At 42.8% G+C, this 57,671-nt stretch carries 59 protein-coding genes, 1 other RNA gene and 1 other annotated feature (2 of these 61 cut by a window edge); of the genes, 14 read left to right on the top strand and 46 right to left on the bottom strand.

The window, feature by feature from the left end; translation table 11 throughout:
* From CSV80_RS06475 to CSV80_RS06460, 4 genes are all read right to left on the bottom strand, one after another.
* Positions 1–1,015 carry the 5' portion of a pyrimidine-nucleoside phosphorylase gene (locus tag CSV80_RS06475; protein ID WP_099670102.1) on the bottom strand. The gene continues 290 nt to the left of window position 1, outside the view, so 1,015 of the gene's 1,305 nt are visible here — the first part of the coding sequence; it begins with the start codon at positions 1,013–1,015; the stop codon falls past the left edge of the window.
* Positions 1,016–1,052: 37 nt separating this feature from the next.
* Positions 1,053–2,234, bottom strand: a complete 1,182-nt coding sequence (locus CSV80_RS06470; protein WP_099670101.1) for a NupC/NupG family nucleoside CNT transporter — start codon at positions 2,232–2,234, stop codon at positions 1,053–1,055.
* A gap of 195 nt (positions 2,235–2,429) precedes the next feature.
* Positions 2,430–3,371 (bottom strand): DNA-binding transcriptional repressor DeoR, encoded by a 942-nt coding sequence (locus CSV80_RS06465; protein ID WP_099670100.1) that lies wholly within the window; start codon positions 3,369–3,371, stop codon positions 2,430–2,432.
* Positions 3,372–4,180: 809 nt separating this feature from the next.
* Positions 4,181–4,441 carry a hypothetical protein gene (locus CSV80_RS06460; protein WP_099670099.1) on the bottom strand — a complete coding sequence of 87 codons (261 nt, stop codon included), beginning with the start codon at positions 4,439–4,441 and terminating at the stop codon, positions 4,181–4,183.
* A gap of 100 nt (positions 4,442–4,541) precedes the next feature.
* Here CSV80_RS06460 and CSV80_RS06455 point away from each other — a divergent pair, with 100 nt between their 5' ends.
* On the top strand, positions 4,542–5,558 hold the full coding sequence (locus CSV80_RS06455) for a DUF1646 family protein (RefSeq protein ID WP_099670098.1): 1,017 nt from the start codon (positions 4,542–4,544) through the stop codon (positions 5,556–5,558).
* 84 nt (positions 5,559–5,642) lie between these two features.
* Here the strand turns inward: CSV80_RS06455 and CSV80_RS06450 are convergent, their stop codons facing one another.
* The 8 genes from CSV80_RS06450 to CSV80_RS06420 all read right to left on the bottom strand — a co-directional run bounded on the left by CSV80_RS06450 (position 5,643) and on the right by CSV80_RS06420 (position 10,304).
* Positions 5,643–6,080 (bottom strand): hypothetical protein, encoded by a 438-nt coding sequence (locus tag CSV80_RS06450; RefSeq protein ID WP_099670097.1) that lies wholly within the window; start codon positions 6,078–6,080, stop codon positions 5,643–5,645.
* Positions 6,081–6,153: 73 nt separating this feature from the next.
* Complete coding sequence (locus CSV80_RS06445) at positions 6,154–6,810, bottom strand: bL19 family ribosomal protein (protein WP_099670096.1); 657 nt, start codon at positions 6,808–6,810, stop codon at positions 6,154–6,156.
* Positions 6,811–6,855: 45 nt separating this feature from the next.
* Positions 6,856–7,029, bottom strand: coding sequence for a hypothetical protein (locus CSV80_RS17620; protein WP_199083933.1), 174 nt, complete (start codon positions 7,027–7,029; stop codon positions 6,856–6,858).
* A 22-nt stretch (positions 7,030–7,051) separates the two neighbouring features.
* On the bottom strand, positions 7,052–7,270 hold the full coding sequence (locus tag CSV80_RS06440) for a hypothetical protein (RefSeq protein ID WP_099670095.1): 219 nt from the start codon (positions 7,268–7,270) through the stop codon (positions 7,052–7,054).
* Positions 7,271–7,289: 19 nt separating this feature from the next.
* A complete protein-coding gene (locus CSV80_RS06435) occupies positions 7,290–7,760 on the bottom strand; it encodes a GNAT family N-acetyltransferase (RefSeq protein WP_099670094.1) in 471 nt (156 codons plus the stop codon).
* Positions 7,761–7,787: 27 nt separating this feature from the next.
* Entirely contained in the window at positions 7,788–8,210 is a 423-nt protein-coding gene (locus CSV80_RS06430; RefSeq protein ID WP_099670093.1) for a hypothetical protein, read from the bottom strand.
* A gap of 374 nt (positions 8,211–8,584) precedes the next feature.
* On the bottom strand, positions 8,585–9,595 hold the full coding sequence (locus tag CSV80_RS06425) for a proline dehydrogenase family protein (RefSeq protein WP_099670092.1): 1,011 nt from the start codon (positions 9,593–9,595) through the stop codon (positions 8,585–8,587).
* 88 nt (positions 9,596–9,683) lie between these two features.
* Positions 9,684–10,304, bottom strand: coding sequence for a DUF3298 and DUF4163 domain-containing protein (locus tag CSV80_RS06420; protein WP_232321234.1), 621 nt, complete (start codon positions 10,302–10,304; stop codon positions 9,684–9,686).
* A 116-nt stretch (positions 10,305–10,420) separates the two neighbouring features.
* On the opposite strand from CSV80_RS06420, the gene CSV80_RS06415 reads away from it, so the two are divergent.
* Positions 10,421–10,798, top strand: a complete 378-nt coding sequence (locus CSV80_RS06415) for a nucleotide excision repair endonuclease (RefSeq protein ID WP_099638960.1) — start codon at positions 10,421–10,423, stop codon at positions 10,796–10,798.
* Between the two features lie 34 nt (positions 10,799–10,832).
* Here the strand turns inward: CSV80_RS06415 and CSV80_RS06410 are convergent, their stop codons facing one another.
* Complete coding sequence (locus CSV80_RS06410; RefSeq protein WP_099670091.1) at positions 10,833–11,183, bottom strand: YolD-like family protein; 351 nt, start codon at positions 11,181–11,183, stop codon at positions 10,833–10,835.
* Between the two features lie 107 nt (positions 11,184–11,290).
* Positions 11,291–13,003 (bottom strand): methyl-accepting chemotaxis protein, encoded by a 1,713-nt coding sequence (locus tag CSV80_RS06405; protein WP_099670200.1) that lies wholly within the window; start codon positions 13,001–13,003, stop codon positions 11,291–11,293.
* Between the two features lie 232 nt (positions 13,004–13,235).
* Between CSV80_RS06405 and CSV80_RS06400 the strand changes: the two genes are divergently transcribed.
* The gene (locus CSV80_RS06400) at positions 13,236–13,661 is read left to right on the top strand and encodes a MarR family winged helix-turn-helix transcriptional regulator (RefSeq protein ID WP_233201533.1); all 426 of its coding nucleotides are present in this window, start codon (positions 13,236–13,238) and stop codon (positions 13,659–13,661) included.
* A 307-nt stretch (positions 13,662–13,968) separates the two neighbouring features.
* Here CSV80_RS06400 and CSV80_RS06395 read toward each other — a convergent pair whose 3' ends face one another.
* Positions 13,969–14,721 (bottom strand): SDR family NAD(P)-dependent oxidoreductase, encoded by a 753-nt coding sequence (locus CSV80_RS06395; RefSeq protein WP_099670090.1) that lies wholly within the window; start codon positions 14,719–14,721, stop codon positions 13,969–13,971.
* A gap of 80 nt (positions 14,722–14,801) precedes the next feature.
* The gene (locus CSV80_RS06390; RefSeq protein WP_099670089.1) at positions 14,802–15,800 is read right to left on the bottom strand and encodes an EAL domain-containing protein; all 999 of its coding nucleotides are present in this window, start codon (positions 15,798–15,800) and stop codon (positions 14,802–14,804) included.
* Between the two features lie 223 nt (positions 15,801–16,023).
* On the opposite strand from CSV80_RS06390, the gene CSV80_RS06385 reads away from it, so the two are divergent.
* From CSV80_RS06385 to CSV80_RS17995, 3 genes are all read left to right on the top strand, one after another.
* Positions 16,024–16,437 carry a DUF948 domain-containing protein gene (locus tag CSV80_RS06385; RefSeq protein WP_232321273.1) on the top strand — a complete coding sequence of 138 codons (414 nt, stop codon included), beginning with the start codon at positions 16,024–16,026 and terminating at the stop codon, positions 16,435–16,437.
* 5 nt (positions 16,438–16,442) lie between these two features.
* Positions 16,443–16,880 (top strand): DUF948 domain-containing protein, encoded by a 438-nt coding sequence (locus CSV80_RS06380; protein WP_099670088.1) that lies wholly within the window; start codon positions 16,443–16,445, stop codon positions 16,878–16,880.
* 73 nt (positions 16,881–16,953) lie between these two features.
* Complete coding sequence (locus CSV80_RS17995) at positions 16,954–17,088, top strand: hypothetical protein (RefSeq protein ID WP_255407640.1); 135 nt, start codon at positions 16,954–16,956, stop codon at positions 17,086–17,088.
* Here the strand turns inward: CSV80_RS17995 and CSV80_RS06375 are convergent.
* The 4 genes from CSV80_RS06375 to yhfH all read right to left on the bottom strand — a co-directional run bounded on the left by CSV80_RS06375 (position 17,074) and on the right by yhfH (position 19,409).
* Positions 17,074–17,487 (bottom strand): hypothetical protein, encoded by a 414-nt coding sequence (locus CSV80_RS06375; protein WP_099670087.1) that lies wholly within the window; start codon positions 17,485–17,487, stop codon positions 17,074–17,076. The genes CSV80_RS17995 and CSV80_RS06375 overlap by 15 nt on opposite strands.
* A 537-nt stretch (positions 17,488–18,024) precedes the next feature.
* The gene (locus tag CSV80_RS06370; protein WP_233201532.1) at positions 18,025–18,519 is read right to left on the bottom strand and encodes a DUF948 domain-containing protein; all 495 of its coding nucleotides are present in this window, start codon (positions 18,517–18,519) and stop codon (positions 18,025–18,027) included.
* A gap of 19 nt (positions 18,520–18,538) precedes the next feature.
* Complete coding sequence (locus CSV80_RS06365; RefSeq protein WP_099670085.1) at positions 18,539–18,961, bottom strand: DUF948 domain-containing protein; 423 nt, start codon at positions 18,959–18,961, stop codon at positions 18,539–18,541.
* Between the two features lie 316 nt (positions 18,962–19,277).
* Positions 19,278–19,409 carry a protein YhfH gene (yhfH, locus tag CSV80_RS06360; RefSeq protein WP_099670084.1) on the bottom strand — a complete coding sequence of 44 codons (132 nt, stop codon included), beginning with the start codon at positions 19,407–19,409 and terminating at the stop codon, positions 19,278–19,280.
* A 689-nt stretch (positions 19,410–20,098) separates the two neighbouring features.
* Here yhfH and ilvA point away from each other — a divergent pair.
* Positions 20,099–21,367, top strand: a complete 1,269-nt coding sequence (gene ilvA, locus CSV80_RS06350) for a threonine ammonia-lyase IlvA (RefSeq protein ID WP_099670082.1) — start codon at positions 20,099–20,101, stop codon at positions 21,365–21,367.
* A gap of 909 nt (positions 21,368–22,276) precedes the next feature.
* Positions 22,277–22,819: a GDYXXLXY domain-containing protein gene (locus CSV80_RS06345; protein ID WP_029053730.1), complete on the top strand. Its 543-nt coding sequence runs from the start codon at positions 22,277–22,279 to the stop codon at positions 22,817–22,819.
* A gap of 49 nt (positions 22,820–22,868) precedes the next feature.
* On the opposite strand, the gene CSV80_RS06340 is transcribed toward CSV80_RS06345, so the two are convergent.
* From CSV80_RS06340 to CSV80_RS06275, 14 genes are all read right to left on the bottom strand, one after another.
* Entirely contained in the window at positions 22,869–24,287 is a 1,419-nt protein-coding gene (locus tag CSV80_RS06340) for an NAD-dependent succinate-semialdehyde dehydrogenase (RefSeq protein WP_099670081.1), read from the bottom strand.
* Positions 24,288–24,301: 14 nt separating this feature from the next.
* On the bottom strand, positions 24,302–25,069 hold the full coding sequence (locus CSV80_RS06335; protein ID WP_099670080.1) for a tRNA threonylcarbamoyladenosine dehydratase: 768 nt from the start codon (positions 25,067–25,069) through the stop codon (positions 24,302–24,304).
* 133 nt (positions 25,070–25,202) lie between these two features.
* A non-coding RNA gene (gene ssrS / locus CSV80_RS06330) (6S RNA) lies at positions 25,203–25,383 on the bottom strand.
* A 75-nt stretch (positions 25,384–25,458) separates the two neighbouring features.
* Positions 25,459–27,228, bottom strand: coding sequence for an aspartate--tRNA ligase (gene aspS, locus CSV80_RS06325; protein WP_099670079.1), 1,770 nt, complete (start codon positions 27,226–27,228; stop codon positions 25,459–25,461).
* A gap of 503 nt (positions 27,229–27,731) precedes the next feature.
* Positions 27,732–28,994: a histidine--tRNA ligase gene (gene hisS / locus CSV80_RS06320; RefSeq protein WP_099670078.1), complete on the bottom strand. Its 1,263-nt coding sequence runs from the start codon at positions 28,992–28,994 to the stop codon at positions 27,732–27,734.
* Positions 28,995–29,068: 74 nt separating this feature from the next.
* Positions 29,069–29,287, bottom strand: a binding site (T-box leader).
* A gap of 240 nt (positions 29,288–29,527) precedes the next feature.
* Positions 29,528–29,968, bottom strand: coding sequence for a D-aminoacyl-tRNA deacylase (gene dtd, locus CSV80_RS06315; protein WP_099670077.1), 441 nt, complete (start codon positions 29,966–29,968; stop codon positions 29,528–29,530).
* A 16-nt stretch (positions 29,969–29,984) separates the two neighbouring features.
* A complete protein-coding gene (locus CSV80_RS06310; RefSeq protein WP_099670076.1) occupies positions 29,985–32,183 on the bottom strand; it encodes a RelA/SpoT family protein in 2,199 nt (732 codons plus the stop codon).
* A gap of 149 nt (positions 32,184–32,332) precedes the next feature.
* Positions 32,333–32,845, bottom strand: a complete 513-nt coding sequence (locus tag CSV80_RS06305) for an adenine phosphoribosyltransferase (RefSeq protein ID WP_085130996.1) — start codon at positions 32,843–32,845, stop codon at positions 32,333–32,335.
* A complete protein-coding gene (gene recJ, locus CSV80_RS06300) occupies positions 32,836–34,953 on the bottom strand; it encodes a single-stranded-DNA-specific exonuclease RecJ (protein WP_233201531.1) in 2,118 nt (705 codons plus the stop codon). Before recJ ends, CSV80_RS06305 begins: the two co-directional genes overlap by 10 nt.
* A gap of 118 nt (positions 34,954–35,071) precedes the next feature.
* Positions 35,072–36,955 carry a group II intron reverse transcriptase/maturase gene (ltrA, locus tag CSV80_RS06295; protein WP_099670074.1) on the bottom strand — a complete coding sequence of 628 codons (1,884 nt, stop codon included), beginning with the start codon at positions 36,953–36,955 and terminating at the stop codon, positions 35,072–35,074.
* A 709-nt stretch (positions 36,956–37,664) separates the two neighbouring features.
* Complete coding sequence (locus tag CSV80_RS17755) at positions 37,665–38,168, bottom strand: hypothetical protein (RefSeq protein ID WP_233201530.1); 504 nt, start codon at positions 38,166–38,168, stop codon at positions 37,665–37,667.
* Between the two features lie 262 nt (positions 38,169–38,430).
* Entirely contained in the window at positions 38,431–38,790 is a 360-nt protein-coding gene (locus tag CSV80_RS06285) for a LapA family protein (RefSeq protein ID WP_099670072.1), read from the bottom strand.
* A gap of 74 nt (positions 38,791–38,864) precedes the next feature.
* Positions 38,865–41,132 carry a protein translocase subunit SecDF gene (gene secDF / locus CSV80_RS06280; RefSeq protein WP_099670071.1) on the bottom strand — a complete coding sequence of 756 codons (2,268 nt, stop codon included), beginning with the start codon at positions 41,130–41,132 and terminating at the stop codon, positions 38,865–38,867.
* 130 nt (positions 41,133–41,262) lie between these two features.
* Positions 41,263–41,574: a post-transcriptional regulator gene (locus CSV80_RS06275; RefSeq protein ID WP_158231866.1), complete on the bottom strand. Its 312-nt coding sequence runs from the start codon at positions 41,572–41,574 to the stop codon at positions 41,263–41,265.
* Positions 41,575–41,705: 131 nt separating this feature from the next.
* Between CSV80_RS06275 and CSV80_RS06270 the strand changes: the two genes are divergently transcribed.
* Positions 41,706–43,223: a putative polysaccharide biosynthesis protein gene (locus tag CSV80_RS06270; protein ID WP_099670069.1), complete on the top strand. Its 1,518-nt coding sequence runs from the start codon at positions 41,706–41,708 to the stop codon at positions 43,221–43,223.
* Here CSV80_RS06270 and CSV80_RS06265 read toward each other — a convergent pair.
* The 7 genes from CSV80_RS06265 to CSV80_RS06235 all read right to left on the bottom strand — a co-directional run bounded on the left by CSV80_RS06265 (position 43,220) and on the right by CSV80_RS06235 (position 48,799).
* Positions 43,220–43,855 carry a DUF421 domain-containing protein gene (locus CSV80_RS06265; RefSeq protein WP_099670068.1) on the bottom strand — a complete coding sequence of 212 codons (636 nt, stop codon included), beginning with the start codon at positions 43,853–43,855 and terminating at the stop codon, positions 43,220–43,222. The two genes, CSV80_RS06270 and CSV80_RS06265, sit on opposite strands and share 4 nt — an antisense overlap.
* Before the next feature lie 108 nt (positions 43,856–43,963).
* Positions 43,964–44,230: a preprotein translocase subunit YajC gene (gene yajC, locus CSV80_RS06260; protein ID WP_369802807.1), complete on the bottom strand. Its 267-nt coding sequence runs from the start codon at positions 44,228–44,230 to the stop codon at positions 43,964–43,966.
* A gap of 47 nt (positions 44,231–44,277) precedes the next feature.
* Positions 44,278–45,417: a tRNA guanosine(34) transglycosylase Tgt gene (gene tgt / locus CSV80_RS06255; protein WP_099670067.1), complete on the bottom strand. Its 1,140-nt coding sequence runs from the start codon at positions 45,415–45,417 to the stop codon at positions 44,278–44,280.
* Positions 45,418–46,470 carry a tRNA preQ1(34) S-adenosylmethionine ribosyltransferase-isomerase QueA gene (gene queA / locus CSV80_RS06250; protein ID WP_099670066.1) on the bottom strand — a complete coding sequence of 351 codons (1,053 nt, stop codon included), beginning with the start codon at positions 46,468–46,470 and terminating at the stop codon, positions 45,418–45,420.
* A gap of 18 nt (positions 46,471–46,488) precedes the next feature.
* Complete coding sequence (gene ruvB, locus CSV80_RS06245; protein WP_099670065.1) at positions 46,489–47,487, bottom strand: Holliday junction branch migration DNA helicase RuvB; 999 nt, start codon at positions 47,485–47,487, stop codon at positions 46,489–46,491.
* A 19-nt stretch (positions 47,488–47,506) separates the two neighbouring features.
* Positions 47,507–48,112: a Holliday junction branch migration protein RuvA gene (gene ruvA, locus CSV80_RS06240; protein WP_029053712.1), complete on the bottom strand. Its 606-nt coding sequence runs from the start codon at positions 48,110–48,112 to the stop codon at positions 47,507–47,509.
* A 120-nt stretch (positions 48,113–48,232) separates the two neighbouring features.
* Positions 48,233–48,799: an NADPH-dependent FMN reductase gene (locus tag CSV80_RS06235; protein ID WP_099670064.1), complete on the bottom strand. Its 567-nt coding sequence runs from the start codon at positions 48,797–48,799 to the stop codon at positions 48,233–48,235.
* A 161-nt stretch (positions 48,800–48,960) separates the two neighbouring features.
* Between CSV80_RS06235 and CSV80_RS06230 the strand changes: the two genes are divergently transcribed.
* A complete protein-coding gene (locus tag CSV80_RS06230) occupies positions 48,961–49,584 on the top strand; it encodes a hypothetical protein (RefSeq protein ID WP_099670063.1) in 624 nt (207 codons plus the stop codon).
* Positions 49,585–49,978: 394 nt separating this feature from the next.
* Positions 49,979–50,707: a MerR family transcriptional regulator gene (locus CSV80_RS06225; protein WP_099670062.1), complete on the top strand. Its 729-nt coding sequence runs from the start codon at positions 49,979–49,981 to the stop codon at positions 50,705–50,707.
* A gap of 209 nt (positions 50,708–50,916) precedes the next feature.
* On the opposite strand, the gene CSV80_RS18150 is transcribed toward CSV80_RS06225, so the two are convergent.
* Positions 50,917–51,138 (bottom strand): HepT-like ribonuclease domain-containing protein, encoded by a 222-nt coding sequence (locus CSV80_RS18150; protein ID WP_143560468.1) that lies wholly within the window; start codon positions 51,136–51,138, stop codon positions 50,917–50,919.
* Between the two features lie 787 nt (positions 51,139–51,925).
* Between CSV80_RS18150 and tatA the strand changes: the two genes are divergently transcribed.
* The 3 genes from tatA (at position 51,926) to CSV80_RS06210 (ending at position 54,809) form a co-directional block, all read left to right on the top strand.
* On the top strand, positions 51,926–52,129 hold the full coding sequence (gene tatA, locus CSV80_RS06220; RefSeq protein WP_099670061.1) for a twin-arginine translocase TatA/TatE family subunit: 204 nt from the start codon (positions 51,926–51,928) through the stop codon (positions 52,127–52,129).
* A gap of 74 nt (positions 52,130–52,203) precedes the next feature.
* A complete protein-coding gene (locus tag CSV80_RS06215) occupies positions 52,204–53,043 on the top strand; it encodes a gluconate 2-dehydrogenase subunit 3 family protein (RefSeq protein WP_099670060.1) in 840 nt (279 codons plus the stop codon).
* A 17-nt stretch (positions 53,044–53,060) separates the two neighbouring features.
* Positions 53,061–54,809: a GMC family oxidoreductase gene (locus CSV80_RS06210; protein ID WP_099670059.1), complete on the top strand. Its 1,749-nt coding sequence runs from the start codon at positions 53,061–53,063 to the stop codon at positions 54,807–54,809.
* An 82-nt stretch (positions 54,810–54,891) separates the two neighbouring features.
* Here the strand turns inward: CSV80_RS06210 and isdG are convergent, their stop codons facing one another.
* The 4 genes from isdG to CSV80_RS17475 all read right to left on the bottom strand — a co-directional run.
* Positions 54,892–55,212 (bottom strand): heme oxygenase, encoded by a 321-nt coding sequence (gene isdG / locus CSV80_RS06205; protein ID WP_099670058.1) that lies wholly within the window; start codon positions 55,210–55,212, stop codon positions 54,892–54,894.
* Positions 55,213–55,358: 146 nt separating this feature from the next.
* Complete coding sequence (locus tag CSV80_RS06200; RefSeq protein WP_099670057.1) at positions 55,359–56,084, bottom strand: YebC/PmpR family DNA-binding transcriptional regulator; 726 nt, start codon at positions 56,082–56,084, stop codon at positions 55,359–55,361.
* Positions 56,085–56,096: 12 nt separating this feature from the next.
* Positions 56,097–56,966 (bottom strand): phosphotransferase, encoded by an 870-nt coding sequence (locus tag CSV80_RS06195; RefSeq protein ID WP_099670056.1) that lies wholly within the window; start codon positions 56,964–56,966, stop codon positions 56,097–56,099.
* Between the two features lie 6 nt (positions 56,967–56,972).
* On the bottom strand, positions 56,973–57,671 hold the 3' portion of the coding sequence (locus CSV80_RS17475) for a LysM peptidoglycan-binding domain-containing protein (RefSeq protein ID WP_158231865.1). The gene runs 384 nt beyond the window's last position; the window shows 699 of its 1,083 coding nt (coding positions 385–1,083); its start codon lies off the right edge, out of view; the stop codon is at positions 56,973–56,975.

Below are 57,671 nucleotides of genomic sequence, written 5' to 3'. Positions count from 1 at the left end.
GCACGTCTATTTTGTACTGGGCCCTAGGAAGCTTCGATAGATCGTCAATGACGGATGTGTCGCCACCCTGAGCCTGCAAGAACAGTTTAAATACCTCAAGTGCTTTACCGTTTTGGATAACTTCTTCGAGCATTTTTCGTGCTTCCTCCGTGGAGTCCGCTTTTCCTGCCAAACGAACCATATGGCTGCCGAGCGTCAAGCACAGTTCGTGCAAATCTTCCGGGCCATTGCCTTGCAACGTTTCGACGGCTTCTTTAACTTCGAGTGCATTTCCTATGGCATAACCGAGCGGCTGGTTCATGTCCGAAATTACCGCCATCGTCTGTCGGCCGATCTTGTTTCCGATCTGCACCATTTCACCCGCGAGTTCACGAGCCATGTCGAGGTCTTTCATGAACGCGCCAGTTCCGACTTTTACATCGAGAACAATTGCATCCGATCCCGCCGCAATCTTCTTGCTCATAATTGAGCTTGCGATCAACGGAATGGAACTGACCGTAGCCGTGACATCACGCAGACTGTAAATCTTCTTGTCTGCAGGGGTAATATTGCCGGATTGTCCGATTACCGCAATTTTGTTCGTATTGACAAGATCAAAGAATTCTTTGTCTGTAATTTCGATATGGAAACCGGGAACAGACTCCAGCTTATCAAGTGTTCCGCCCGTATGACCCAATCCACGCCCCGACATTTTGGCTACCGGGATATCGAGTGCAGCAACAAGTGGCGCGAGCACAAGAGTTGTCGTATCGCCAACTCCGCCTGTAGAGTGTTTATCCACCTTAACGCCCTCGATAGCAGACAAATCGACTTGGTCGCCTGACTCCACCATCGCCATTGTGAACTGCGCGGTTTCTTCCAACGTCATCCCTTGAAAATATACCGCCATTTGAAAGGCTGACATTTGGTAATCTGGAATCGAGCCGTCGGTATATCCATTGATGACAAATGAAATTTCTTCGTTTGTCAACGCATGTCCATCTCTTTTTTTCTCAATCATATCTACCATACGCATAGCATCCACCACTCCTGTTTTTAAATTTTCATTTCAATTATAAAAATAGCCCAATGACAGTCGCTGAAAGAACTGACGCCAATGTTGAACCCAAAAGTAATTTCAAACCGTTTTTCGCCACTTCGTCCCCTTGTTTTGAGCTCAACGCTTTGACAGCGCCTGTAATAATCCCAATGGAACTGAAATTCGCAAAACTAACGAGGAACACCGATATCATACCTACCGCTTTCGTTGACAAGCCTGCCGAAATCTCCGTGAAACTCAACATTGCCACAAATTCGTTGGTGACAAGTTTGGTCGCCATGATGCCGCCGGCTTGTACACTGTCCGCCCAAGGCACGCCCATCACAAAGGCTATTGGCGCAAAGATATACCCCAAAATGGTCTGGAAGGAAACGTTGAACAGCATTTCAAAGAGATAATCGATTCCGTTCATCAACGCGATGAAACCGATCAGCATGGCAGCGACAATAACTGCGACTTTAAAACCATCCATGATACTTTCGCTGATCATCTGGAAGAATGACAGCTTCTTCTTCGACTCGATCGTCAGTGTATCTTCTTCTTTCGATAATTCATAAGGATTAATGATGCTAGCAACAATCAGCGCCGACATAATATTGAGCGCAATCGCCACTACGACAAACTGCGGTTCGATGATTTCCATGTATGCACCTACGATGGCGACACTGACTGCACTCATCGCGGAAGTACAAAACGTATACAAACGTCTTTTCGAAATATCATCCATTTGGTCCTTGATAGTTAAAAATACTTCGGACTGCCCGAGAACTGCAGAGGATACGGCTATGTAGTTCTCCATTTTCCCCATGCCATTCAACTTACTCAGTACGATTCCTACATATTTAATGATGAACGGTAAAATCTTGAATTGATTTAATATACCAATCAACACGGAAATGAAAACGATTGGCAATAACACATTCAAGAAGAATACGTATTCCCCTTCATTTTCCAATCCGCCAAACACGAAATTGACGCCCGTTACCCCAAGGTCAACCAGCTTCGAGAATAAAGCCGAAACAAAACCTATGGAGACTACGCCCACTTTTGTATTCAACAAGATAAATGTCAAGACAAGCTGGGTCAGCAGCATAATCACAATCGGTTTATAGCGGATTTTCCTACGGTCCACACTGACAATCAAGCCCACGATTAACACGAGCAACAATCCGGTTATATAAAATACAACGTTCATCATACTTCCTCCCTTGCATGTTGGTTACGCTTACACTTTGCTTCTTGCACACCATTTTCCTTAGGATGCCGTTGCGACCTGACTTTATGTATAGTATATCATAGACTTTGAGCATATGTGCAGAGGAGGTGAAACATTGTTCATTCCGAATAAAAAAAGAATCACGCTTATCAATAAGCGGATTCCCATATGTTTCTATTGGTGAAGCAACAAAGCCTGTGCCGTATACTGATCTGTTATAAAGACGTTCGCATAGCCTCCATTAAGCGCTCCATGGATGGCCTCTACTTTGCGGTTCCCACCAGCAACGAGAATGGATTTTTCTTTTTGCTTTAACTCTTCTAGCCGGATGCCAATCGTCCGGTCATTGACGGTAGTATCACATACTTCGCCTGTACGTTTGAAGAAGCGTGAACAAATATCGCCAATCGCTTCTTGATGGAGTTGCTGTTCTTCTTCTACAGTCAAATAGCCAAGACGGAACAGCAACGATTCGTTGTCGACAGCGCCCACCGTGAACACGGCGATATTCGCTTGTCTCCCGAGTTCAATGAGCCGGTGCATATACCGGTCCGATTCAATCACGACTTTGACTTCAGGTGTGTCGACTAGGACCGGGAGCGGCAAGTAACGGGGGATGGTATGGAAGGCTTCCGCAAATTTGTAAACCGTTTCAGAATCGTATGTATTGACGTCCGACAAGCCGATGCCGCCTTTCAGCTGGATGACCTCGACTCCTTTTACATCTTTTTTCTTCAATTCGTTGGCCACCCGATACATCGTCCGGCCCCATGTCACACCAAGAATATCACCGTCTTTTACGGTTCGATACAAATAGTCCGCCGCTTCTGTGCTAATAGCCTGGATCACATCCCGCTCATCTTCCACTGCCGAGTACGCAATTTTCACTTCTTCGATTTGATATTTGTGCTGCAAGGATTTTGCTAGTTGATTATTATCATGAAATGGATCGATGATGTCGATTTTCACGTAGCCATTTTTTTTCGCTTGCTGTAGGAGCCGAGAAACCGTCGGCCTTGAGACGCCTAATTTTTTTGAAATGGCGAGCTGGGTATAATCAAATTGATAGTAAAGTTTGGCTGCTTCTATGATAAGTTGCTTTTTATCGATCTCCAATGCAAGTCCCCCTTATGTAACGGCCTAATCATGAGTCCGAATCTACATATCCAGGCCGATTATACCACAATCGTAAACCAGCGGAAAGCCGCTCTCACTCTTCTTCCTCGCGAGGCAATTTTTTTACTCACTTAAGTTCAGCATCAGCTTCTTTGGTAATCCGTACACTTTCAGGACTCCGATTAATCCAATGATGACAGGGATAAACAACTACTACCGTTTAATTCCAAAAATACCTCACATCACAACTAACAAAACTCATTCTCTATGATTTGATTCTTATACTCATCAGCTCTGTTTTGGATCAACTTTTATTTTCTTATATCCTTTTACAATATCAAAAACACTTATGATAAACATTATCCAAACAAAGGGATTTGTTAAAGATAAATCGACTCGTGAAATACCCCCTACTAAAGAAAAGATAATAACTAATACAAAGAAATCCGTCAGTAATATAACTTGCCATAGAGGATTGAATCTTGAGACATCCTCTTTTTGAAAGTGATTCATAATGAGGCTGATGAAGGAAATCAATAGTATGAGTCCAATAAGTATTGATTGGGGTATATATATAAAAGAAACCAACTTTGGGAAGGAATCATAAATCAGTAATAATGTTAGTACTACTAGTGCTATAATGCCCCAAAAGTGACGTCTCCGTAAAAATTATAGGATCAAATAGCAAACTACAACAGTAAAGACCGTGATTAACTTCAGCATCTTTAGCATTCATATACGCACCAAACAACAAAGCCCCTCATTCATGTCCATTCATGACACAAACAAGGGGCTTATTTTTGTGAAAATCACTTCTCATCTTCCTCATCACACGGCGGCTTCCTAACAATCGTCTTCCCACTCGAATACAACCCGCTTGCCGACAGTCCCATAATTAATCCGCCTAGTATCCCCGACTTCCAATCATGCGGAAACAAGTAGAAGATCCCGCCACCGATGCCTAGTAGTAAAGAAAAGATCGGAATCAGTTTCTTTGGCAATCCATACATTTTTAAAATTTCTGTTAATCCGATAATAACGGGTATCAGTACAATATCTGAAACTTCCAATGCGTGTCCCTCCTCTTTTTCTATTCTATTCAGACTGTATGCAAGATGAATCGGCGTTTTGCATACAGTGTAGAAGAAAGATTGCTGAAAGGAGATGCCTATGGTCACTGGATTGCTCATTATTTTAGGATTGGTGTTAGTGCTGCCATTTACGATCCCTCGCATTGAACGTAATTTGGAATTGTTTTTATTCGTCATGGGTTGTGCTGCGGCATTTGTTAGCGGAGTGTTTCAGTGGGAGTTGTGGAATAAGGCGTTACACGATCCTTTGCATATTACGTTTGCGGTCCTTGTAGCAGGAATCGTGTTTCGCTGGATACGACATCCATTTGAGAAAGCAGTATTATCAGGGAGCAGAATCATTCCATTCCGCTTATACTTAGCGCTAATTATTATGGGATTAGGCTTAATTTCCAGTATTATCACTGCGATCATTGCGGCGCTAGTCCTCGTAGCTATCGCGTCCGTCTTGCAAATGGACCGAATATCAGAAATCCGCTTCGTGATCTTAGCTTGTTACGCAATCGGCCTGGGCGCGGTGTTGACACCGATCGGGGAGCCGCTTTCGACGATTGCGACGAATAAACTGGATGAAGACTTTTATTACTTAATGAACTTGCTTGGGACAGATATTCTAGCCGGTGTATTCGTCTTCGGACTGCTCGCATTCTTCCTAATTCGCCCACGCAACCGCCCGCGGTACCGTTCTTCCGGACAAGCGGCAGAGTCATACATAAGTATTTTCGGGCGCGGAGTGAAAGTGTATATATTTGTGTTGGCATTAACATTGCTTGGCGCAGGATTTGAGCCATTGATTACACTGTATTTACTCGATCTTCATCCATTGACACTTTACTGGATCAATATGATTTCAGCTGTACTCGACAACGCGACGCTCGCTGCTGCGGAAATCAGTCCCGCGATGGACGAATCCACGATACAAGCGCTGCTACTCGGTTTACTTATTAGTGGCGGGATGTTGATTCCGGGTAATATCCCCAATATCATTGCGGCAGGTAAGCTCAATATTCGCAGTGGCGAATGGGCACGGGTCGGTGTACCGCTTGGATTGCTCGCGATGGTCGTCTATTTTGTTATTTTACTTAGCAGACAATGAAAAAAGACCGCGTTGTGAAGTGCACCCCAAGAGTTAGATTGCGACTCTAACTTTAGGGGTACCTCAGCTGGCGGTCTTTTCGTGTTACTCGATTACTTTCACCCAGACTCTATACTTTTTGTCATCCGTCTGAACCAATTTAGTATTAGGACTCGGTGCGTTATTCTTCTTTGTGAAACCCGCTTCAAACGAAGGTGTTTTGATACTCTCCCCTATGTTCTCTTCGGAAGGCATGCCGATTCCAATCGCATCCGTTACCGTCCATGTATCATCTTTCTCTTTGTTCAACTTTGCGACAAATATTTCTTCCGTTTCATCCAATAACCCTTTATAGACAGTGATTACCTTATCATTATCGATTTCCACTGTCCGGTACAATTTCACGACTTCCGCAAACCCTTCTTCAGCATGAAGCTGTTCGATTGCCTCTTGTGGCGTATTCGATGTACTGTTCTTATTTGCGGTCTGACAACCTGCCAGTACAACTGCCAAAAACGTAATATAAAATAGTTTTCGAAGCATGAGATCCTCTCCTTATCTATTTTATTGAATACCCTATTGTCGGCTATATTCAATCCTCATTTTCTTATCTACATTAAAAAATACGTTCTTTCTTTTCTTCTATTATCTTGAAGTGTACATCGGATGTTGAGCCGCTATAGATACGATCCGGCACGTCCGAGACGTCCAAAATTTCATTGAGCTCAATGAATTCTGTCCGATTTCCTTCAATTGTCATCTTATAGGGACCTGCTATATTCATCAGTGATACCATTTTCATTTCATCTTGGCCAAACCCAGTGTCCAAGAACTCCAGCTCGAACGATACGGGTTTTTTGCTGTGATTTTTCAAAGTCAACTGGCAGTCTCCATTCATCCGTTCATTATCGTCCAACGTATCAAATGCGCACTTGCCTTTCTGGTCATAGGAAATCGCTCCAATACCGCTCGCTAATGTTTCTTGATATGCCGTAATGAGATATACCGGGATCAGTGCATACAGGAAGAGCACAAGCACAGCTAACACAACATAAAATTTCTTCAATCCGTAAATCAGCAGCGCCATCGCGATCAGGAATAAAAGAGTGCCTACTAGTCCTTTCCAAACGAGTCTGTCATCGGCTTGAATGGGAAACGACATGAATGTCACGGTAGCTCCGATTAACGGATTATTTGGGTAGGGGAAAAATAAAAACATGCAAACGGCAAGAAGTACCACGGCGCTTATAAGTGCGGTTCTATTTTTTATCACGGTGTTTCTCCTTCTATTTGAATTGAAATGTTCATCTTCTTACTTCTACTTATTGAGTCTGTCTGCGATCGATTGAAGGATTTCATTCTTACGTTCTTGTAATTTAAGGAATTTCAACGCAAACCATACAGTAAATATTAGGAATGCGATCGGGATGATGTATATGAATACGCTTAAAATAGATAGAAACGAAAAAAACAGATTGTTGTCGTTGTGCATATGTATTTCCTCCTTTCACGACTCATGCTGACTGCTCCTTTTTTGGAAACAGATAAGATACTAATAATATAGCGATTGCGACTCCCCATCCTATGTATACCCATAAATTTAACGTCTTTTCAGGAATCGAATATGCTACTTCCGTGATATACAGAATCAGACGGACAATTTGTGATCCCAAGACAATGATGAGTGCCAAGTATTGCAATACATCGCGGGTGTTTTTCTTTTGTTTCTGCACTTGTACGCCCCCCCACTGCTCAGGATAGCGATTTCTCCATAGACACTACGGCAATCGACGTACCATCCGTTCTATGTAGTACAGATTCTTCACACACGTGATAGCCGATCGATTGATAGAGTGAGATGTTTTTCGGGACATCTGCTCGCACTTTGCATACTATTACTCTCTTCCCTTGTTGCGTCGCATACTCCTCTAAATATCGCAGTATTTTTTTCGCGATGCCTTGACCTTGTCTTTCCGGCACGACAGAGAACCTAGAAAAATAGAGGCTTTCATCTTCTAATCGAAAACGAACCATCGCGACCGGCTCCTCTTCTATATAGCCAATCAACGCCTCTACACCACTTTGCATTTCAGCGGTGATACTTTCGACGGTCTCTTTCAAAGCACTCGTCGGAGGTGTGGCCTGCTCATATTCACGAAACGCGCGAATCATCACGTCACGGATGATAGGAACGTCAGATATGTTCGCTTTTATAATGTTCATAACTGTCCTCATTTCATTTTATATTAATTATGAATAGATAGAAGTGAATGCTGCCATATCTCCATTCTCAAACAGCTCGATCGTTTCATACTCTTTGTCTAAGTGAACTTCATGGAATTGCTGTTCTTGAAAAGTTTTTGATTCACCCTCGTCTTGATTTTTATCATACAGAATGCGCAACGTATCTCCATCGCTTTCTACATCAAAGTTTGTAAAGTCCATGGCGTAATCTTCCTGATTTTCATGAGAGGTGTTAAAATAAATGACCAATTTATCGTCTGACGTGTCGTAAAATAAATACACGCCATTTTCAGCCTGCGCGTGTTGGTAGAATACCTGATCACCCTTATCCAAGTCCTTCATGGTGACTTCCTCGTAAGATAATGTTCGATTCGTGTTACATCCGATCAGTAACGTTGCACAGAGAACCATGACCAAAAGTTGTTTCATCAACTCTCCTCCTGTCTTTGGTGTTTTGAAGAGTGAATAGTACTTTAACTATCTCTAACACTACTATTTCCCATGTTTTCTGTAAAGTGAGTACAAAAAAACACTGCAGGAAAGCAGTGTTTTGGAATGCGAAGAAGAAAGGGATAACTGACTCACTGTTACTATCTTGCATTTAGCTCAGAGAATAGTAGAACGCGACCGTGTATTGAGCGGTTGCAGGCATGAGCGGTAATCACACGTCATAGAGCGCTTACGGACGACGATAGAGCGGATATTAGTAACATTGAGCGATCAAGCATAAGCTATAAGCGCTTGAACGAATGTATGAGCGCATCCACCTGGAATGTTAATCCACGTTGCCCCTATCCTACCGCTCAACGATACTTCACCCAACCACCATCTTGTTTCTCGTCACTCCCACGCTTGCTTAATCGCCCAAGCACAAACGCGCCGGCGACTAGGCCAATCATAGTATTTGTTTTCTTATTGAACACTTGCTTCACCATCAAGTTCATATTTTGCGGACGCTCCGCCAGTCTGCGCATGAAGTACCCGTACCAGTCCTCGCCAAACGGTACGTATGTACAGAAATTATAGCCCTCTTTCGCCAACTGCAACTGCAACTCATGGCGGAAGCCGTACAGCATCTGGAACTCGAATTGATCACGTGAAATATCATGTTCTTTCACAAACTGCTTCACATGATTGATGATGTTATGGTCATGTGTCGCAATCGATGTAAACGCTCCGTGCAATAAGTGTTCTTCAATGATCTTAATATAATTTTCGTCAATATCTTGTTTATCTATATACGCAACGTCCGGTGACTCTTTATACGCACCTTTTACTAGACGGATGCGTGTATCGTTGTATTTTTTCGTATCACCTAACGCCCGGTGAAAATAAGCTTGGATAACGGTTCCGACGTTTTCATAGCCCTTTGCTTTTAATTCGTCTAGTAAACGGAACGTCGGTTCAAGTCGTGAGTGATTTTCCATATCAAAATTAACAAACATTCCTACCTTGTTTGCTCGTTTGACGATTTCTTCTACTTGTTGTTTGCAAAACGCATAATCAATATCGAGGCCGAGCTGTGATGGTTTGATCGAGATGTGCGCATCTACTTGATGTTCTTGGATTGCGTCCACTACCGCTAAGATTTGTTCTTTCGCTTCAATGGCCTCGCTCTTTTCGTACACAAATTCACCCAAATTGTCGATCGTGCATGAAATGCCTGCTAGATTGAGTTCTTTAACACTAGTAATCATTTCTTCGATGTTAGTTCCTGCCACGACTTGTTGGGCCCCTAGTTGAAAGCCGTATTTTTGGGCAGCTTGATTCAGTAGTTGATTTTCAGATAAACCAATAAAGAAATTTCTTAGCATAGTTTCCACCTCATTTGTATATTTCGTATATCGAAATTATAACACTATTCCGTCATGTAAACCTATACATTTGTTCGTTCAGTTATTTTCAAGTTCCTATGAACGGTAGCATTCGGTCTGCTGGACTATTCGGTTTAATGATCTCCTGTAAATCGAGCAAGGGAATCGGGAAATATGGGAAGCCGGCTACGTAAGGTGAAATTTCGTATAGTTGGAAGTAGACCACTAGACTCGTGTCTGCGATGTAGAAATCTTGATCAGGCTTGATTTTAGTGAATGGCTCAAGCACCGGCGTTTTCCATTGCTGAATATGGCGTCTGACATATTCCGATATCCGCTGTACATAAGGACTGCCAGGCTTGAACAGATCTTGTAGATTGTATTGCCTTCCCGTCTTCGTATCGAACGTCAGAGATTTGACGTAGGTCATTCCATGCGCTCCACCAGTGAACGAATAGACAATCAAGTTGATACTGAAGAGATCGCGCTGATTATTTTTGATTTCGTACGTTGCGACCATCTCCACAAGGCTTGGATCATAATAATTATTATCCTCTAGCATTTTATTCATTTCTTTGAACAGTACTTGATTTAGTTTCTGTTGGACTTTTGGATCATCCAGTTGTGTGATGACGGGATAAGATACATCCACTTTTGGCCTTCTATTTGATATGTGATACGTTTGAATAACAGCAGGGTTTTTCATCATTTCATCCTTCCCAAGACATTTGTCTACTATATGCAAGGGACGGACAGAAAGTTTCTCGCTTTTTCCGGGGTCGTATGATAGGATAAACACTGACTGATATAAGGATGTGAAGTAAAATGATCAATATTACATTACCTAAACCGGACGTAACGATCGTTCGCAGAAAACAAGAAATGGGACCGGATGAAACGCCAATTAAGCCAATTTATGGTTTCATCGATTTTCATGATATTCCACGTGATAAAGGCGGCCTTTTGTTGTTCTTCAACCAAAGCGACGAGTTGTTATTCGTAGGAAAAGCAAGAAAATTACGTCCACGTCTGAAAAAGCATTTTGACGATCAAGTGTCTCCATTACGTAATCACCGTGAGGAAGTAGCAAAGATTTCCGCTATTATCATCGATGACCCAATGGAACGCGAAATCTACGAAACATACGTAATCAACACACAGCAAGCTAAATACAACGTAGAAAAAGCATTTTTCAGAGACTGAGCTGTCTGCCTTCGCAGACGGCTTTTATTTTTGGTTAAAAACCATCTGCTCCTCTCGATAACTGGACATCTACCACATCTGCTACATGAATTCTTTCCGTTCCGAATGGATCACGCAGCACAATGGTCATCGTCTGCAAGTCGAGCGCTTCAATCTCCCCTTGATGAAAGCGAACTTCTCCATCATGCCAAGTTTTAATCCATGTCTCACCACGTCTGCGCCAAGCTACTTCAAGTGTCTCTTGCATCGTTTGTAGCTCCCAATCGGTTAACTCAGGCCGTTCAATATACTCATCTTCCCATTGCCAATCGCGTAGTCTCTCGAGGTGTTCAGGCAGCATGAGCGACGTCCACTTCAATTTCCCTCTATCTCGGTTCCTTTCCATCAGATATTCCCCATTTCCTAAGCGTATGTATGTTCGTATTATACAGAACGTACATTCGAAAATCAATGGTAAAAAAGGCCATCGCTTTACATGCGATGGCCAAGTGTTTATTTAGGTAATTCGAATGAACCGACAAACACTTCCAGTTCACGCGCCATTTGATTGGTCTGCGTAGAACGTTCTGAAATTTCTTCTATGCTCGCTGTCGTTTGCTCGGCAGCTGCTGCAATATTATTGGTCATGTCTTCAATATTTTGTACAGCGTGCGTCAAGTGCTCGATCAACTGTACCGCTTCTGTTGATTTCGCAGCTTCTGACGTCATCAAGTTAGAGATATTCTTGATTTCCTTGACAGTTTCTCCAACTGCTACGGAAATATTACTCAATGACTGAGACGTAAGCTTCACTGTTTCAGTACCCTTCGTGATATGTTTCGTATTTTCCGACGTAGAAGTAATGACTTGCTGGATGCGATCCGAAATATCCTTCACCAGCTTCTCTACTTCGAGTACTTCCTGATTCGATTGCTCAGCCAAGTTCCGTACTTCTTCCGCCACTACCGCAAAGCCTTTACCGTGTTCACCTGCACGCGCCGCTTCAATGGATGCGTTCAGTGCAAGTAAATTGGTTTGAGCTGCGATTCCTGCGATGGAACCCGTGATGTTTTGGATCTTCGTCGTAGATTCCACCAAGTTTTGAATCGTATCTCCAACTTGTTGTGAACCATTTCGAATTAATTCCATATCATAGCTAATTTCCTCTGCGCGTTTTGCGCCTTCTAGTGCAATCTTCATCGTTTCATTGGAGTTAACGAGCATCGAATCAGCGCTTTGTTTCGTATTGTTTAAACCACTTGCTAATCCCGTAAGAATACCTGTTGCGTGCTCCGCAGTTGACGTACCTTCCGTAACGGCTGTGACGACTTCTTCGATATTATGTGCAACCATCGTAATCGCTTCACGCATTTCGGAAAGTGATGCAGAAGTTTCCCCTGCGTTTTCGGATAAATGCTGCGATGTCGTATTCATCGTCGCGATCATATCTTGTAGGTTCACCGTCATACGATTCAGCGTACGAGCCAAGTCGCCCACTTCGTCTTGTGATTTCACTTCTGTCGGTTGGACCGCCAAGTTACCATCCGCAATTTCCTTCGCCTGCTCAATTAAGCTCGTGATCGGCTTCGTTTTCCGACGAATCAAGAATCCTGTTCCAATTGAAGCAAGTATCATGGGAATAATACTGATCAAGATACCGTCGCGTACAACATCCCAAGTACGATGTTTGACGATATCGGCATCGAAATCAATTACGCTGACTGCGATGATTTCTTTACTCGCATCCTGGTCTTCGTGTATTGGCGCATAACCCGAAAGCCGCTCTATACCGCCATACTCGTAAGGCTGAGAGTACGTCGAATGTCGATGTTCGAGTAGATCGGCAATCGCTTCTTTGTCTAAATGGAACTGGTCTCCCGGCTTAAATCCACTTGCTTTCAGATTATCGTCGAGGGCAATGATTTTCCCATCCAAATCCAAAATATATTGTGTTTCAAATATATTCTTATGTTCAGTTGTCCAGTTCAATGTCTTCCCAAGTTCATTTTGTGTGTCGACGTCGCCAGCCAATGCCTTTTCCATATCACCAGGTCGAATCAATCCAGTAGTAATATTGGCACAGCCGTACGCCTCAATTCCTGCAGCATCATACAATTTGTCATAAGCAGTCTTATATGTAGCAAGTGATGTAATGATTAACATCACCACCAAGATTCCAGCTATAATAGAACCTAGCTGAAACGTTAACGAATCTTTAACTTTCATCAAACCTTATGCCCACCCTTCCTATTTGGTTTATCTAGTTCATTCGTTGTCTTTATCATACGCTATCAGTCTACAATTAAAAAGAAGAAAATGAAAAACTCTTTAATTTTAAAATAAGGAGTAAGATGTAGGTATTATTATCGTGTCACAACTGTTTTATTTCGTATATAATATTGTATGATGAATAGTATATAAGCATAAAGTTTTTTGAAGGAAAAGGAGGTGTTCTTTTTTGACTGAAGAACAGACAATTTTCAATTTGGTACATTTAATGGATCAAGTGACAAATAAAATGCTGATCCGTTTCCAGCAAGAATCCAAGCTGTCCCTAGGAATCTCCCATATTCTTGTATTGCTAGAGTTACATAACAAAGGTGAACAACGTCCTTCTGATTTGGCTGAGACACTAGGCTTCACGCCCGCTTCATTGACGCACTTGTCGTCAAAGCTCATTAAGAGCGAATTTATTACGTTGCGTAATGATGAAGAAGACCGTCGAACAAAGTATTGGAAAATAACTCCTACAGGCCTAGAGATTTTGGGCGAAGCGCAGAAATGCGGAATAAAAGTGCGTTCGGAGTTCTTTAGTCACTTATCGGAGGCTGAACGAAATAGTTTAGTCCAAATTTACACTAAATTAAATAACACGTTTGTTTGAGAGAAGCTGTTCCGTTGTGGAGCAGCTTTTTTATTGGTAAAGATCGTTGTGAATGCGCTCGTTAGATACGCGCGAGCGCTCTATGGCGTTTGGTGTTCGCTCTATCAACCACCGCGTGCGCTCATACTTTTACCGCAAACGCTCTATAACACGCGCCAGCCGCTCTATCAACCACTGTATCCGCTCATACTTCCACCACGAACGCTCTATAGCACACGCCAGCCGCTCTATCAACATCTCCACCCGCCCATACTCCCACATACAAAAAAAGACTGCCCCATAAATCAGGACAGCCTTACATATTGTATTAACGTAATTTGATAGACCCACCATCTACCATCATCGTTTGACCCGTGATGTAAGAAGCGTCTTCGCTCGCTAGGAATACTGCTGTGCGACCGATATCTTTTTCTGGATCGCCTAGGCGTCCAAGTGGGTTTCTCGCAAGAATAGCTTGATACGATTCCGGATTCTCTTGTCCCCAATGCTCAATGCCTGGTGTTTTGGCAATTGGTGAAATCAGGTTACACGTGATGCCATATTGACCCCATTCATTCGCCGCCACTCTTGTGATCCCGCGGATGGCTTCTTTCGCCGCAGCGTATGAACCTTGGTTCACATCGCCATTTAATCCTGCGCCGGAAGAGAAGTTGATCACGGTTCCTTTTGACTCTTTCAAGTGCGGAAGAGCAGCTTGCATCAAGTAGAGCGTTGGATAGAATCCTGTATTGAACGAGAGATCTATGTCTGCTTGCGTCATCTCTTCAATGGATTTCATACGTGAAGCATGTGCGTTGTTGACTAGGATGTCCAATTTACCAAGTTTCGTTACGACTTGCTCGACAATTGAAGGTAATTCTTTTTGAACAGTTAAGTCCGCTTGAAGAAAGATTGATTGCGGAGAGATTTTCTGTAATTTTTCAATCGCCGCTTCGCCTGCTTCTTTATTCAAGTCAACGATCGCGACGGTCGCACCTTCCTTCGCGAATGCTGTAGCAATGCCTAACCCGATGCCGCCAGCTCCACCTGTGATGATTGCAACTTTTTTGTCTAATTTCATATGTACCATCTCCTTATTGATTATAGTTTAACATTAAATCAATTTTAGTGTACACTAATTAACCTCGACAACGCGCATGCCTATATGAAAATTTCAGTCTGTGGAACTGCCGATGGTTTGCCGAATAAATAACCTTGGAATAGTTGATAACCTTTCGCTTTCAACCATTCAAAATCTTCTACCGCTTCTATTCCCTCCGCTAAAGGAATCGCATCCACCGCCAGTGCTTTTTCAAGAAATTGCCCTGCTATAAGCTGCTTATCAGGATCAGTCGCCACACCTTGCACATACTTAATATCGAGCTTCATGTAGTTCGGTCGAAGGAAAGATAGTACTTCAGCCGTGTTATAACCTTCCCCAACATCATCGAGGGCATACTCGAATCCTTTTGAATGATAGTATTCCAAAATGGTTTTTAAATGGTCCATGTCTTCCACTTTTTCCGACTCCACTACTTCAAAGATTAAACGGTATGGGTCAATTTCCAATTCGTTAGCTAAATTAATCGTCGATCGCAAGCAAAACTCCGGCGAATAGATAGAGGTTGGAATGAAATTAATGAATGCCTTTTGCGTAATATGTTTGGCATGGCGAACTGCTGTTAGACGACACACTCTGTCAAGAGCATATAATCTACCGCGCTCTTTTGCCGCGGAGAAAATTTCATTCGGATAAATCACTCTACCGTCTTTATGATAGAAACGCGCGAGCAATTCGTAAGCATAAATCTCAAGGTCGGGTGTAACAATAGGCTGATAATGGCTCGTCAATTGTTCATCTTGAATGACTTGATCTATCCACTGCATTTCGACTACGTGCAGGACTTCTGAGAGCGGTCGCCAGTCGGTTTGGTCGAGACGAAATTGAATAGTATCCATTTCTACTGCATGATCGACGCAAAAGTCGTATAATTCTTTTATCCCTTGTTCTTTCACATGAAATGTTTGATCTTCCTGGTTCATCAGCATATGAGCTCGTTTCAAATGATCTTCTATTGATTCGAACAGTGCTGTTTGCTTACAATTTTCAAATGAGACTTCATAATCAATCTCACGGACAATGCAACCTTTGCAAGGCATGTATTTCACCCCTTCAGTATTTGATGTGAAAATCATATCATATTTCAGGTGCTTTTCTCACATAGGGGTGTGGAAATATAGTTTTTCTAGTTAAATAGCAGGCCAGTGTTTAGATTACTTTCATTTGTGGAATGACAAGGATATAGAACGTTTACCCGTTTTGACGGAAGTTAGACGTTCAAGTTAGAAACGCACTTATTATGTGGAGGTGACTAGATTGAAGGTGCTCTTGTATATTAGTGCCATAGTCGCCGTTGCGGCTTTAGTGGTTATCGCAATTGCTATTATTAAAACAGCCAAAGCGGTCAAAGAAGCAATGACAGATGTAAAAGAAACGATGAAACGTGTGGAACTGAAAGTGGGCGGCATCACGGATAAAGCCGATCAACTCATGACTCAGACGAACCAAATTGCGGATGATGCGAATGCAAAGCTGCAATCGGTTGACGGATTGGCAGCTTCAGCGAAAGAACTTCGCGAATCCACCCAGTACGTGCAGAACTCTATCGCTAAAATGGCGGATCAAGTATCAGCGCCTCCTGGCAAGTATGCCAAGTTGATGGAGCAAACGACTGCATTGTCTGAAGTAGCATCAAAAATGTACTACAAGATGAAGCAGAATAACGGAGAGAGGTGAACTTGATGGATTGGGTACTAGGAATAGGCGTATTGCTCATCGGCATCGCGCTAATTATTGTCGCAATCGTGTTAATTAAACCACTTGGAAAGTTGACCGAAGTATTGGAAAGCGTCAAGAAGACGACCGATACGCTACCGTCGACGGTAGAAGAAGTTACGGGTCAAACTCAGCAAATTCTTCATACGACGAATGATACGATTAGTAATGTAAACAAGCAGATTTATGAAGTAACACCGGTCTTCCAGATCGTTGGGGATGTCGGCGAAGCTTCACGTGAAGTGACAACTGCCGCACTCGATACGACGATTCGTTTTAAGGATCGTGTAGGGAATGCGAGTGAGTTTGTTCGCGAGAAAGAGTATAAAGGGTTGTATGGAGTCGCTACGTTGGCATTTTATTTAATGCAACAACGTAAAGAGCTGAAGAAGATGCGACCATAAGTGGAAGAGCTGTTCAGAGGGTCTTGTAGAGACTTTGTGAATGGCTCTTTTTCTATGATAAAAGGAAAAATCGTTGATTGACGTACTAGGCGGACGCTTTACTACATGGGAGTTGCCATCCGAAACAAAGAACAACTACGTAACGGCACATAAATCTTATACTGCAATTGCCACCGTTCATTCAATTCAATCGTTATTTTTTAATTAATTTTATATTATCTTGCTTACCTTTGAATTTTATAGTGATTCTATATGCATCGTCCTCATATGTTTCATTATTAACAGTCCCCACTAAAAAGGAAATTGTGTTACCTTCAACGTTCGTCTTCATATCTTCAACATTCCCCGTAATCACGCCATCGTCACCTTCCAATTCAATGTCAATGTTATTTATATCCTCCCGAGATAACTTTAAGTCCTTTAATTCGATTTCAACCCAATTCACCTTTTTTTCCTTGTACAATATTGGATTGTATATGTAGCTTACATTCCAATAATTTCCCTCGCCATAAAAAACTACTTCATCAGAAACTACTTTTTGTGTGGTGGATGCACAAGCCGTTAACACGAGTATAAGAATAATGCTTACTATCCCTTTACACTTCATAATTTAACCCCTTTTTTGAAAAGGTTTATTTCCTACTCCCACTTTTTCCCCTTACACTAACCGTCTTATTCACATGATTGAGAAGTAGTCTCTACTATTAGAATCCAAGTGTAAAAGCAAGAACTAGAAAAATCACTATACCTACACTTCGGGTGATCCATCCATTTATAGTCCAGTTCCCTCTATGAGGATCCATTCTGCTCCAAATCATAAAAGCAATTATTAAAAAAGAAATAAACAATACCAAAGACGGCATTGAGTAGAAAACTTAAGAGAAACGATTTCCCTCTGCCTACAGATTCTTTCGCTAACGCCATATGAAGACCTCCATTAATTATTAATTCCTAACATTATAACACCCGTCATTAGTTTGATAATAAAATTTCTACTTTTTAAAATCGTGTACATTAATCTACCTGACATAGTTTTACTATTCATACTCAAAAATTTAACACTCGCCTGAACACCACACCCCAAAACTAAAAAAAGACTGAAGATCAAGCCCGATTGGGATTGATATTCAGTCTTTTTCATCACTTAAAATAACGCGTTTTCTGGTGCTGGTAACTTTTTTTGTAGGCCACCTTGCTCTGCACGATCCTTAGCAGCGCTCACAAATTGCTTGCGCTTCTTAAAGATGTAATAGCCTAACATGGCTGAACCGTAGATGTTACCTAGTTTCTTATTTTGCTCTGATGTGCCCGTGTGGTCTCCTTTTTGTTGAACAGACGAAGACACGTCCACTAATGAAGAGGTTAGTTGGTGTGTAGATTCTCCAAGGTCACCGATTACTTGGAACAATGGAGTCAGATTCTCAATTTTTGTATTGATATCTGCTAATGAATCATTACTGTTTTTAATTAAATTTCCTGTTTCGTCCAATATACCATCAAGTTGTTTCGGAAGCGCTCCTACTGTCTCATCGACGTCGTGTAGGATATTTCCGACTTGTTGTAATACCTTAGCAAAATAGATAGCTAAAATGACGAAGGCGATACCGATGAGTATGACGCCAATTCCAACGAGATCCATTCTCATACCTCATTTCCTTTTACGTATTTTTTAAACTCTTCTTGCCGCGTTGCCATGAATCGTAAACTTGGACACCAAACTCTCCATATTGGATGGCTTGAACGAATTTTTCCGTTCCTGGAAGAGAACCATCCTCTTCAAATTGTCTTGTCCGCTTGTTTATTTCTTCACACAAGTACTGGCTTGAACGTCCGATATTTTCAATAGAAGAAAATAGAGGTGTCGTTGCAGCGAGTTTCACTTGAACATCTGTCGCCAGTTGTTCAGTCTCATTTAAAGTTCCATATAATTGCTCAATGCTCTTGTCGAGCTCTGCCTCTACCCCTTTTACTGTTCCCATAACTGTCAGCAATAAGTTCGAAGACTTGGTTAGTAACAATGAAAGGTAGATGGCGACAATCAATAATGAGATTGCGATTAATAATAAACCAATATACGCCATACACACATCCTCCTCTCTAACAAACTACATACATCTTATCATTCTATACCACTCTCAGTTTTTCTAAAACATTAATCATCCGAAGTTCTGTGATATGAGTGAATGAATTTAATTTTCGTGTGTAGTGAGAGCGAACGGAAACCAATGGTGATCAGGAGATTACTACTTTTTATGTTCAATTTATATAGAACAAGTTCAACCCCTAATATGTAGATAGTGGATACACATTCACAGAATTCATTAGCTATAGTGTATGATCTTTCATCTTCAACGCAAAAAATCCTATGCTCCGTATGAGGGAGCATAGGATTTTTTGTTATTCTTCATGTCGTCCGACACAACGCTCGCATTCGTACATTACAGACTCTTGCTTTTCCTTGAACTGGTTCCCGCATTCCGTACAAATCTTTTCCACCATTTGTCTTTTCTGCTCTGTGTTCTTTTTCATCGTTCATTCCTCCATTCGTTTTATTGTGATTTGCTGTACTGATACAGCAACTTTTCTTAAGACTAATATATAACAGAGTCGTCAGATTTGTCACTCTTTTCAGACGAAATCTGTTATTTTGCGATGGAATCCAAAAGAGCACGACGAATGAAGGTATTATAAAAGATGAAAATAAAAATGGCATGTCAATATCGAGACATACCATTTCTTTCCCGTTTACATCAGCAATCCGTAAACCATTACAGCTGCGATGATGACAAGAGTTATGACAAACACCGTCCATTGCATATTATCCGGCTTTTCTGGTCTACTATCCCATTTCTGCATGAATAAACGCTTCCTTTCTGGTGTTAGTGTCTCATTGATTAGTTTTCCCTTCTGTTTACGAATTAAACACCACTTATTTGTGTATAATTTGAAAAGAAATCTACATGTTTTATTTAAATTCATATATGTTTCAACGCTATTGCAAGATAGCGCAAAGCTTCCTTACTACCTAGATGTTTGATCCACCCTATTTGTTGAAAGTCCTTGCCAACCCAGTAACCGCTTACATTAACAGAAAGTTCCCAATAAAGTCACTACTATTAAAATAAACACACAATTTAGAACTTTCGTATGTTCATTCAGTTTTTTTCATGTTATTATGAGTAAACGTTGACTCAATAACGGAGGTTAAATGATAAGTTATGAAGGTGAAAAAAATGGAAACTCCAAGTGTTCAAGTAGAAGATATCTTAATTGCTAATCAGCTACTGAAAGACATCGTAGCTCATACGCCTTTACAGAAAAATGATCGTCTATCGGAAAAGTATGACTGCCATGTGTATATTAAGCGGGAAGATTTGCAGCATGTCCGTTCCTTTAAATTGCGCGGTGCTTATTATAAGATGAAACGCATCGAAACAGAAGCACGTAAAAAAGGAATTGTCTGTGCGAGTGCAGGAAACCATGCACAAGGCGTAGCGTACGCATGTGCAAAACTGGACATTGATGGCAAGATCTTCATGCCTCAAACAACTCCTAGACAAAAAGTAAATATGGTGAAAATGTTCGGTCGCGATCGTATTGAAATTATTTTAGTCGGAGATACGTTCGATGATTGTTTCGAAAGTGCGGTCGAATTGATGGAAAAAGAAAAGCGTATTTTTATCCATCCATTCAATGACAAGGATATTATCGCCGGACAAGGAACGGTAGCTGTTGAGATCATGAACGATATCGAAGAGCCGATTGATTACGTATTTGCAAGTATCGGTGGTGGTGGATTGATGTCGGGAATCAGCACGTACATTAAAAACTTGTCTCCGCATACGAAAATGATCGGTGCAGAGCCAGCAGGTGCAGCGAGCATGAAGGCTTCTATCGACGCACAAAAGGTCGTACCTCTGGCAACGATCGATAAATTCGTTGATGGCGCCGCTGTCAAATGCGTAGGCAATCTAAATTACGACATTTGCAATAACTATCTCGAAAACACCGTCAGCGTCCCTGAAGGTAAAGTATGTACGGCCATTCTCGATCTATATAATGAACACGCGATCATCGCAGAGCCAGCAGGTGCCCTTCCAATCGCCGCACTCGATTTCTATAAAAATGAAATCAAAGGAAAATGCGTCGTCTGTGTGATCAGTGGTGGAAACAACGATATCGGTAGAATGCAGGAAATCAAAGAGAAGTCGATGATTTACGAAGGCTTGCTGTATTATTTCCTCGTGGACTTCCCACAACGTGCAGGTGCACTACGCCAGTTCCTTGATGGTGTACTTGGACCGGATGATGATATTACGATGTTCGAGTATACGAAGAAGAATAATAAAGAGAGCGGTCCAGGTCTTGTCGGAATTGAGATTAAGCACAAGGAAGACTATAATGGCCTGATTGCACGTATGGAAAATAACGGTTTCCCTTATAAAGAAGTGAACAAGGACAGTACGTTGTTCGGGTTGTTGATTTAATATGAGTACTGCCGTAAGAGTCATCGCGACTTCTTGCGGCAGTTTTTTTGTGGTTACACACATTATAGTGTAGTAATTAGACACCGCTGATTTGCGCTGCTGTGAGTGGTATTTTATTTTGGTTGTGGTTTAAAGTGGTAAAGCAAAACAAGTGATAGCGTACAGTACCCGACTAACAAACGCGTTTGGCGGGAGAGACTAGGCGGCTGCGGGTCTTTGCGACTCTTTGTTGGGACGTTGCTCGATTGGTTGGTGGGTACTGAAGTTAGTAAGTGTCTGCTTTTTGGACCCGCACAGGCACGTGGGGGATTGCCTACAGCCATGAGCCAGCTGGCAAAGTGCCGCCAGTTGTCTCATGGCCACGGCCTACCCCGCAGTTGTGCCTGCGCTGCTAAGTGGTAGTTATTTAGGTTGTGGTTCTAAGGGGAAGAAGATCCGCGACTAAGTAATACTGATTTTGCACTTTTCGAAATAGAAGTATATGAACTGCCTTACACTCGATGCAACGAAGGCGCCTGCTGTGGTAGGCGTAGCGAGGAGACAAAGACAGGCGCACTTTCCTGTCTCTGGCTCCTCGCGAAAGCCATCCACCAGCGCTGTAGTGGGGACAATGGACTTGCCACTTACATTGCCAGCTAAACAATAATCTCCTGATCAAACAAGAAACAGAAAATGCACGTGCAAGAAACACAACCCAACGTCGCTTCTTTCGCACCTACGGATTAAACGTTCAAAACCTCCCCTGCACTCATCTCCACCCGACACGAATCTATTCACACCAACTATGAAAGGTTTCCGACATAAAAAAACTGGGTAATTAATTACTAAAACACATATAAATGGCACATGCTATCTGTACATAAGAAGAACACTTTTTATGAAAACTGCAGAAAAGGCGGTGACTCTGATATGGGCCCCAAACATAGTAAATTCAGTATATCCATACTCTTCATAATTCCCCTGCTCATCTTAGCTAGTCTCACGATTCCTCACTTCACAACGATTCAAAACGGTGCGGATGTCTATCTTCAATCGGAAACGATTACCGAGCAAGATGCAACCGAAAATTATGTCATGCTTCGCTACGACGTTGAAAAAGTACCAAAAGAGCGCATGACTCCTAGTTTAGTGACAGCACTAAAAAAACCCGATGACCTCGGTCAGACACGGGTATTTGGCGTATTAGAACAAAAAGACGGTGTCGCTGAATTGGTCTCGTTGAGCGACAAAAAACCCGCTGAAGGTGTCTATTTAATGGGCTGGTTGGCGCAGACGACTGATCGAGAGTATCGTCAAAACGATCATTACATCGTGAATTTCGGACTGGATCGTGTCTATGTTCCCGAGTTTGGCCACCGCGTTGCGGCAGACAGTGTGCAAGATCGAACGATGACAGCGCATTTTAAAGTACTTGACGGCAATAGCATTTTGCGCGAATTCCAAACTAATTAAAAGAAGCAAAAAGGAAGAGTATGGCTCTCCCTTTTTGCTTCCTTTTGCATTATAAACCTAGTGAGATATATTTTACTTCTAAATATTCATCCATACCTTGATGACCGCCTTCACGTCCAAGGCCACTTTGTTTAAAGCCGCCAAACGGAGCTTGTGGTGCTGACGGCAAGCCATCATTCAAACCTACGATACCATACTCTAATGCTTCACAAATCTGAATACCTCGTGTGATGTTCTCCGTGAAGACGTATGCCGCTAGTCCAAACACTGTATCATTTGCACGCTCAATAACTTCTTCTTGTGTCTCAAACGTCGCAATTGGCAATACCGGACCGAATGTCTCTTCCTCCATACAAAGCATATCATCCGTTACACCTTTTAAGACAGTTGGTTGATAGAATAACCCCTCGATATGTTCACCGCCCGTAACAACTGTTGCCTCTTTAAATTTCGCATCTTGCACATGCTCATCTACTTTATCGATTGCATCCTGATCAATTAACGGACCAATCTCGACGCCTTTTTCTTTGCCGTCGCCGACTTTCAATTTCTTCGTTTTCTCTGCAATGCGCGTTGTGAATTCCTCCGCGATCGATGAATGAACATAAATACGGTTCGCACAGACACACGTTTGTCCGGCATTACGGAATTTCGCTGCGATAACGCCATCTACTGCTTTATCAAGATCCGCGTCTGCCATAATAATCGCGGGTGCCTGTCCGCCGAGTTCCAATGAAATCTTCTTCATCGTATCGGCTGCACCTTTCATCAACGTCTTACCAATTTCAGTAGATCCTGTAAACGTCAGCTTGCGCACACGACCGTCTTCTTGCCACGCCTCTGCAATTTCACTCGCACTGCCCGTTACGATGTTAAGCACACCGTCCGGAATACCCGCTTCTTGTGCAAGCTCTATTAAACGAATCGCAGTTAACGGAGTCTGAGAAGCCGGCTTCATGACGACCGTACAGCCTGCTGCAAGCGCGGGACCAACTTTACGCGCAATCATAGCCGCTGGGAAGTTCCATGGCGTAATCGACGCGATGACGCCGACCGGTTGCTTGTGTACAAACATTCGCTTATTGGATTGCGTAGCTGGAATAGTTTCACCGTAAATCCGCTTGCCTTCTTCTGCAAACCAACTGATGTAGCCATTTGAATAACGCATTTCTCCAAGCGCCTCCGCTAACGGCTTCCCTTGCTCAGTCGTCATCGTTTCGGCTACGCTCTCTTCATTTTTCTCAATCAACGCATGCCATTTCATTAAATACGCACTGCGTTCATACGCCGACAATGCGGCCCAGTCTGAAAAAGCCGCAGAAGCCGCGTCGACCGCTTGCTTTGCTTCCGCTTTGCCGCCTTTAGGCACTGCACCGATTGTCTCACCCGTTGAAGGATTCACTACTTCGATTTGCGGTAAATCCGCGCCAAGTCGTTTTCCGTTAATGATCATTTCAGTTGATTTCATGGTTGACCTCTCCTTTATTTAGCATCATTGACACGTTCGACGGGAATATCCGCCACTATATCATTTAATACCCAACTGGCGAGAATTAAACCTGCGACCGATGGACAAAATGCGTTAGAAGCTGGAGGCATTTGTGCTTTTCGGATCGATGCATCGGCGTTCCCAACCGTTTCAAGGACGTCTTGCCGTACAACAATGGGGCTTTCATCGGAAAACACGACAGGCACACCTTTAGGAATTCCAAGCTTGCGTAAACGAAGACGCATCACTTTTGCTAGTGGATCCGTATGCGTTTTCGAAATATCTGCAATCCGGAAACGAGTCGGATCTGTTTTATTGGCAGCCCCCATACTCGAGATCACTTTAATACCACGCTCGACACATTGCTGGATCAGATGAATTTTATAGCTGATCGTATCCGATGCATCGATCACATAATCCGGCTTGTACGAGAAGAATTCTTCAGACGTTTCCTCCGTGTAAAACATATGTAGATCGATCACTTCACATTCTGCGTTAATATCCGCAATCCGTTCTTTCATGACGGCGGATTTCGAACGTCCTACCGTTGACAAATATGCGACTAGTTGGCGGTTGATGTTGGTGACATCAATCGTGTCTTTATCGACCAAAATAATGCGTCCAACCCCAGTCCGCGCGCACGCCTCAGCTGCGAATGAACCGACTCCACCTACACCTAAAATCGCCACCGTCTTACCTTTCATTCTTTCTACGCCTTCTTTACCAATCGATAATTCGTTTCTCGAAAATTGATGTAACATCTATACCGCATCCTTTATGATTAATTGTATTCACTCTATCCTAAAACAGTCACCTGCACTCGCGCAACTAACTGAATTTTAGACAATAAAAAACCTTCTCGCTTTAGCAAGAAGGTGAATTGTTGTGAGAAAGTGAAATCCCGACTGTGCCGTCTTTGAATATCGCTTTGAACCCGCTAATAGCAGGTGGGTGTCCTGTATAACTCTTTTGGCGTCCCGATTAAAGGCATGTCATCCAAGCTATAACGTTGAACTCCCGACGATAAGATGTTGGGTCAAAACTAATTTACAAATGACGAACACTTCAGGATTTCTACTAACTTCATCTTATCATAAGTGTTTTTATAATTCAATCTATTTTAACGAAGTCTTTAAAAATAGTTGTTTACTCACTTTTTTACGGGTTCAGCGACTACTTTAATCCCGAGTTCTTTCAACTGTGCATCGTCAACAGAACTTGGTGCTTCTGTTAATAGATCACTTGCACTAGCTGTTTTAGGGAACGCGATCGTGTCACGCAAGTTTGTAGAACCTGCAAGCAACATCACGATACGGTCTAGACCGAACGCGATTCCGCCGTGCGGAGGAGTTCCGTATTCAAACGCATCCAACAAGAATCCAAATTGCTCACGTGCTTGCTCCTCTGTGAAGCCAAGTGCTTTGAACATTGCTTCTTGTACATCACGTTGATAAATACGCAATGATCCGCCACCTAGTTCATAACCGTTCAACACTAAGTCATACGCTTGTGCTTTTACAGTTTCTGGGCTAGTTTTCAATTCTTCCACATCAGCCGGCATAGTGAATGGGTGATGCGCTGCGTAATATCGGCCATCTTCCTCATCGTACTCAAATAACGGCCAGTCCGTTACCCACAGGAAGTTAAACTGAGACTGATCAATCAAGTCTAGTTCTTTTCCAAGCTTCAGACGTAAGGCGCCTAATGAATCAGCTACAACAGATTTCTTATCTGCTCCGAATAAGAATAAATCCCCAGGTTCTCCGCCGCCAGCTGCCTTAAGCGCCTCGCCAACTTCTCCGTCAAAGAATTTCGCAATCGGGCCATTGAAGCCGTCTTCTGTCACTTTCAACCACGCCATACCTTTTGCGCCATACACTTTGGCAAACTCGCCAAGTGCATCGATATCTTTACGAGAATACTGATCTGCTGCACCTTTAACGTTGATTAGCTTCACCTGTCCACCCGCTTCAACTGCGCCAGCGAATACTTTGAATGAAGAGTCTTTGACAATCTCAGATACATCTGTCAATTCCATTCCAAAACGAGTGTCCGGCTTGTCTGAACCAAAACGACCTATTGCTTCGTCATATGGAATGCGTTTAAACGGTGTTTCAACATCTACTTGTTTGACGTCTTTCATTACTTTCTTAATCAAACGTTCGTTAAGTTCCAAAATTTCCTCGATCGACATGAAACTCATTTCCATATCGATTTGCGTGAATTCTGGTTGACGGTCTGCACGTAAATCTTCATCGCGGAAACAACGAGCGATTTGGTAGTAACGATCGAAACCGGATACCATTAATAACTGTTTGAACAACTGTGGTGACTGTGGCAATGCGTAGAATTCACCTTCGTGAACACGGCTTGGCACTAAATAGTCACGTGCGCCTTCTGGAGTCGATTTCGTCAGAATCGGTGTTTCCACTTCCAAGAATCCTTCATCATCCAAGAAGTTACGCACCGTTTTCGTAATATCTGAACGCATTTTGAAAACTTTTGCAAGCTCAGGGCGACGCAAGTCTAAGTAACGATACTTCAGACGCGTTTCTTCGCCTACATCCGTTTCGTCTTCGATTGTAAATGGTGGGTTTTTCGCTTCGTTGATGACTTTCACTTCAACAACTTGGACTTCGATTGCACCTGTTGCGATGTTTTTATTCTTCGTACGCTCTTCACGTTCGATGACGAGACCCGTAACTTCGATGACGTATTCGTTACGCAATGTTTCAGCGATTTCGAGTGCTTCTTTTGAGATGTCCGGGTTGAAGACTGTCTGGACGATGCCTGCGCGGTCGCGGACGTCGATGAAGATTAGTCCGCCTAGGTCACGGCGCTTCTGCACCCAGCCTTTGAGCGTAACTTCTTCTCCGATTTGTAGTTCTGATAAGTTCCCACAATAATGTGTGCGTTGCATAGTAGCTACACTACCCTTCTGATGTTTGAGTTTGTATTTTGTAATTAGAAAGTTAAAAGGTGTTACGCTTGGGATTTCCGCTACAGACGGCACGCTTTCCGGGGGCGAGTCCTGGAGCCGCTTCCCTCGCTTTCGCTCAGTCCAGGGTCTCCAGGCCACGCTGATCCCCAGGAGTCGGCCGTCTTCCGCTACAATCCTAATAGGAACTTAGAACAGCCTGTGAATTCATTTAAATTCAAAATCAAGGTCAAGGTCAAGGTCAAGTTCAAATGCAAATACAGTCACCAAGTACCTCTTATTCTAAAAGCAGGGATTGGAGTGCAGAGCGGCGACTCCCGCGGGATAAGCATGAGCCTTGAGACCCCGGACAGATGCCTTAATTTCTGCAAAGTACACAGAAATACGGCAAAGTGAACCCTTCGTTGTTCGCTTGGCTCAAGCCATGCCCGCAGGGAAGCGTCCGCTCGGAACGGAAATCCCCATGACAATTTCCTGTTAACGTTTTACTTCTTCAATTCCCCGATCAATTCTTCAACCGCAACTTTTTTCTGTTCACCGTCCGCCATGTTCTTCAGCTGGACGACGTTTTCGTTCACTTCGTCTTCGCCAATAACGATCACGTGATGCGCTTTTAAGCGGTCGGCGGACTTCATTTGGGCCTTCATCTTACGATCCATATAGTCCATCTCGCTGCGTAAACCGTTCTCGCGTAGTTTGCCAAGAATTTCAAAGCCTTTTTCTCGTGCTGCGTCGCCAAGTGTGACGATGTAGACGTCTAGTGAAGGTTCGTCGGTGAAGGACTTTTCTTCCGCTTCAAGTGCTAGTAATAGGCGCTCGATGCTGAGAGCAAAACCGATACCTGGTGCTGCTGGGCCGCCGATTTCTTCAGCAAGTCCGTTGTACCGTCCGCCACCACATAGTGTTGTGATCGCGCCGAATCCTTTAGACGTGCTCATGATCTCGAATGCAGTGTGATTGTAGTAATCCAGACCACGTACAAGATTCGGATCGTATTCGTACGCGATGCCTGCGATGTCCAAATACTTTTTCACTTTCTCGAAGTACGCGCTTGATTCTTCATTGAGATAATCAGCTAATGAAGGTGCTGTTTTCATCAATGGGTGTTCTCTGTCCACTTTACAGTCCAAAATTCGCAACGGATTTTTCTCCAGACGGTTTTGGCAGTCTGAACAAAATTCCCCAATGTTCGGGCTGAAGTGTGCAATCAGCGCTTCGCGGTGTGCGTCGCGTGATTCTTTGTCGCCAAGTGAATTCAGTACGAGTTTAATATCCGACAAGCCGGTTTTCTTATAAATATTCATTGCCAACTCGATTACCTCTGCATCGATGACTGGATCATCACTGCCGATTGCCTCTACGCCGAACTGGACGAATTGACGGTAACGGCCAGCTTGTTGACGCTCATAGCGGAACATCGGACCTGTGTAGTATAGCTTCACAGGCTGATCTGCATAGCCAAACATTTTGTGCTCGACGAATGAACGCACGACAGGTGCTGTACCTTCCGGACGCAACGTCATCGAGCGATCTCCTCGATCCGTGAATGTGTACATCTCTTTTTGCACGATATCTGTCGTATCACCGACTGTGCGGTGGAATAATTCCGTTTGCTCGAAAATCGGTGTGCGGATTTCCTTGTAATTGTAGACATCACAAATCGAACGAGCGATATTTTCAACGCGCTGCCATTTCCAGGAAACGTCAGGAAGAATATCCTGCGTACCGCGGGGAACTTTAAAATTCATTAGTAAAACTCCTTTCGATCATCTAATAACGGGTGAACTTTCTGAGAACACAAAAAAGCTCCCATCCCTAATAAAACAGGGACGAGAGCTTGTAGCTTCCGCGGTTCCACCCAAATTGACACAAAAGTGCCCACTCGAATCCGGATAACGGCCGGTTCCGTCCACGCCTACTAATTTCAGCATGAATCCTCCGTGGTGTTTTTCGCCTTACGGTACTGTCAGGGAATTTCAGCCAAGTTCCCCGTTCTCTTTCCAGCCTGAAGTAAAGGTATTTTCCACATCATCGGTGTATGAATTAATTCGATTACTATCTATGTTAGTCGTAACCGCTAATACTGTCAACTTGTTTGATGAATTAAGTATGAAGATCAGAACTAGCAGATGCTCATAGAAAACGTACATCCGCTCTATCACAATACATAAGCGCTCTACGACACGTCGCAACCGCTCTATTGCACCAGCTATTCGCTCATAGACTCGCGGCGAGCGCTCTATCACACCCCGCAACCGCTCATTAACCCAAATCCAACCACTCACCTAGACTCAACCATCAACGTCACAGGACCATCATTCGTCAATTGCACGTCCATCATCGCACCAAACTGTCCAGTTTCCACGTGAAGTCCATGACCGCGTAGCTGTTCATTGAAGTATTCCCACAAAGGTTCTGCTACATCGGTTTTCGCCGCCTGGATAAAGCTTGGACGACGTCCTTTTTGTACGTTTCCATACAAAGTAAACTGGGAAACGGACAGAATCGCGCCATCGACTTCTTTAATTGAACGATTCAATTTCCCTTCGTCATCTTCATAAATACGCAAGCCGGCTACCTTATTGGCGATATAGTTGGCATCTTGTTCGGTATCGTCATGCGTGATGCCGACAAGCAACACATAGCCAGTTGAAATAGAGCCTGTAATTTCTCCGCCAACTGTTACGGAAGCATCTTTCGCACGCTGTAATAATACTCGCATGTTCACACCTCCCTATTTAGTTCATAACTCGTTCTACGGAATACACATCTTTGATCTGTTTGATTTTATCAACAGTGCGTTGCAGATGCGTGATATTTTGAATTTTGATTGACATATGGATATGCGCGATATCATCTTTATCTGCTTTGCCACTTACTGCGATTATCGGCGTATTCATATCCGCCACGACCATCATGACTTCATTGAGCAACCCTTGTCGATCGAATGCGGAAATTTCAATATCAACCTGGAATTCTTTGCGAACTTGATCGTCTTGCAATGCCCATTGGACTTCAATGATACGCTCTTGCTGTCCTTGTTCAGACAAAACGTTCGGACAATCGGTACGGTGAACGGAAACGCCTCGGCCACGTGTAATGAATCCAACGATTTCATCGCCTGGTACCGGGTTACAGCACTTCGAAATACGAATCAGCATATTGTCGATGTCTTTGACGATTACACCGGACTCCGTCGATTTCTCTGGCTTTGGTGTTTGAATTTCTGAGACGATTTTATCAATCGTTTCTTTCTTCACGCGTTCTTTGCGCATTCTCTCAGCTAGTCTATTGACTACTTGTTGTGCGGTTATGCCGCCGGAACCAACCGCTGCGTAGAGGTCTTCTTCAGAAGTGAAACTGAATTTATCAATAGCACGCTGCATATTTTCATTACTTAACGCTTCTTTGATATCATACTCTTCTTCTTTCAATTCTCTCTGAATCATCTCGCTACCTTTGTCGATGTTCTCGTCACGCAATTGTTTTTTAAAATATTGGCGAATCTTATTTTTCGCCTGGGATGTATGCGCTAGTTTCAACCAGTCACGGCTTGGACCAAATGACTGTTTCGATGTCAGAATCTCGACGATGTCGCCTGTAGATAACGATGAATCAAGCGGTACGATTTTCCCATTCACTTTAGCGCCGGTCGTCCGGTTACCAATTTCGGAGTGGACGCGATAGGCAAAGTCGATTGGTACCGACCCTTGCGGTAATTCGATGACATCCCCGTCCGGTGTAAATACATAGACCATATCCGAAAATAAATCGAACTTTAATGACTCCATAAACTCCTGTGCATTAGACGATTCATTTTGAATTTCCAATATTTCACGGAACCATGTCAACTTCGAATCAATATCACTGGAAAGCTTTGCGACTTGTTTACCTTCTTTATATGCCCAGTGCGCTGCCACACCAAATTCGGAAATCCGGTGCATTTCTTCCGTTCGAATTTGTACTTCGAGCGGATCTCCTGCGGGTCCAACAACTGTCGTATGAATAGATTGATACAAATTTTGTTTCGGCATCGCAATATAGTCCTTAAATCGTCCGGGCATCGGCTTCCATAATGTATGGATGATTCCAAGTGCCGCATAACAATCTTTAATGCTTTTTACGACAATACGAACCGCCAGTAGATCATAAATTTCATTGAACTCTTTTTTCTGGATGACCATCTTTTGATAAATAGAATACAAATGCTTGGGTCTGCCGTGAATTTCTGCAGCGATTCCCATTTCATCCAGTTCGACGCGCATTTGGTTCATGACGTCTTTCAAATATTGTTCACGTTCTGTCCGCTTTTGCTTCATGAGATTCACGATACGGTAATATTGTTGGGGATTAGAATAACGCAACGCAATATCTTCGAGTTCCCATTTGATCGTGGAAATTCCAAGACGGTGAGCGAGTGGAGAGAAGATTTCTAATGTTTCTTCCGATACACGACGTTGCTTCGCTGCCGGAACATGTTTCAGTGTACGCATATTATGCAGGCGGTCTGCAAGTTTGATTAAAATGACACGGATATCCTGTGCCATCGCGATAAACATTTTGCGGTGGTTTTCCGCTTGCTTTTCTTCATTGGATCTAAATTTCAATTTATCGAGCTTCGTCACACCATCAACGAGCATTGCAACTTCATCACCGAATTCACGGATAATATCTTCGCGGCTAATATCCGTATCCTCCACCACATCATGCAAGAAGCCGGCCGCGACGGTTTCTGGATCCATTTGAAGACCCGCCAAAATGCCTGCGACTTGAATTGGATGGTTAATATACGGTTCACCTGAAGTCCTAAACTGTCCTTCGTGAGACTTTTCAGCCATCACATATGCCCGCTTAATGAATTCGACGTGTTCTTCGTTCATATATTTCGCGACCAAGTCGTATATGTCTTGTTCTGTCAGGTCTTGATTTTTCGCCATTGACTTACCCCTTTCAACCTATTTCGTAAATATTTAGATAATAATTTTTAGTAGTATATGTATAATATCACCTATATGTAAAGCGAATCAAACCCAGTGCCTATATTTATATAGCAAGAATCCTCCGCATTAAGCGAAGGATTCCCCAATCAGTACGTAATTAATGCCTTAATGTTTTCATTCGTCAACTTTTCGCGACCGTTCAAGTACGATAGTTCGATCAAGAATGCACAGCCAGCTACTACGCCGCCTAGTTTTTCGATTAATTCGACTGTTGCGCCGACTGTACCGCCAGTTGCAAGTAAATCATCGACAACGAGTACACGTTGGCCGGGCTTGATAGCATCTTTGTGAATCGTTAATTCATCTTGTCCATACTCTAAGTCATAAAAGACCGAGATCGTTTCGCGTGGTAATTTGCCAGGCTTACGGACCGGTGCAAAACCGATTTCAAGCGCATAGGCAACAGGACATCCGATGATAAAACCGCGCGCTTCTGGCCCCACGATAATATCTACGTCCAATCCCTTCGCATATTCGACAATTTGGTCTGTCGCATATTTATATGCTTCTCCGTTATCCATAATCGTCGTGATGTCTTTAAAGCTGACACCCGGTTTCGGATAATCGTCTACAGTCGTTACAAACTTTTTTAAGTCCACAGTTTTTCCTCCTCAACAGCTTCCGTCTCGCGTAAAGAGTTGAATACCTTCTTTAAGTCCTGATACGGAGCATAAAGCAACAACTCTTCCAGCTTGATTTGCTGTTGGCGTTTTTTATACGATGGCGCTTCTGCCAAATCACGTTTGTCTGCAGAAGTGAGCATCGTCACCTTACCATTCTCTAGTGTAACAAATTCTAGTTCATAAAACACTTTTGTCATGAACTTTATCATATCTTTTTTCCAACCTTTATGTTTGGAAAGCATATCGATTTGATTGTACAGATCAAATGTCTCACGTTTTTTCAAAAAGCTGTAATACCAACCAAATTGTTGGCGATCTGGCATCTTTTCAAAGTACATCGAATCATGCACATGCAGGTGAAGATACACTCGGTTGGCAAACGTCTTTTCCATCACTTGCTTCAACTGTTCTTCAGCCTGTGGCATATCGAGTAATACGATAGCAGAAGACGGATGAAGTTCATCGCGTCCTATCAAAGAAATCGGTATTTCTTTGAAGAATGGCGCGAAATGTTGGACGGCTTCTTCACTAAACGCAATAAACTGTGCTTGATCAGGAATCAGTGGCAACCATCTAGCAGGCTCCCGAATTCCACGGTAATCGAACAACTGCCACTCGTCACATTTCACATCTTCTACAAGTAACTGTGCTTTCTTGTTACCATTCCATTCATTGATCTGCAAATCACCCGTCAAACTAAGCTTACTTTGCGGTGCCATTTCGTCCGCCAATGCTCCCGCTCCGAAAAATATCGCATCTAGACGTTCACTACGATCGCCCATTTCAAGCTTCAAATGATCTTTCGCTGACCCTATTTTACGGACAGAGATCGTGTCGAGTTGCTCTAATAAGAAAACTGGCTTCGGGAATCCCATACCAAACGGCCGGATTTTCTCTAGCGCTTCGATGGAGGCGATATCAATTTCATCTAACGCCAGTGGCACATCGATGGATAAAATGGGCTGTAAATCTTCTTCCGTCAATGTTTCCTTCGCCTGTTCATTCAAATTCGAACGCAATAATTCGACGTCCTCTATTTTCAATGACATCCCGGCAGCCATCGCATGTCCTCCGAAATGTGGCAGAATCGACGCGTTCTTCGACAGTTCCTTATACAAATCAAAGCCTTCAATACTGCGCGCAGAACCTTTCGCAATACCTGTTTCACGATCGAGCGACAAAATGATAGATGGACGGTAGTATTTCTCCGTCAGTCTCGACGATACGATACCGACAACACCCGGATTCCAGCCTTCACCTTCTATGACTAACACGTGAGGCACATGATCGCCATAACGGATTTCCACTTGCTCTTGCGCTTCTTTCGCGATTTCTTTCACTAATTGTTGCCGTTCTTTATTCAAATTATTTAATTCTTCCGCAATTCCTAGTGCTAGCTGCTCATCTTCCGCCTTTAATAAATCGACCGCTGGATCTGCATCGCCAAGTCGGCCCGGTGCATTTAGACGAGGACCGATCGTAAAGCCAATCGTTTCTTCCGATAAAGCGCTCTGCTCATGACCACTCACTTGCATCAGCGCTTTGATGCCAGGACGCTGCGTGCGACGTAATCTGCGAATACCTTCTTTCACCATATAACGATTTTCATCTTCTAACGGAACCAAGTCTGCGATGGTGCCGATCGCTACGAATTCTAGCAAATCGAGCGGTGGTTCCCCAAGTAAAGCAGAAGCGAGTTTGAATGCCACCCCTACACCTGCGAGTTCTCCAAATGGATAATTACCTTCCGGATGACGTGGGTGAATGACCGCATCCGCATCAGGTAGTACGTCACCCATTTCGTGGTGATCAGTTACGATAATTGTCATCCCAAGCGACTTTGCGAATGCGACTTGTTCGACGCCTGAAATTCCGTTGTCTACGGTGATGAGGACTTCTGTGCCTTCTGTATGTAGTTGTTCAAAATAGTCGCTGTTCGGTCCATAGCCATGTTCGAAACGGTTAGGAATAGCGAAGTTCACTTTCGCACCGAGACGTTCGAGCGCTGTCGTCAGCACGGTTACGCTTGTTACGCCGTATAGTGATAGGTAAGCCTTTGAGTTTATCGCCAGCTTTTCCCCCACTTCACACCGTGCGTGAGACTTTCGCCTCACACGGCGTTCCATCGAAAAATTTCAAAACTTTGGTAATCTACATAACTTAACAGAATTCACTTGTTCGTTTGTATGTCTAATCGTCCAATTAGATTATTAGTTGCTGTAGTTCCAGTTTCCTTCGTAGCGTATTTATTTTATTCAGGCTTTGTGAGTTGGTTAGTAATTTTTTATACTTTGAGATTATTTCTTCATCTATTGCATGGATTAAGATGTGGATTTCCTTATCAACGAGACAGAGGTTGTTATATTGGTCAGTACCACCTTGCAACCGTGGTACTTTATGATGACAATGAATCGTCATCGGGTTTAACATTTGCCCAGTTACATGGCATTTTCCTCTTTGTGCACAATATAATGCTATACGGTTATCGTTGAACTCTATACTTCTCTGTGGAATTGGATGCTCCATCAGAAATCGAAGTATACTGATATCAACAGTCGTCAGGTTTTTGTGAATTTCTTCTCTACCTTCTTTTGTATATGCATTTACTGCGTTACGCTTCATCATTGGATTCTTATGTTTAATATATCCAATTGGAAGGAGCGGATCTCGTGATATAAATCTTAATTGTTTGCTCTTCCCGTATTCTTTCTTAATGAAATCAGATGTTATCACACCTGTTTTCTTAATTCGCCTTTTCATACGATGGTCTTTCATACACGCATTTACTTCGTATGCAATGTTCCCCATGTCTTCGGAAATCATTGTGGCGGTACGGAAATATTGATGAAGTCCTATTACAGTTGAGTTGTAGAGTGCTATTTTTCTTGCTTGATCGTTAACACCGCTATCATGTCGAATACCGTTTATGATTTGCTTCAAGTTTTTCTTTGTGCGTTGAACTGCTTTGTCGCACATATGACTTTTCACAACCCATTTTTCACCTTTTGGAATTAACTTCATTTTAAACCCAAGAAATTCAGAATAATCCTTTTTGAGATTCACTATTTTTGATTTGTCTTCGCTTATTTCTAAACCAAGTCGATCTTTCAGCCATTTTTGTACTGCGAAAAATAATCGTTTGGCGTGATTAGGATTACTGCAAAATATTTTGAAATCGTCTGCATATCGAACAATATAACATTCTTTCAGCTTGGATTTCCTGAGCATCCTGTATTTGTAACTTTTATCAGCGTGATTATTTTTCTTTTTATGGTATTGAAGATAATCCTTTTTAGTAGGAATATCCTCCCATTGGCTTTCAATCCAACGGTCAAGTTCATTGAGAACGATATTAGATAGCAAAGGAGATAGGATTCCACCTTGAGGCGTACCTTTGTCATTCTCAATAATTCGACCATTTGGCAACTTGATTTTAGCTTTAAGCATTTTTGAAATAATAGTGAGTAAATTCTTATCTTGAATGCCCATTGCCCACATCTGTTTTAGCAACTTGGAGTGAGACACGTTGTCAAAGAATCCCTTAATGTCTATATCGATTACATATGACATTTTTGAATTCTGCATAAGACGATAACTTTGAGCTATCGCATTCTCTACTGAGCGGTTCGGTCTAAATCCATGACTTCTTCCTGAGAATTTTGCTTCTACTATGGGTTCAAGAATTTGTAATATACATTGTTGGACTATCCTATCCCAGATAGCGGGAATTCCTAAAGGTCTAATTTTTCCATTTGGCTTTGGTATTTCTACTCGTCTAACTGCTTTCGGTTTATAATCTCGCAGTTTGTTTCTAACAAAACCAACAAATTGCTCCTCGGTCAGCTTGGATATATGATCGATTGTTCGACCATCCACACCAGCCGTTTTGCTACCTGTATTTTTCTTAATGTTTCGATACGCCAACTTAATGTTTTCAACTGAACTAATCATGGACATTAAGTTTTTGAAAGAACTGCCATTGTTGCTTTGTTCATGCAACATGTCAAATGTATCTTGCATGTGGTAATACTCTGCGTTTCTAAGCTTGGACTTTTTAACATGTTTAACGATTTGTGAATTTGCCACAGACATCAACCCCTCTCTCAAGTGGTGATTCTTTTAGTCATACTCGAATCTGTGTCTGTTATGCATTTATAAGTCTTTGAAATTTCCGACTAGAGCCTATCCCTCCACCACTTATTATCATGGTTTCAAAGGTACTATGGCTCCACTCTCACGAAAGGTAAATCAGTTTTACTAGGTTACCCCTTTATATACTGAACTGTTTCATAGGCAGGTTAATGCCTCCACATCCTTCGCTTTCCACGTTCCGATTTCTTTATCCTTGCATATATCCTTAGGTTTCTCCTATGGTCCTGTATGCTTGAACTTGCCTGTAACAAGTTATGGGGTTTCATAACGCCAGATTTTTACTCGCCCACACACACGATGGCACTGCCACCTGTTGCATTTCTACAACAACTACGTCTAGACCCGTACATTCGGAGATTCGTCAGTGCTTGTGCAGCACATTCTAACCATAGATACTTTATGGACTCCCGGCATATAGGAAACACCATCCACCTCTGGACAGCTTTCGTGTCAGGTACTTGCTGTGCTTTCCCTAACTTACGGTATCTCTCTGCCGACTTCACCGAGCTTCATACCTTTCTACTATAACCTTAGAAGAGGCATGTCGGAGTATCAGAGTAGGCGTTTCAAGGCGTTACCCCATCATTCCACCTATCAAGAAATCAGTTCTCCTAGGAATTATCCTAGTGTCTAAGCTTTTCACTCAGAAACGTGTCGCACCCGCGTCATAATCTCCAAATATTGTAATTTGTTGCTGTGTATCGATTGCATGTTGGATGCGATCGACAGCTTTTTGCATGTCATGTAATAAAAACGGGTCATGCAAGTTGGACTCGTCCATGTACAAGTACGCGTTTGCTTGTTCGCTTGTGGTGATTCCGCGTGCAACGAGTATTTTCGTCAGCATCGTGGAAAGGTTCAAGTCCTTCGCGAGCTGATTGACGAGTTCTTCGTCTGGCCTATCGATTTGCCATCTCTTTTTGGATTGTATCAATGCTTTCACATCCTCTGTTCTTATTATAGCGAATGTGGATGGAGACTGAAAGGAAACGATATGGGAAGATTGGGAGTGGGATGGCGCCGTTGATCTGCGTTCCAGGCGGACGCTTTCCCATGGGCCCGCGGTGAGCCAACTAGGTCGCAAGCTCCCTTTAGTTGTCTCACCTGTCGGGCTGATCCATCGGTCGCCACCTTCCACTCCGATCACCTACTGTCGTTTTCTTTCTATGTGACGTGAGGGATTGCCTTTCGACATAAGACAACTGATTGGATAATACGTAGCATACTTTTTAGACTAAATAAAGTCCCGTGTTATGTTCATATAAAGAAAAGCACCTACCAAAACCACAACGAGAGCCACTTATTACGGACCCAAGCAAAATACCGTAACACTATCGCATTTCCCCCCTTAACAACGAACAAAAAACCACAGCAAGTCGCATATCACGACCTGCTGTGGTAAGACAAATTTAATATAACTCTTTCGGTGGAATAATCTCCGCCTGAACCAACGGTGGTTCCATCAACGCATCGATACGCTCCTCCATCTCTTGCATCTGCTTACGCTGCGCCGCCAACTCCTCTTCCTTCATATGCAACTTCTTCTCCAACTCCTTCACACGTCGTCCACTTCTATACGACTTATAAATAGCAAAGAAACCACTAATAATCGCACCTAGCAATGCTGAGCCCAGAATAATTAACACAAGTGGGATCATCTCTGTACCAAAGAAGTAATTTACCGGTACAGACTCCACATTAAACACCGCAAACAATGCGATCAACACAGCAAATAATAAACCGACTAAAACAGTCCATTGAAATTTCATATGCATCATTCCTCCATTCAAAAAAAAGCAGGATATACCGAAGTATACCCTGCTCTTTATATAGTTCAAACGTATTACACAACAGGTTCGTCTGAGCCCCATTGTTTTTTCTCTTTTTCTACTTTCATTCCACCATTCTTCGAAATTTGCTTTCTCTTTAGATCGAACCAAAGTTGAGCAGAGATGAAGATGGAAGAATACGTACCTGCCAGCAAACCAATCAATAGAGCGACGGAGAATGGTCGAATTGATTCTGCACCGAGTGCCATCAATGCCACTACGACGAAGATGACTGTCAGAACCGTGTTAACCGAACGGCCAAGTGTCTGTCGCAATGATTTATTGACGATCGCTGCCAACTCGTCGTCAGTACTAATATGCTTCGAGCGATTCAAGTTTTCACGTATTCTGTCGAAGGTGACGATCGTATCGTTGATAGAATAACCGATAATCGTCAGTACCGCCGCAATGAATGTGATATCTACTTCAAGTCGCAAAATACTGAAGATCGCAATCATGAAGAACGCGTCATGCAGTAAACCGAGAATTGCCGCTAGACCCATGCGCCATTCGAAACGGAACGCTACGTAGATGATGATACCTAGAGCAGCAATTGCTAGTGCAGAAATCGCATTGCGTACGAGCTCTTTCCCTACCGTATTGGAAACCGTTGAAACGTTTGGTTCCGCGCCATATTCTTCAGACAACTCTTTTTTAATTTTATTGACTTCTTCTTGTCCGAAGTCTTCTTTATATCGTGCAACCGCAATGTTCTTGTCATCACCTGAAATGACAACGTCGGACGTTGGGTGGCCGATCTCTTCAAGTAGTTTCGTTACTTCCGTTTCATCGAGCTGCTGTTCAGCAAGGATTTCCACGCGTGTACCGCCTGAGAAGTCGATTCCCAAGTTGAGCTTGAAGACACCGAGCATAATGGCCCCGACGAGCAATAAGACGATAGAAAGAGTATAGAAACGTTTTCTTGAATGAACGAAATCAAAACGGTCAAATTTCGTCGTGAGATCAAGTGTTTCATAGCCTTCATCCGCTGAATGCACTTGTTTCTTGTTCAGTCCAAACCAGCTAACTTTATTGTCGAGGTATCCACTGTGAACGAGTAGTCCAAGCAATAGACGAGATCCCCAAACAGCTGTTAGGAAACTAACTAAAATACTAATAATGAGCATGGTCGCGAAACCTTTAACAGAGCTTGTACCATAAATGAACAATACGACTGCTGCAAGGAGTGTCGTGACGTTCGCGTCGAGGATTGCGGTGAACGAAGACTTCGCTCCGGCCGTAAAGGATGTTTTAACCGATTTACCGACACGTAATTCTTCTTTGATCCGCTCATAGGTGATGATATTGGCATCGACTGCCATACCGACCCCGAGCATTAATGCCGCGATACCAGGTAGTGTCAACACACCGTTGATTAATGTGAACACTAGCAAAATCAAAAAGATATAAACAGAGAGTGTGACAACTGCGATAAGCCCTGGCAAACGGTAATAGAGTGCCATAAAGATAAAGACTAAGCTAACACCGATAATTCCAGCAAATATCGTTTTATCCAGTGCTTGTTCACCAAATTGCGCACCGACAGAAGTCGAGTAAATTTCCTCTAAATCAACAGGTAAGGCACCTGCGTTCAAAATACCAGCCAGGTTTTTCGTCTCTTCAATAGTGAAGTTACCTGAGATTTCGACGCTTGAAGAGTTGATCGTTTTAGACACATACGGAGCCGAGATAAAAGCAGGTTCTGGTTTTGCAGCTTCTTCTTTAAAGGAGTTTTCACCTTCGATGAAGTCCAACCAAATAACTAGCATGTTATCGGGCTTCATTGCTGCAATTTCAGATGTAACTTCTCCAAATTTATTTGGATCTTTCATTTCCAATGTAACAACAGGGTTGTTATTTTCATCGAAATTGGCTTTTGCTTTACCTTCTTTCAAATCATTTCCGTCAAGCATCAATTCATCATTCGCATTACGGAATGATAGATTGGCTTGGGTGGATAATAATTCGCGGGCAGTTTCCTGGTCTTCTACCCCGGCAAGCTGAACGCGGATTCGGTTGTTGGATTCGATTTGGATGCTTGGTTCGTTTACACCGAGCACGTCAATACGATTCGTCAACGCACGTGCCGTATCGGCAACCGTTGACTCCGTGATCTTTTGTCCTTCTTTCAATGGCTTCACTTGATACAGAACCTCGAAACCACCCTGTAAGTCAAGGCCTAACTTGACATCTTTTAAAATCGGACTCGTCGTGGAAAATACCGTTGATGCTAAAATAACGATGAGCAGCAAAAACGCGACGATCCTTCCTCTGTTTTTCATATTTCCTTTTCCCCCTCATATACTAGAGCGGCATAGCACCTGTTATGTACTTTCTTCTCTCATTGTACAACATACCAATTATGAAACAGTAGGTTGTCTGTGTCAAATACTTCATGATAGGAATTGCAAATCATTCCGCTTTTTTAGGCGAAAATAACACAGACCATTCTTCTTTACTCAGCTCCAACACGTCTTCACTGTGGCGTTGAGCCTCGGTTTGCGTATGGGTCATGAACTGTGCTGCCGTAATGGTCAATACATCTGAAATCATTTCATAAGAACGCATCGCAGAAATATCTTTTTTTCGCCACTTTTTCTCTACTACATATTTCAGTAAATCTTCCTCCGTAATCTCCGAGTAGCCGTAAAACGTCAATTCTTGCTTTTTACTTTCTAGTGCAGGGAGCAACTGTCTGTATAAGTCTGTCAACTGTTGATCCAATGCCACTTCCCCCCTCGTGTATAGTTCCGGAATAAACTTGATTATATCACATACACTTAACTATATTTGGGTTTAGCCCAAGCATTCTTATTGTATTGGAAAACCTGGCAAATCAGAAGGAGTGGTGTAGGATGTCATCATTTATTCGGGGGACGATTTTTTTGATGGCGGCCGTGTTTTTATCAAAATTACTCGGTTTCGTCTATCGAATTCAATTTATGCGGGTAGCAGGAGAAGAAACGGTCGGGATCTATATGACCGCATACCCGGCATTCATCTTTTTCCTCTCCTTAGTACAGCTTGGTGTACCAATCGCAATCGCGAAGGTGATAGCGGAATTAAAAGCACAAGGCGGCACCGTACAATTGCGACAAGTTATGAGAACCGCCACATTTATCACTATTTTATCTGGCGCAGTTTTCATTCCTGCGTGTATCCTGTTCATTCCTTTTCTAGCCGAGACTTTACTCGGTAATAGCGCAACTTCCACTGCATTATATGTAGCCCTCGCCATCGTACCCATCGCTTCAGTTGGTGGGTTAATCAGAGGATATTTCCAAGGGATTTCACGTATTGAAGAAACCGCATGGGCACAAGTGATTGAGCAAATCTTTCGTATTTTATTGATCACATGGATGCTGCCATACATTCTAGCTCCAGAAGATCCCATGATGAATGCAGCGTACGCGATGGCTGTGACATTCCTCGCCGAAGTCGTGTCGGTACTTTATCTTCTATACAAATACCGTCAACAACAAAAGAAACATCCGAAGCCACAGAAAAATGAACCGCGCTATCCGATGGAGCCCATCCTTGAGGTGGCGCTTCCTTCGTCAGGCAGTCGGCTATTTGGTACTTTCACATGGTTTCTTGAACCCATCATCTTTTTACGCGCACTCTCCATGGCAGGCGTTGGAACGGTAGCGGCCACTTCATTGTATGGAGTCATTTCAGGGGTACTTATTCCGTTATTATTGTTTCCAGCATTCATTCCGTACGCATTATCCGTCGTGCTCGTTCCAGCCGTAAGTGGTGCAGCCGCTTCGAGTAACGTCAAAAAATTGCAAGAACGCATTCATTTAGCATTGCGTTTATCCGCTTTAACTGGTGCATTTGCGGCTACGGTATTTTATATGCACGGCCAAGAACTCGCAGAGAAGTTGTTCCATATTGTAGAAGGTGGCAGCTATATGACGTTGCTCGCACCCATTTTCTTCTTTTATTATATTCAAAGCCCTCTCTATTCCATTTTGCAGGCAACAGGTGATGCGAAAGCCGGCATGATGAACTCCGTTTACGGAGGGATCGCAAAACTTGCGGTGATGTTCATTTTAGCATCGCAACCAGGTCTTCAAGAAACGGGTGCCGTTCTCGCAATCGGTTTCGGTGTACTCGTGACATCTTTCTTGCATATTGCCACACTCCGCCAAAACAAATCGACCGCTACTGGATTTTCGATGTTCGCGATGACCTATATCGTGTTCTTGCTGACCGTCGTCATTCGTCCGATTTTTATTCCAATCGGTTCGCACCATCTATTTATCGAATGTGCCATTACGTCAGGTGTGCTGTTCGCTTTATTATTGCTAACAAGACAAATCAAAACGCAGGATTTCGTCATGTTACGGAATTTAGTTAAACGCTATTAATCCTTTTTCAATTGGACTCTAATTTCGTCTTGTTCATATGAGCAATAGAAAATCGTGCTCAAATCGGTAATATTTTTAGCACGTAACTTTTTTAGCAACCAGTCTTCCGTCTTGCCGATCAATTTTAGATGCTCCGGCTGCATTTCACCGTCGAGCACCAGTCCGACAATGGGCTGGTCACCGTCTTTAGTGAATACAGATAAATTTCCGGAAGATTCGAGATACGCAAACGTCACGTTATGAATCGAACCGACTTGATTCTCTCGTAACTGTTGAAACAAGTCGTCAAGATTATAACGCTGTTTACGCATTTCATCTTCCTGGATCTCTCCATGTCGAATCATCAGCGTTGGATCACCATCGACTAGATCACGAAACTTCTTATTTTTCAATGAAATCATGGAGGATATATATTGAATGACCAGCAATAGGAGAATAGGAAGAATCCCTTTAAAAATGGGTTTATCGGGAGATTCTACAATCATCGCAGCTACTTCCGCCATAATGATAAAGACGACGATATCTATAACGCCCAGTTCACCGACTTCCCGTTTTCCCATAATTCGTAATATCACAAGAAGAAATATATATAAAAACACCGTACGCAATCCGATAATTAGTAACTCATGCACAGCGAATCTGCCTCCTTCACACTTAGTGTGCCGGCAGATCATTTTTCTATACGTGACTAAATAAAAAAGCGGAAATCTATGGATATACCAATAGATCACCGCTTTTACTTATGACGCTGTTGCGACTCTGCCTACCGCTTGCTTGTCAAAACGCAAAACTGTAGTATCAGATACACGCAAGAAAATAGACGTTTCATCTACTGCATCCACAGTACCGTGAATACCACCAATTGTTACTACTTCGTCTCCACGCTTTAAACTATTTTGCATCTCTTTCGCTGCTTTCTGTCTCTTCTGAGCAGGACGAATTAGTAAAAACCACATAATAGCCACCATGATGACTAGTGTGAAAATACCACCGTATTGTTCCATCATTATAGATTTTCCCCCTTCCTAAAGCATCAAATTTTATTATACAAGATTTAAAAGTTTTTTGCATTCGGTTTGTTGAAGCCGTATTGCTCAAAAAACTCTTCGCGGAAATCACCGAGGCGATCTTCACGTATAGCCTGACGTACTTGCTCCATTAAATTCAGCAAGAAGTGCAGGTTATGATAGGACGTCAATCGTATGCCAAATGTTTCACCCGCACGAATTAAATGACGAATATAGGCACGACTATAGTTTTTACACGCATAACAATCACAGTTCGGATCAAGTGGACCAAAATCTCGTTCATACTTCGCATTTTTGACAACTACACGACCTTCACTTGTCATTAACGTACCGTTACGTGCAATCCGTGTCGGCAAGACACAGTCAAACATATCGATACCACGGATTGCACCGTCAATTAATGAGTCTGGAGATCCCACACCCATCAAATAACGCGGCTTATCTTGCGGAAGCAATGGTGTCGTGAAGTCTAACACTTTGTTCATAATACCTTTCGGTTCCCCGACAGACAATCCACCGATTGCGTAGCCTGGGAAATCCATCGATACTAGATCACGTGCACTTTGCTTACGAAGATCTTCAAATTCGCCACCTTGTACGATACCGAATAACCCTTGATCTGTTGGGCGTCCATGTGCTTCAAGACAACGTTCTGCCCATCGTGACGTACGCTCGACACTGGCTTTCATATATTCATGCGTCGCAGGAAATGGAGGACATTCGTCAAACGCCATCATAATATCTGCTCCAAGATCGTTTTGGATCTCCATCGCTTTTTCTGGACTCAAGAACAACTTATCTCCATTAATATGATTACGGAAATGGACGCCTTCTTCTTTAATATCACGGAATTTACTTAAAGAAAACACTTGGAAGCCGCCGGAATCAGTCAAAATGGGACGATCCCAGTTCATGAATTTATGTAATCCACCCGCTTCTTTGACGATTTCATTCCCCGGACGTAACCATAAATGATACGTGTTACTTAAAATAATGCCTGCACCCATTGCCTGCAATTCTTCCGGAGCCATCGTTTTTACCGTAGCTTGTGTTCCGACAGGCATGAAAGCAGGTGTTTCAAATGAACCGTGTGGCGTATGGACAATCCCAAGTCGCGCACCTGTTTGTTTACATGTTTTGATATGTTCGTACGTAATAGCTGCCAATTAACCTCGTTCCTTTCTTTTAGCAGGGCGGATGAACATCGCGTCCCCAAAACTGAAAAAGCGATACTGCTCTTTCACGGCTTCTTCATATGCACGCATGACGTGATCGCGTCCGGCAAATGCCGATAACATCATCAATAGCGTGGATTTCGGCAAGTGGAAATTCGTCACTAAACCGTCAATTGCTTTGAACTCATACCCAGGATAAATGAAAATCGAAGTCCAACCACTTGCTGCGACTACTTCTCCATTATTCTCTGAAGCAATCGTCTCAAGCGTCCGTGTAGACGTCGTACCGACCGCCACTACATTGCCACCATTAGCTTTTGTCTCGCGAACAAGTGACGCCGTTTCTTCGGTCATTACATAATATTCCGCATGCATCGTGTGATCTTCAATTGTATCCACACTAACAGGACGGAATGTACCAAGACCAACATGCAACGTAATAAAAGCAATCTGCACGCCTTTTTCACGCAACGCATCCAGGATTTCATCCGTGAAGTGCAAGCCGGCTGTAGGTGCTGCCGCAGAACCACGCTCTTTTGCGAAAACGGTTTGGTAGCGTGTCTGATCTTCCAACGACTCGGTAATATATGGAGGCAACGGCATCTGTCCGAGCTGATCGAGCAACTCATAGAAAATACCGTCATAGCTAAATTTGAATTCGCGCCCACCTTGTTCACCGAGTGCAGTACATTCAGCCTGCAACAAGCCGTCACCAAACGTCACGATCGTCCCTACTTTTATACGTTTTGAAGGCTTGACCAGCGTTTCCCAGCGGTCGTCACCTGTCTCTTTTAACAATAACACTTCAATCGTCGCACCGGTTTCTTCTTTCGTCCCGATCAAACGCGCCGGCAATACTTTTGTATCGTTCAACACTAGCAAGTCCCCTGCTTCTAGTTCATCCACTAAATCACGGAAATGCTTATGTGTAACGTTACCATTATCTCGTCCCATAACGAGTAAACGGCTCGCTGTGCGATCCAAAAGCGGTGTTTGAGCAATTAAATGTTCGGGTAAATCAAAATCAAAGTCTTCTACTTCCATCACGCTAACTCCTATCTGTCATTCAGGAAGCGGATAGCCGAAATGCTCGTAAGCCTTTTCCGTCGCCATCCGACCTCTTGATGTACGTTGAATAAATCCCATTTGTAATAAATACGGCTCATAGACGTCTTCGATCGTCACTGACTCTTCGCCGATACTCGCAGAGAGCGTATCGATGCCGACTGGCCCCCCACGGAACCGTTCGATCATGCTGTGAAGCAACTGATGGTCGATTTGATCGAGCCCATGATGATCCACCTGTAGCATATCGAGTGCTTCTTGTGCAATTGAAAGCGTAATGATTCCATTGCCGCGCACTTGTGCATAATCGCGCACCCTTCGCAGTAGACGATTCGCAATACGCGGTGTTCCGCGAGAGCGTTTCGCCAGTTCCACAGCTGCCAACGGATCGATGTCCACGCCAAATAAATTTGCGCTTCGAATGACAATCTCCGTTAATGATTCCACTTCATAATACTCAAGTCTAAGTGGTACACCGAAACGGTCACGTAGCGGTGCAGACAATGCCCCTGCACGTGTCGTCGCGCCGATCAATGTAAACGGCGGCAAATCCAGTCGCACAGAACGCGCAGTCGGACCTTTTCCGACCATAATATCGAGACAGAAATCCTCCATCGCTGGATACAGCACTTCTTCAATCGCACGGTTCAGCCGGTGGATTTCATCGATGAAAAGGACATCGCCCGGCTCCAATGAAGATACAACTGCCGCCAAGTCACCCGGACGTTCAATAGCAGGACCGCTCGTCATGCGGACATTAACACCCATTTCATTGCCGATTACCGTAGCGAGCGTCGTCTTTCCAAGCCCAGGAGGACCGTATAACAACACATGATCCAAACTTTCTTCCCGCTTTTTTGCCGCCTCGATAAAGATCGATAAATTATCTTTCGCCTGTTGCTGACCGATATATTGCTGCAACAATTGCGGGCGTAATGATTGTTCAAAACTATCATCAAAATCCGTCGCTTCATTCGTCAGTATACGTTCATCCATTGGAACCACCTCCATCGTATTAGCCTTGTTTCAATAATAATTTTAACGCCAGTCGCATATAGCCTTCTGTATCGAGTTCTTCTTTCTCGAGCTTCGGCTTTACTTTCTTTAGTTCACGGTCAGAATATCCAAGTGCAGTCAACGCAAGCATCGCCTCATCGAGCTCATCACTTTCAGCAAGCGTAAGCAACGTGTCTTCCGAATCCGGTAAATCAATTTCGGTAAACAGGTCGTGAAGTTTGCCTTTTAGATCTAAAATCATTTGACGCGCTGTCTTCTTGCCGACACCTGGAAACTGCACGAGAAACCCTTCATCTTCGCGCTCAATCGCACTCACTACTTGAGAAGGCAAGCCGTTCGCAAGTATTGCGAGCGCGCCTTTAGGACCGATTCCCGAAACGGTAATCAGTTTACGAAACAGTTCACGTTGTTCAAGTGTCTTGAATCCGATCAATAATTGCGTATCTTCACGCACATGCAAATACGTGAACACTTGCTGCACCTCTTCTGTTACGTGGAACGCAAATGGATTCGGTGTCATCACTTGCCAACCAATTCCCGATTGCTCCAGCACTACATATTCAGGTGTCACGCGTGTCACATAGCCTTTTATGTAATCGTACAAAGTATTCTCCCCCTAAAGTATACCTGCTATTATAGCATACGAACGGGTTTTCTAGTTGTTCAACCTCCAGAAACCTACATAAAAAAATGGACACATAAAATTCGTGTCCATTCATCCTACTTATGCTTGAGCAATTGCTTGTTGTTTCTTATGGAATGCGATGAAATTCTGAACGACGGTATCAAGGAATGCGATGGTAGCTTCATCTGTAATATTCCCTTCTTCATCCATTTTCGTGTGAACAGCACCGATATATACTTCGTTGCCTGGCAATAAGATAGGTGCTAGTGCTGGGTTAGAAAGAATTTCACGTAAGTGGATCTGCGCTCTCACAGAACCGAACACGCCCATTGACGCCCCTACGATAAAGCCCGTTTTGCCGTGTAATGTAAAGTCGCCGCCACGTGACAACCAATCCAACGCATTTTTCATTGCGCCAGGAATTGAAAAGTTATATTCCGGTGCTGCGAATAAAACGGCATCCGAATCTTTCACGTCATCTTTAAATGTTTGTACGGCTACAGGTGGTTCACTTTCAATATCAATAGAGAACATTTCTAAATCATTGATGAGAACCGGTGTAATTTCCAATTCTTCTTTATATCGCTCAGCCATGAAATTTACTAACTTTAAATTGTATGAAGTCGAACTCGTACTTCCAATTACTGCTTTTACTCGAATAGTCATTCTGAAGATCTCCCTTGTGTTTTAATATCTGCAAGACTTATCATAGCGCTTGCTCATTTTTATTTCTAATGATTTGCTCGGTTTTTGAACCCTTCGCCACCTTGAAAACGTATACATTATCAAGTAGTTCTACTATGCATGCTAAAGGAGGAAGAATCGAAATGCGCACGATGATTTATGCAAGTTTTGCTATGTCGCTATTACTTGTCGGCTGTAATTCAGCAACAGATACACCGACAGAAGAGGTAAAGCCGCCCGCAGAAACACCAATCGAAGAAACACCTGAAGATACGACGACGTTGCCGGAACGTGAATCTACGATGGATGTTGTACTATCTGTTGAAGGTCAAGACTCCACTATCACGATGGACCTCGTTGAAGGCAGCGATGCTATGTATTCGCTGTACATCGATCCGCAACGTTATACGTTTGAGACCAGTGAAAAAGAAGACAAGCTCATGCCGATTAACGAAGTGCCTGAAGGTTATCCTGAGGTGAATATGACATTTCTATACGTCGAAAATCAAACTCCAGAAAGTGTAAAAGAAGATATGGAGCAGGAATACAGTATGCCGCTCGAGGAAAAATCGATTACTGCGCCAATCAACGCGCTTTCATTACACGGTACTTCAGGAGAAGAATCGGATAGCGAAGTCGTGACGATCTACATGATGGAAGTAGACGGAGGCACATTGCTCATTAAGGAGAACTACTTCCTTGAAGCTCAAGAAGGTCATGGGGCACGATTTGAACAGATGTTGGAGACGCTGGAAGTACGTAAATAACTAGTGAAAAACGCATTCACATACCTATAAGTCCTCATTCGTAAAGGAATGAGGACTTATCTAGTGTATTTGACAGCTTGTTCAATTTACTTGGACATGTAATTTTTATCAATAAATTCTTCACCCATACACAATAAACGCTTTTTTATTCCCTCGATTTCATAATTTCTAGTTGTTTCAGTCATGGCAAATAAAAATGGCGAAATTCCCGGAGTAATTTTAACTTCATCTTCCTCCTATATATTCTAGTTCCGCGTAATTTTTTACATCTTCACCTTCGTCATACCGATCTTTTTTAGTAACGATACTAAGCTTTTTCAAACTTTTTTAGAAAAGTTATTGACTCTCACGTTACGGGGTACTTTAAACTTACTAGTGAAGGGAGCAAAACAAGATGAAAGTGAAAGAAGTTGCTGATTTAGTAGGCATTAGTGTGCGCACACTACACCATTACGATGAAATCGGGTTATTAATTCCCGAAGAAACCACTGATGCTGGGTATCGTATATATTCTGACGAGAATCTCGAGGCCTTGCAGCAAATCTTATTTTTTAGAGAGCTCGGCTTCCCTTTAAAGACAATTAAAGAAATTATCGATAGTCCATCATTTGATCAACAAGAAGCGCTTGAAATGCAACACAGAATGCTTCTAAAAGAAAAGAGCCGGCTTGAACAGATGATCGAGACTATCGAAAAAACTATTCAACATTTGAAAGGAGAAATACACATGTCAAATCAAGAAAAATTCGCAGGCTTTGACTTTAGCCATACCCCATATGAACAAGAAGCAAGAGAAAAGTGGGGCGATAAAGCAGTGGATGAAGCAAATGAAAAAGCAAAAAACATGACTGCCTTCGATCAGGAAAAATTTAACGAAGTTTTTCGTAACCTCGCCGCGATTCGCCATCTCTCCCCTGACTCCAAAGAGGTTCAAGAAAAAATTACCAAGTGGCATCTTTTATTAAACAAAATGGGAGATTACTCTCTTGATGCATTCAAGGGGTTAGGTCAAATGTACGTAGACGACGAACGTTTCACCAAAAACATTGATCAATTTGGTGAAGGCTTAGCGAAATTTATGTGTACTGCTATGAGCGTCTATGTAGAAAGAAATAAAAAGTAATACCACAATAAAGGTTATGGCACCATGCTATAGCCTTTATACTATCTTTTTTACAGTTGAATAAGTCTGTTTCATTTTTTTAAATTTACACAATTACATTCCTACTCTCATAAACGACCCGCTCCATGCCTTAGTAACCCCTTACAAAAATTGTATAACTAAGAGTACAAGTATAATGATTTATCACTTCAAGATTACCTTTGAAAAGACTACGATATTGCAATATGTTTATGTTTGATCCTTTCTAAAACATCAAGATTTAGCGGTTCATCATCATGTATAGATATATTTCGGGAACCAATCAAATTCATTGAGGACTTTGCATGGTTTTCTCCAATCATACGTTCTTCTAGCAAGCACTTGAATGCATTGCAACTAGCCTTAGGAACGCATAATTTACGTTGACTGACACTATGGCATACTATGTCAATGCTCGCTTCATCTGTCTATACCCCGATCACCTTCCTAAAAATCAGAACTCCCACCACACCATATGCTTGATTGATTGCACTGAACAGCGCTACTGTTCGTTTATTATAAGGTGCACGAAAAGTGAACTTTCTGCGCCGATATTCTACCTTTTGACCCCGTATAGTAAATTACCACATATTCTATCCTGTAATAGAATTCACTACACCCCCCTCTATAAGTTTATCTACTAATAGGTCACGTTTATTAAATAAACAATATAATATTTTAATTATATTAATAAAATAAGAAAATTTTAATCTTTCTAAATACTTTATTTTTTCGTTAATCTATTTTTGCAATTCACAGTCATTTGATCTTTTTAATATCTGCCTAAAAATGGAACAATTACCTCATTCATCTGTTTCTTCAAAATCGTAGTAAACAATAATTTTAGTTGCCATAGATTAGCTTTCCATCGAACAATTTCATTTCATAAACTAACAAAATAAAATTCCATCACACCTCTCTTATTTAAGACTATGCGGTTCAGGTTAGTGATTTGCTAACTGCAAAACTCTAGCTACTTCTACCTCTATCTCTAAGTATTCTCACTAGATCATTTAGGCAGATTATTTTATTTATTCATATAATGAGTTAACAAAAAAGTTTCGTAAAATTACTTTGCATTTTTTGTCGAATAACACTATCATGTATAAGGGCCAAAAACCTACCGACCGATAAGTACATATGCAAAGGTCTACCAATACGTTATAAATACACACAATAAATGTAAGAGGAGGGAGTTATGTGAGTTTAGCATCGATCGGTGTACCTGGATTAATAATTATCTTAGTCATTATTTTAATTTTATTCGGACCGCGAAAATTGCCGGAAATTGGTTCAGCTGTCGGTAAAACACTAGCAGAATTTAAAAAGGCAACAAAAGGTATTTTAGAAGAAGATGACAAGGACAAGAAAACTGAATTAGAAAAGTCTGAGTCAACAAAGTAAGGAAACCGTGCGATTCAACCTGCCTCGGCAAAAATCGACACATTTAATGACAAATGTGAAGGAGGAACTAAACTATGACGAACAATAAAAATTCCAATCAAGATACTCAAGATTTAGGTCGAAGAAAGTTTTTGAAGAGCGGCGGTCTTGTCGCTGGTGGGCTTTTAGGTGGCTCTCTCTTTGGCGGTTTGCTAACGAGTCAGTTCCAAAAAGGTACGAAGGAAGAAACGGCATCACAGGTAAATAAACCCGTCTCGTTTGATGCACGTACATTTTTCAGTCGGAATGAAGACTTTGCGTTGCTATCTGCTGCAACTGAAAGAATCTATCCAGAGAATAAAAACGGAATGGGTGCAATTGAACTAGGCGTACCGTATTTCATTGACCGCCAATGCGCAAGCAACTGGGGAAGAAATGGGAATGACTACATGCACGGTCCTTTCCCATCGGTTGTAAAAACTGACGTTTACCAAGAAGAAAAACGTCAAAAAGATGAAGTCATCACATCATCTACTGTTGTGAAATTACCAGCTGGCACAGCTAACTATCAAACAAAAATGACGAGAGGCACATTTTTCCTTGAAGGGCTCAACGCAATGGAGCAAACTTCACAAGATAAATTTGGTGAGCGGTTTGTTAATCTAGAACCCGAACAACAAGATGAAATTTTACAAATGTTTGAAAAAGGTGAAGTGGAGTTCAGTGGTGTAGATTCCTCAGACTTCTTTAGCTTGTTGCGTCAAACAACAATCGAAGGCGTCTATGCAGATCCTGTTTACGGTGGAAATCGTAATATGGAAGCTTGGAGAATGAAAGAATACCCTGGGCCAATCATGAGCTTTTTAGATAAAATCGAAGAAGAAGAGTTTATTGTAATGGAGCCTTCAAGTTTACGTAATTACCAAGGGCTTTAATTGAGGAGGACGCATAAATGGCTAAAAAATTAGATAAAGTAGACGTTGTAGTCGTTGGAAGTGGTTGGGCTGGCGGTATCGTTTCAGCTGAGCTTTCCAAAGCAGGCTATCAAGTCGTCATGTTGGAACGTGGTAAAGATCAAACACGTTCAGATTTTATAGGTGTTAAAGATGAACTACGTTATACAAATAGACATGAAATGATTGAAAAATTAACAGGTGATACAATTACGTCTCGTGTTTCAATAGGCGATGCTGCATTACCTGTACGTTTGCAAAAAGATATGAATACGGGAACGGACCTTGGAGGCGGAAGTATGCACTGGGCAGGCTCCGTGTACCGCTGGCGTTCATATGACTTCGAAATTCGTTCAAAAACAATCGAACGTTATGGGGAAAGTAAAATTCCTGAAGGCATGCAAATCCGTGACTGGGGCATTACTTATGATGAACTAGAACCTTATTACGCTAAATGGGAACAAACAGCTGGGATTTCAGGAGAACCCGATCCACTTGGAGACAAGAGATCAAATGAGTATCCAAACCCACCTATGTTAGCTTCACCTGCAATTAAGTTGTTTAAAGAATCAGCGAAAGAAATCGGCTTACACCCTTATCAAATGGCTTCTGGAAACATGTCACAAACATATACGAATCCTGATGGGGAAACATTGAACCAATGTATGTTCTGTTCATTCTGTACGATGTACGGCTGTGACTTCGGTTCAAAATCAGATCCTCTTGCAACAGTTATTCCAACTGCTCGCAAAACAGGAAATTGTGAAATCAGAACGAACTCACTCGTCCGAAGAGTTATACATAAAGACGGTAAAGCGACGGGCGTTTTATACACGGATACAAGAACAGGTCAAGAATTCGAACAACCAGCTGATGTTGTAGTACTTGCAGCATTCACATTCTCAAATAACCGCTTGCTTATGCTATCGGATATCGGTGAAATCTATAACCCAGAAACTAGAAAAGGAACGATTGGCCGTAACTTTACAGGACAATTCAACAGTACGTTCCTAGGAGCAACAGGATTCTTTAATGACAAGAAATTCAACTACTACATGGGTGCTGGTGGATTAGGTGGCGCTGTAAGTGATTATGACGCCGATCTATTTGACCACACAGATTTAGACTTTATTCACGGTGGTGGAATCGAACTTCGTCAATACGGAGATGGAGCGATTAAGAATAACTTTGTCCCTAAAGGTACACCAACATGGGGTGAAGAATTTAAAGAGAAATCACTCTTCTACGCTTTCCGTACGTTAACAGTTTGGTACTCAGCAGCAGTTATGCCTTGGTGGCACAACTATATGGACTTAGACCCTACGTATAAAGATGAGTTTGGAGATCCATTATTACGTATTACCAATAAATTAACAGAACAAGATAAGAACATCGCGAAATTCGGTATTGAAAAATGTACTGAAATCGTAGAAGCAATGGGTGCGGATATTATTGATCAGGACGAATTACCAGACCAATTTAACCACGGTTACGACGGTATGCACTATATCGGTGGCGTAGCTATGGGTGAAGATCCGGAAACGTCTGCGGTAAATAACTACTTGCAACTATGGGAAATGGAAAACTTATTCGTCGTTGGCGGATCTGCCCTACCCCACTTCAGTAGTCACCACCCTACACCAACAATCGGTGCACTTTCATACCGTGCAGCTGAAGGTATTGAAAAATACTTAAAAGAAAACGGCGGTCTCTTAACGAAACCAAAATCTTCTAGCGTCAAAGCATAATAGATATAACCCACCCCTCACTTGGCAATATAAAAGTGAGGGGTTATTGTTTTCCCTGAACATTTGATCATTCTTCTAGCGGTCACACCGCAACGACAGGTTCACGTACTACCCTGACATCATAGAACGATACTTTATTGCTAATAACGTATCCGGGTTGTCCGTCGCGATGTGAATGCGCTTCCTTGAATGCATCGCTTTTCGTCCACGCCTCAAATGCTTCTTTTGATTCCCAACGCGTGCTGATCGTCACTTCATCATAGTCTGGCAAATTATCCGTGAACAATACTTCTAGTCCTAGAAACCCTTCCATCTGTTCCACTTTTCCTTCTTTATCAAAACGCGTAACCAATTCATGTCCACGGTCTTTTATAATCTTATTTGTGTTTGTTACGATTATCATAATTATTTCCCCCTTTTATTCTACTAAAGAGTATACATTCTTCAGCAACTAAGTTAAATGATAATGAATCTCATTATCATTGTCAACAACAAAAAAGCCAGTTAACAACTTTACTTGCTTAAAAGTTGTTGACTGGCTAGCATTCATTACTCATCCGATGCATTAGAATAGACGTTTTGTACATCATCGTCATCTTCTAACGCATCAATCATAATCATAAATTGTTCTTGTTGCTCTTCGGTCAAATCCGCGTAAACGGATGGAACCATATCTACTTCTGCTGAAATAAATACTAAATCTTCCGCTTCAAGCGCTTCTTTTACATTCAGAAATTCAGAGGGTTCCGTCAGAATTTCAAATCCATCTTCTGTCGAAATAACATCTTCTGCTCCTGCTTCCAAAGCCGCCAGCATGACTGCGTCCTCGTCCGTTTCTTGCGTACGTTCGATGAACAGACGGCCTTTGCGTTCAAATAAATAGTTGACGGAGCCAGTTTCTCCTAAACTACCGCCATTTTTATTGAATGCCACGCGCATATTGGGTCCTGTACGATTGCGGTTTTCTGTCAGGGTATATACAAGAACAGCAACACCGCCTGGTCCGTACCCTTCGTAGATCACTTCTTCGTAGTTTTCATCCGCACCCGAACCTGTTGCTTTATCGATTGCCCGCTGAATTACATCATTCGGGACATTCACACTCTTTGATTTATCGATTGCTAGACGTAAAGCTGGATTCGTGTCTGGATCGTCTCCGCCAGACTTTGCTGCCACGTAAATTTCACGCGACATCTTCTGAAAGATCTTTCCTCGTTTTGCATCCTGTGCGCCTTTTCTGTTCTGGATATTCTTCCACTTTGAATGGCCTGCCATGGATCAAACCTCCTACTTCATCATTCGCTCTATATCATACCATAATCTTGGCCAATGTGAGAGCGCGGTATCTGTGAAATGTAGAAGTTTGCTGGCCATCCGTTGCTGTTGCGCTAGTGGCAACGACAACAGATGCAACCATTCTCGAAGCACTTCATTCGGATATAAAAGCTTCGCTAGTGACTGGTTTGACAAGGTTTGCAGCGCCGGATGCTCACCCATCAAAAAAGTCGGATTGTAAGAAATTTGTGGCAACACACGATGCATCCACAACACACGTTCATCCTCTTCCGTTCCGAGGCAGGCTAAATCAAAATCGATAAAGCGAATATTCCCATTTGAGTCGCGCAAAATATTATGATGTACAACATCCCCATGCAACAGCGTCAGCGAGTGAACAGGAGGCGATTCTTTCTTCGCAATGTGCAGTGCATCCTGTCCATACTTTAACAGCTGGTCAATCGTCGAGGAAGCCAGAAACGCTCCACACATTTGCCGCACCTCTTCAAACCGCGCAAGCCGGATTTCCCACTTCTCGATCATATGATAATACGGAAGACAGGAAATCGACTGCCAATCAATCGTATATTTCGTATCATGTAATGCTTGCAGCGCACGGAACGAATCGATACGGTCAATTCTACGCTTAAAGTTGACCGCTTTCGCATTTTCAAGCCACGGCTGCATGATCAACAGCGGATCCGATTTATCGACAATCGGCAAGATATATGGAAAATGTTGTGCATTAAGTAATTGATGAACTTGCCGAACTTTCACAGCTTGAGCTTGTGATGCATACTTCTTTACAGAATACACTGCTCCGCCTGATTCCATTTTCCAGACATTCTTTTTGATTTTGGTAAATCGCTGATTGTCTGCCATACGCGGTTACTGGTTTCGGTGCCAGTCCTCCTGTATTGGCATCGGCTGTTGTGGAGGTGCATTACACCCACAATCACCCTGATAACCTGGAGGTTGTTGCCACATCGGATGCATTGGCATTGGCATCGGCATCATTTGCGGATACGGCATCCATTGCATCGCCGGCATACATTCTGGTTGTGTCGACCATTGAGGCTGAACCGGCCAATTCGGTGAGCAATGCGGTTGATTTGACGGACACCATGACGGCGGAGTATCCGCTTTAGGCGGCATTGTCGGTTGTTGCGGCATTGGCATAGGTGCAGGCTGTTGAGGCATTGGCTGCATCACAGGCGGCTTCGGTTGGGGTTTTGGTTTTGGCATCGGATTCGGTTTCATGTGTAATGAACTGGATTCGATCAACTGCCAACCGTCTGGCATAGGTGCGGGAACCGGTTTATGGTGATGAGGTGTCTCCTCACACCACTTCGATGACTCTTTTGGCGGCATCGGTTTGATTGGTGCCTGCATAGGCGGTTGCATCGGCGGCATAGGCTGCATTGGTTGTTGCGGCATATGTGGATGGCAGTCCGCATCGAAAATTGGCATCCATCCGCAAATCGGGAATACTGCCTGCCACATCGGTGGAGCCTGCATACTTGGCGGCATCGGCATATGTGGTGCCGTTGGAGTCTGCGGTTGTTGCGGCATCGCTGGCGGTGCTGG

Source organism: Sporosarcina sp. P12(2017) (assembly GCF_002743035.1).
GTDB classification, from domain to species: Bacteria; Bacillota; Bacilli; order Bacillales_A; family Planococcaceae; genus Sporosarcina; species Sporosarcina ureae.
Note: the sequence above shows the minus strand (reverse complement) of the source record. Positions and strands in the feature narration are given on the sequence as shown.

Bases quoted from the DNA above. Each gene is read 5' to 3' on its own strand.
- CSV80_RS06470 (WP_099670101.1), bottom strand. From the start codon at position 2,234: ATGAACGTTGTATTTTATATAACCGGATTGTTGCTCGTGTTAATCGTG.
- CSV80_RS06455 (WP_099670098.1), top strand. From the start codon at position 4,542: ATGGTCACTGGATTGCTCATTATTTTAGGATTGGTGTTAGTGCTGCCA.
- CSV80_RS06450 (WP_099670097.1), bottom strand. From the start codon at position 6,080: ATGCTTCGAAAACTATTTTATATTACGTTTTTGGCAGTTGTACTGGCA.
- CSV80_RS17620 (WP_199083933.1), bottom strand. From the start codon at position 7,029: ATGCACAACGACAACAATCTGTTTTTTTCGTTTCTATCTATTTTAAGC.
- CSV80_RS06435 (WP_099670094.1), bottom strand. From the start codon at position 7,760: ATGAACATTATAAAAGCGAACATATCTGACGTTCCTATCATCCGTGAC.
- CSV80_RS06430 (WP_099670093.1), bottom strand. From the start codon at position 8,210: ATGAAACAACTTTTGGTCATGGTTCTCTGTGCAACGTTACTGATCGGA.
- CSV80_RS06425 (WP_099670092.1), bottom strand. From the start codon at position 9,595: ATGCTAAGAAATTTCTTTATTGGTTTATCTGAAAATCAACTACTGAAT.
- CSV80_RS06420 (WP_232321234.1), bottom strand. From the start codon at position 10,304: ATGATGAAAAACCCTGCTGTTATTCAAACGTATCACATATCAAATAGA.
- CSV80_RS06415 (WP_099638960.1), top strand. From the start codon at position 10,421: ATGATCAATATTACATTACCTAAACCGGACGTAACGATCGTTCGCAGA.
- CSV80_RS06410 (WP_099670091.1), bottom strand. From the start codon at position 11,183: ATGGAAAGGAACCGAGATAGAGGGAAATTGAAGTGGACGTCGCTCATG.
- CSV80_RS06405 (WP_099670200.1), bottom strand. From the start codon at position 13,003: ATGAAAGTTAAAGATTCGTTAACGTTTCAGCTAGGTTCTATTATAGCT.
- CSV80_RS06395 (WP_099670090.1), bottom strand. From the start codon at position 14,721: ATGAAATTAGACAAAAAAGTTGCAATCATCACAGGTGGAGCTGGCGGC.
- CSV80_RS06390 (WP_099670089.1), bottom strand. From the start codon at position 15,800: ATGCCTTGCAAAGGTTGCATTGTCCGTGAGATTGATTATGAAGTCTCA.
- CSV80_RS06380 (WP_099670088.1), top strand. From the start codon at position 16,443: ATGGATTGGGTACTAGGAATAGGCGTATTGCTCATCGGCATCGCGCTA.
- CSV80_RS06375 (WP_099670087.1), bottom strand. From the start codon at position 17,487: ATGAAGTGTAAAGGGATAGTAAGCATTATTCTTATACTCGTGTTAACG.
- CSV80_RS06370 (WP_233201532.1), bottom strand. From the start codon at position 18,519: ATGGATCTCGTTGGAATTGGCGTCATACTCATCGGTATCGCCTTCGTC.
- CSV80_RS06365 (WP_099670085.1), bottom strand. From the start codon at position 18,961: ATGGCGTATATTGGTTTATTATTAATCGCAATCTCATTATTGATTGTC.
- yhfH (WP_099670084.1), bottom strand. From the start codon at position 19,409: ATGAAAAAGAACACAGAGCAGAAAAGACAAATGGTGGAAAAGATTTGT.
- ilvA (WP_099670082.1), top strand. From the start codon at position 20,099: ATGAAGGTGAAAAAAATGGAAACTCCAAGTGTTCAAGTAGAAGATATC.
- CSV80_RS06345 (WP_029053730.1), top strand. From the start codon at position 22,277: ATGGGCCCCAAACATAGTAAATTCAGTATATCCATACTCTTCATAATT.
- CSV80_RS06340 (WP_099670081.1), bottom strand. From the start codon at position 24,287: ATGAAATCAACTGAAATGATCATTAACGGAAAACGACTTGGCGCGGAT.
- CSV80_RS06335 (WP_099670080.1), bottom strand. From the start codon at position 25,069: ATGTTACATCAATTTTCGAGAAACGAATTATCGATTGGTAAAGAAGGC.
- aspS (WP_099670079.1), bottom strand. From the start codon at position 27,228: ATGCAACGCACACATTATTGTGGGAACTTATCAGAACTACAAATCGGA.
- hisS (WP_099670078.1), bottom strand. From the start codon at position 28,994: ATGAATTTTAAAGTTCCCCGCGGTACGCAGGATATTCTTCCTGACGTT.
- dtd (WP_099670077.1), bottom strand. From the start codon at position 29,968: ATGCGAGTATTATTACAGCGTGCGAAAGATGCTTCCGTAACAGTTGGC.
- CSV80_RS06310 (WP_099670076.1), bottom strand. From the start codon at position 32,183: ATGGCGAAAAATCAAGACCTGACAGAACAAGACATATACGACTTGGTC.
- CSV80_RS06285 (WP_099670072.1), bottom strand. From the start codon at position 38,790: ATGAAATTTCAATGGACTGTTTTAGTCGGTTTATTATTTGCTGTGTTG.
- secDF (WP_099670071.1), bottom strand. From the start codon at position 41,132: ATGAAAAACAGAGGAAGGATCGTCGCGTTTTTGCTGCTCATCGTTATT.
- CSV80_RS06270 (WP_099670069.1), top strand. From the start codon at position 41,706: ATGTCATCATTTATTCGGGGGACGATTTTTTTGATGGCGGCCGTGTTT.
- yajC (WP_369802807.1), bottom strand. From the start codon at position 44,230: ATGATGGAACAATACGGTGGTATTTTCACACTAGTCATCATGGTGGCT.
- queA (WP_099670066.1), bottom strand. From the start codon at position 46,470: ATGGAAGTAGAAGACTTTGATTTTGATTTACCCGAACATTTAATTGCT.
- ruvB (WP_099670065.1), bottom strand. From the start codon at position 47,487: ATGGATGAACGTATACTGACGAATGAAGCGACGGATTTTGATGATAGT.
- CSV80_RS06235 (WP_099670064.1), bottom strand. From the start codon at position 48,799: ATGACTATTCGAGTAAAAGCAGTAATTGGAAGTACGAGTTCGACTTCA.
- CSV80_RS06230 (WP_099670063.1), top strand. From the start codon at position 48,961: ATGCGCACGATGATTTATGCAAGTTTTGCTATGTCGCTATTACTTGTC.
- CSV80_RS06225 (WP_099670062.1), top strand. From the start codon at position 49,979: ATGAAAGTGAAAGAAGTTGCTGATTTAGTAGGCATTAGTGTGCGCACA.
- CSV80_RS06215 (WP_099670060.1), top strand. From the start codon at position 52,204: ATGACGAACAATAAAAATTCCAATCAAGATACTCAAGATTTAGGTCGA.
- CSV80_RS06210 (WP_099670059.1), top strand. From the start codon at position 53,061: ATGGCTAAAAAATTAGATAAAGTAGACGTTGTAGTCGTTGGAAGTGGT.
- isdG (WP_099670058.1), bottom strand. From the start codon at position 55,212: ATGATAATCGTAACAAACACAAATAAGATTATAAAAGACCGTGGACAT.
- CSV80_RS06200 (WP_099670057.1), bottom strand. From the start codon at position 56,084: ATGGCAGGCCATTCAAAGTGGAAGAATATCCAGAACAGAAAAGGCGCA.
- CSV80_RS06195 (WP_099670056.1), bottom strand. From the start codon at position 56,966: ATGGCAGACAATCAGCGATTTACCAAAATCAAAAAGAATGTCTGGAAA.